Origin of the sequence: Caulobacter sp. 602-1 (genome assembly GCF_003931565.1) — a bacterium.
In the GTDB taxonomy this organism is placed as follows: domain Bacteria; phylum Pseudomonadota; class Alphaproteobacteria; order Caulobacterales; family Caulobacteraceae; genus Caulobacter.
This window is the reverse complement of record NZ_RRYI01000006.1, coordinates 112793-169003: the sequence shown is the minus strand read 5'-3', so window position 1 is coordinate 169003 and position 56211 is coordinate 112793. Positions and strand designations below refer to the sequence as shown.

Genomic DNA, 56211 nt, shown 5'->3' with positions numbered 1-56211 from the left:
CCCAACTGGTCGTGCGCGGGAAGATGGCCGGAACCTGGAAGGCGCGCGGCTATCAGGAGCGCAAGGTGACGCTGCTGGACACGGTGCTGGAGAGTTTCCGCACGCTGCAGGCGCAGAGCGACCTCGTCATCGTCGAAGGCGCCGGCAGCCCCGCCGAGATCAACCTGCGGGCCGGCGACATCGCCAATATGGGCTTCGCGATCCCGGCCGACGTGCCGGTGGTGCTGGTCGGCGACATCGATCGCGGCCATGTCATCGCCGCCCTGGTCGGGGCCCATGTGGTGCTGGACGCCGCCGACCGGGCCATGATCCGCGGCTTCCTGATCAACAAGTTCCGGGGCGATCCCAGCCTGTTCCAGGACGGCCGCGCCGAGATCGTCCGCCGCACCGGCTGGGCGGACCTCGGCATGGCGCCCTGGCTGGCGGCGGCGCGGCGCCTGCCGGCCGAGGACGCCGTGGTGCTGGACCGCGCCGCGACCGCCGGCGGCCGCAAGGTGCGGATCGTCGTGCCGATGCTGTCGCGGATCGCCAATTTCGACGAGTTCGACGCCCTGCGCGCCGAGCCGGAGGTGGAGTTCGCCTTCGTCCCGCCGGGCGCGCCGCTGCCGGGCGACGCCGATCTCGTGATCCTGCCGGGCACCAAGGCGACCCTGGCCGACCTGGCCTTCCTGCGCGCCCAGGGCTGGGACATCGATCTGGCCGCCCACGTCCGGCGCGGCGGCCGGGTGCTGGGCGTCTGCGGCGGCTACCAGATGCTGGGCCGGCGGGTGTCGGATCCGGACGGCGTCGAGGGGCCGCCGGACTCGGTTGAGGGATTGGGTCTGCTGGATGTCGAGACGGTGATGACCGGCGACAAGACCTTGCGACCCGTTGCGGGACGGCTGGCTGGCGGGGCGCGGTTCGAGGGCTACGAGATGCACGTCGGCCGCACAACAGGGGCGGTGTCGCCGATGCTGACCTTCGACGACGGCGTCACGGACGGCGCGGTTTCGACCGGCGGTCAGGTGCGCGGCGCCTATGTCCACGGCCTGTTCGACCAAGGCGAGGCGCGGGCGGCCCTGCTGGCCGAGCTGGGCGCGATGTCCGATGCGATCGACCAGGCCGTCCGCGTCGACCAGGCGCTGGACGAGATCGCCGCTGTCCTGGAGCAGGCCTTCGACATTCCCGCCCTGGCCGCGATCGCCGGCCTGGAGAGCTTCTGATGACCCTTCCGACCGTCACCCCCGTCGACCTTAGCCAGGCGCCCCGGCTGCGCGCCTCAATCGATGGCAAGGCCAAGCCCTTGGGCGCGCTGGGGCGGATCGAGGACCTGGCCGCGCGCCTGGCGCTGATCGCCGGCGAGCGGCCGCTGGACAGAGCCTTGCTGCTGGTCTTTGCCGGCGACCACGGGCTGACCGCCGAGGGCGTCTCGGCCTATCCGTCCAGCGTCACTCAGGCCATGGTCGCGACCTTCCTGGCCGGCAAGGCCAGCGCCAACGCCTTCGCCCGCGCGGTCGGCGCCGAGCTTCGCGTCGTGGACGCCGGAGTCGACGCCGAACTTCCGTCCCATCCGAACCTGCTGGCGCAGAAGGTGCGGCGCGGGACGCGCAACGCCGCCGTCGAGCCAGCCCTGACACCAGAAGAGGTCGACCGCGCGCTTGAGGCCGGTGCCCGCATCGCCCGCGAAGCGGCCGCCGAAGGCTTCGAGATCCTGGCGCTGGGCGAGATGGGCATCGGCAACACCGCCTCGGCGGCCCTGCTCATGCACCGCCTGGCCCCCGCGCCGCTGGCCGAATGCGTCGGGCGGGGGACCGGTCATGACGACGCGGGCCTGGCCCGCAAGCTGGCCGTGCTGGAGCGCGCGGCGGCGCGGTCGGACGCCACCGAGCCCGCCGCCGTCCTGGCCGAGTTCGGCGGGCTGGAGATCGCCATGATGACCGGGGCGGTGATCGGCGCGGCGTCGGCGCGCATCCCGGTGCTGGTCGACGGCTTCATCGCCTCGGCGGCGGCGCTCGCGGCGATCCGAATGGTCCCGGCGGCTCAGGACTACTGTGTTTTCTGCCATCGCTCGGCCGAGCGGGGGCATCAGCGGATGATGGCGGCGCTGGAGGTCGAGCCGCTCTTGGACCTGGGTCTGCGTCTCGGCGAGGGCACCGGCGCGCTGCTGGCCCTGCCGGTCGTGCGCGCCGCCTCACGGCTGATAAGCGACGTCGCCAGCCTGGACGACGTCCTGAGCGGACGGCTCTGAGCATGGGCTGGCTCGCGCATCAGGTCTGGCTGCTGCTCTGTGCGGTCCAGTTCCTGACGCGCGCCCCAACCCCGGCGCTGAAGACCTTCGAGCCCGACTGGATCACCCGGTCGGCCCGCTATTTCCCGCTGGTGGGTCAGGGCGTGGGGGCGGTCTGCGCCCTCGTGCTGCTGATTGGCGAGCGGCTGTGGAGCGCGCCGGTCGGGGCGATCCTGGCCCTCGGCGCGGGGCTGCTGATCACCGGCGCCTTCCATGAGGACGGCCTGGCCGACACCGCCGACGGCCTGGGCGGCGGCCAGACCCCGGCTCGGCGTCTGGAGATCATGAAGGACAGCCGCGTCGGGACCTATGGCGTCTGCGCCCTGGTCGGCGTACTGGCGCTGAAGGCCGCCGTGCTGGCCACGACGCCGATCGCCGCCGCGCTCTTGTTGGCCGCCCACGGCCTGGGGCGCGCCGCCGCCGTGGTGGTCATGCGCCTGACGCCCTACGCGCCCAGTGGCGAGGCGGGAAAATGGAAGCCTGTTCCTAATGGCGTGCGGACTGGCGAGGTGATCGTCGCCCTGCTGATCGCCGGCTGGCCGCTGATCCTGCTGCCGCCGAGCGCGGTCCTGGTCGGCCTCGCGAGCGGCGCGCTGCTGGCCGGCTTGCTGACCCTGACCGCCAGGCGACTGATCGGCGGCCACACCGGCGACGTGCTTGGCGCGGTCGAGCAGGTGTTCGAGCTCGGCTTCCTGCTCGGCGCGGCGGCGCTGGCATGAGGCTGCTGGTCGGCCCCATCACGGCGGTCGGCCGGCTGGAAGCCGAGGCGGACCATGTGCTGTCGCTGATCTCGCCGGACGCGGCGGCGCCGGCTGTAATGCAGCCGAGAACCCTTTTGCGATTCAACGATATAGCTGAACGACGTGAAGGTCTCATCGCGCCTTCGGCGGCGATGATCGAGGCGATCCTAGCGCTGCGCGACACGCCCACCTTGCTGATCCACTGCTTCGCCGGCGTCAGCCGCTCGACGGCGGCCGCCTATGTCCTGGCCTGCGCGAGGCGGCCAACGGGCGAGGAGGGAGCGCTGGCCGCTCAACTCCGCTCGCTCTGCCCGGAAGCCACGCCCAACCCCCTGATGATCGCGCTGGCCGACAGGATCCTGGATCGCGACGGCGCCATGGCTCGCGCCATCGCCGGCATCGGTCGCGGCGTTGACGCCTACGAAGGGACGGTGATCGACTGGCGGCTGGCCTAGTTCAGACCTGACAGCTCGATCTTCACCAGCTTCCACTTGAAGAGCCCGCGACGCTCCAGCACCAGGCCGAACGGTTCCTGGTCGCCGTCCTTGCGGTCGCGATAGGTGGCGCGGAAGTGATCGAGGTCCACGTAGCCGTAACGGACCTCGGTGTCGGACTTGGCCTTGGGCTTCTTCACCTCGGGCTGGGGCTGCTCGATCACCGGACCACCCGGCGTGGCGCTGATGCTTTTCGGCGGCTCGTTGGTCGCGACCATATTGGCGATGGCGTCCGGCGTCGCATAGGTGTCGACCGCCTTGTCGACCACGCCGACCAGGAGCATCTGGCCGAAGGCGGCGAAGGGGTTGTCGCGCAGCTTCGGGTCTTCCTCGACCTTGCGGGTCATGCTGGCCTTGAGCTGGCTCTTCAGACTCTCACGCACGGCCGGGAAGTCGACGGCGCTCTCCAGCCGGGCCTTGTCGCCCGCCTTGGCCGCCGCCGTCAGGCCCTGCAGCGCGAGGATCGGTGAGGCGAAATAGCCGGCGATCACCAGCGCGGCCAGGACGCCCAGGCCAACGCCCGTCAAGATGCGATTAGAGCGAGTCATAAGTTTCTCCCGCGAGGATCAAGGCAGGCGGGAGAACCCGGGTCAACTCATGGCCGCGAGGCCCGCAGGATCTCCGCCCACGGCGCCGGCTTCTTGCCCGTGCGCTTCACCAGGTCGTCACGCAGCGGCAGGTATCGGGCGTCGAGCAGGCTGGCCAGGGTATAGGTGCCGACGCCGTTGGAGACGTCCCAGTCGTGAGGCGCATACTCCTTCTGTCCCGAATTGGCCCGATCGCGGTCGAACTGGATCTTGGAATTGACGAACTCGCTGTGGGTCTTTTCCCCCCGCGCGAACGCGGCCAACCAATCCAGCGAATGGGGCAGGCTGGAGCCGGTCGGACTCTTCCAGCTGAACCAGTCCTCGCCATGCGCCTGGGCCGACAGGGCGGCCATCATCAGCGGATCGAGATTGTAGGTGACGTAGTGCAGGGCGTCGCGCTCGTGGAAGTCGAAGGTCGAGCCGTCAGCATAGAGGTTGACGCCGATCTGCTTGCGGAAGGCGTCGCGGGCGCGGGCGATCAGCTTGACGTCGCCGGTCTGGTAGGCGGCCAGGGTCGCCATCTTGATCCTGTGGCTCTGCCAGTTGGTGTGGGCGTTCGTCGGCCCCGCGTCCATGGCGTCGAGATAGCCGACCGCCATCCTGCGCCAGAAGGCGTCGAGCTTGGCGCGGATCGGGGCGGGGAGATCGCTCTCCGTCAGGTCGGTGGCCATGACCAGCGTGTCGAAGCCGGTCTCGTCGATCGGATTGAACGAGATCTGGTAGATGTCGGCCCAGTTCTCCAGATAGCGGCCCGTGGCCTCCAGGAACCTGCGGTCGCCGGTCAGGCGGTAGGCCAGCGCGAAGTTCAGCACGATCGGCTGGTCCTCGCGGGCCTTGATGCTGATCTCGCGGATGCCTTTGCCCGGCAGGGTGCCTTCGGTGTGCGCATGCGGGATGGCGCCGGGCGGGCGGTCCAGGGTCGCCTCGGCGCGCGCGACGATCGCCGCCTTAAGCGCGGGCGACACCGCGCCCTTGCCAAAGGTCGGACCCAGCAGGCCGTAGTCGGCGGCGTGCGCCGCGGACGCCACGGTCATCAGGGCGCACGCGGCGAGCCATGCGGTCTTCATAGAAGCCTCCCAAGCTTTCTTGGAGCAAGATATCTGGCCAATCTTCAGGCTTGTCAATTATTGGTCATGCCAATTTATGACATTGGCCGGACCGGACAGCGCCGTGTCCGCCCCCTACGACGACCCCAACGACGGTCCACGGCGCCGCTCAGCCATCGGCGCTCGCGCCACCCCGCTTCTCTGTAAGTTTGACGGAAATCCCGCGGGCGTGCATCGCAGGGATAGGAAGACCGAATAACAGGGCGAGGAAACGTGTCGGACGGGCGTGCGCGCATCGTGGCGTGGCTGGGGCGGGAAATCCTGCCCCACGAAGCGGCTGTGCGCGCGTGGCTGCGGCGCTCATTCGCCGCGGCTGGCGACGTCGACGATATCCTTCAGGAGACCTATTGCCGCTTGGCCGCCCTCAGCACGATCGACCATATCGCCGAGCCGCGCGGCTATTTCTTCCAGGCCGCGCGCAGCGTGGCCCTGGAACAGATCCGCCGCGCCCGCGTGGTGCGCATCGAGACCGTCAGCGAGATCGAGGCGCTGGACCTGGCGCTTGAGGACCCCTCGGCCGAGCGGATCGTCTCGGGCCGGCGAGAGCTGGAGCGGGTGAGGGGGCTGATCGCGGCCCTGCCGGATCGCTGCCGCAGGATCTTCGAGCTGCGCAAGATCGAGGGCGTGTCTCAGCGCGAGATCGCCCGGCGGCTGGGCGTCAGCGAAAACGTGGTCGAGAACGAGGCGGTGCGCGGCCTGCGCGCCATCCTCGCGGCCATGACCGAACAGGATGCGCCGGCGGGCGCGCGAGGAGCCGGAGAGAAGACCGATGGTCGAACGCGAAAGCGCCGCTGACATCGAGGCGGACGCCGCCCGATGGGTGGTCCGCGTCGATCGTGACGGCGAGGCCGTCCGCTCCGAGCTCGACGCCTGGCTGGCCGGCGATCGGCGCCGCAGGGGCGCCTATGCGCGGGCCGAAGCCGGCTGGACTCGTCTTGACCGCGCCCAGGCCCTGTTCGTTCACGCGCCGGCCGCGCCCGACCGCCCGCGGCTGAGCCGTCGCGGGGTCGTGGCGGGCCTGGGTGCCGTCGCCGCGGGTCTGACGGCCATGGTGATCGGCCCGCGCCTGCTGGCCCAGCGATACGGCACAGCCTTAGGCGAAATCCGCCGGGTGCCGATGGCCGACGGCTCTGTGGCGGCGATCAACACCAGCTCCGAGCTCAAGGTGGACATGCAGCCGCGACTTCGCGCCGTGAAGCTTGAGCGGGGCGAAGCCTGGTTCGCGGTGGCCAAGGATGCGCATCGCCCCTTTGTCGTCCAGAGCGGCCCGGTCCGCGTTCGCGCGGTCGGCACGGCCTTTTCGGTGCGCAAGCGCGAGGGCGGCAGCGACGTGCTGGTTACCGAGGGGGTGGTCGAGGTCTGGACCGAGGATGGCAAGACGCCGCCGCGCCGCGTCTTCGCCGGTGAGCGGGTTTTCGCCGACAATGGGGCCGGCGTCCTGATCCCGCCCGAGGCCGACGCGGATCTGGCCCGGCGGCTCGCCTGGCGGGATGGCCAGATCGTCCTGGACGGCCAGACGCTGACCGAGGCCGCCGCCGAGTTCAACCGCTACAACGATCGCAAGATCGAGGTCGCCGATGCCCGCCTGGCCGACGAGCGGTTCGTCGGCTGGTTCCGGACCAACGACCCCGAAGGCTTCGCCGAGGCCGCCGCCGCCACCTTCAACGGTAAGGTGGTCCTGCGCGACGGCGCCATCGTCCTGCGGGGCCAATAGGCGCGCCGCGTAAAAAAAATCGACCGATGCCTGACGGAAACCGGTTTCCGTCGCATCGCACCAAACAGGCGTTCCAAGAAGCGCCGTTTGAACCACAGAGGGAGGGGCGCATGCGGACGTCGCTGCGTACTTACGAAAAATCCTGCTTGATGATCGCGGCGGGCGCCAGCGCGCTCCTGGCCGCGTCGGGCGCTCACGCCCAGGTGCGCAAGTTCGACGTGCGCGAGCAGTCGGCCGCCACGGGCATTCCGCAGTTCGGCAAGCAGGCCGAGTTGCAGATCCTGGCGCCGCAAAGCGCGGTGGCGGGCAAGCGCGTCAACGCCGTGCGGGGCGCCTATACGGTCGAGGAAGGCCTGGCGCGCCTGCTGCGCGGCGCGGACCTGACCGTGGTGTCCAACAACGGCCGCACGGCGGTTCTGGGTCAGACGGCCTCGCTGCAGTTGGCGTCCACCGCCGCGGTCCCGATGATCGCCGCCCAGGCCGTCGCGCCGGTCTCGGCCCCGCCGGAAGAGGCTTCGTCCGAAGTCGAGGCCGTGGTCGTCACCGGCTTCCGCGCCAGCCTGCAGAGCGCCATGAACCTCAAGCGTCGCTCAAGCGGCGTGGTCGACGTCATCAAGGCCGAGGACATCGCCGACTTCCCGGACGCCAACCTGGCCGAGTCGATCCAGCGGGTGCCGGGCGTCTCGATCGCCCGCGACGCCGGCGAGGGCCGCCAGATCACCGTTCGCGGCCTTGGTCCGCAGTTCACCCGCGTGCGTATCAACGGCGTCGAGGGCCAGAGCACGGCCAGCGGCACCGACAGTTCGGGCGGCGCCAACCGCAACCGCGCCTTTGACTTCAACGTCTTCGCCTCGGAACTTTTCAACAGCATCACCGTGCGCAAGACCGCCTCGGCCCAGACCGAGGAAGGGTCCCTGGGCGCCACCGTCGACCTGCAGACGGGCCGACCGTTCGACTACAAGGGCGCGACCCTCGTGGTCTCGGCTCAGGAAGGCTACAACGACCTCTCCAAGTCGTGGGACCCGCGCTTTGCGGTTCTGGCCTCCAACACCTGGTTCGACGGCAAGCTGGGGGCTCTGGTCTCGGTGGCCTATACCGAACGCGGGCTGCTGGAAGAGGGCCATGGCTCGGGCGGCTGGCTGAACGGCACGGAAGCAGGGGGCTTCAATCCCGCTTCCGCCTTCAAGCCGGCCAGCACGGCCTCGGTGTTCACCCCGCGCTTCCCGCGCTATGGCCGGCTGAGCCACGAGCAGAAGCGCCTGGGCGTCACCGGCTCGTTCCAGATGCGCCCTGACGACCGCACCCTGATCGGTCTGGACGTGCTCTATTCGGACTTCAAGGCCACGCGCGAGGAGAACTGGCTGGAGGCCCTGTCCTTCGCCCGCAACGCCTCGCAGGGCGGCCGCCCCGAGATCATCGTCCGCGATGGCGTGGTCAATTCGAAAGGGGACATGGTCTACGGCCTGTTCGACGACGTCGACGTCGAGAGCGAGACCCGCTTCGACAAGCTGGACACCAAGTACAGCCAGGCGACCTTCACCGCCGAGCATGAGTTCGGCGACCGCTTCAAGCTCAGCGGGCTGGTGGGGGCTTCAAAGTCGGAGTTCAACAACCCGATCCAGACGACGGTGATCCTGAACCGCGAGAACGCCGATGGCTTCTCGTATGACTATCGGGTCAATTCGAACCTGCCGGCGATGAACTTCGGCTTCGACGTCACCGATCCGTCGGCCTACAATTTCGGCGCGGCGCGCTCGGAGATCCGCCTGCGGCCACAGGGCGTCACCAACAAGATCGCGACCGCCCAGCTGGACGGCGACTACCGCCTGAACGACGGCCTGAACCTGAAGGTCGGCGTCAACTTCAAGAAGTACAACTTCGACTCCTGGGCCCAGGCCCGGGTCAACGAGTCCGTCGTCCCGACCCTGCCGGCCGGCGTGACGCTGAACAGCCTGACCAAGCTGGTCTCGGGCTTCGGCCGCAACCTCGGCGCTTCGGGCATCCCGACCAGCTGGGCCGCGCCGGACCTCGACGCCTTCGCCAAGCTGTTCAATATCTACAGCGGCACGGGCCTCTTCCAGCTCAGCGGCGCCTCCAACGCCAACGCCCGCGGCAACATCCGCAGCGTCGAGGAGAAGGACAGCGCCGCCTACGCTCAGTTGGACTTCCGCACCGACCACTTCGCCTGGCCGATCCGTGGCGATATCGGCGTCCGCTATGTGAAGACCGAGCAGAGCTCGACCGGCTACCAGCTGGTGGCCGGCGCGGCCCAGCAGGCCACCGTCAAGCGCGACTATGACGACATCCTGCCGGCCCTGAACGTCACCGCGGAAGTCACGCCCGACTTCCTGCTGCGCTTCGGCGCGGCCAAGGTGATGACCCGTCCGAACCTCGGCAGCCTGACGCCGGGCGGCAGCCTGTCGACGGTGGGCGTGTTCAGCGTCAGCTCGGGCAACCCGAACCTGAAGCCAATCCGGGCCACCACCTACGACCTGTCGGCCGAATGGTACTTCGCCAAGGACGCGCTGCTGTCGGTCGGTCTCTTCTATAAGGATATCGACACCTACATCCAGACCTCGCGCATCTCCCAGCCCTTCAACGCCTCGGGCCTGCCGCTGAGCCTGCTGGACGGCTTGGGCGTCTCGGCCGGCGACACCTTCCTGTTCAGCCAGCCGGTCAACACCAAGGGCGGTCCGCTGAAGGGGATCGAGGTCAGCTACCAGCAGCCGTTCAGCTTCCTGCCGGGCCTGCTGCGCCACACCGGCGCGATCTTCAACGTGACGGTGGTCGACTCCAAGATCGACTACATCTCGGCCCGCTCGCCGACCGGCTTTGTCCAGAACGACCTGGTCGGGCTGTCGAAGAACGCCTTCAACGCCACGCTCTACTACGAGGACGAGGCGTTCAGCGCCCGCGTCTCGGCGGCCTATCGCGACAAGTACCTGACCGCCGTGCCCAGCGGCACCAGCACCAACGACATCGACGGCGTGCGCTCGATCACCACCATCGACGCCTCGGCGTCCTACGCGATCAACAAGCGCCTGAAACTGACCTTCGAGGGGCTGAACCTGACGGACGCCTTCAACAACCAGTACACCGACAGCAACCGCGACAGCGTCTACGTCTATTCGCATACAGGCCGGCAGTTCAATTTCGGGCTGCGCTACGCGTTCTAGGACCCCGCGCGACAGCCGAAGCAGGGGGGGCGTTGCGGCGGCTGTCGCGCATCAAGGGAAAGACGTTCCTCCTCCCGAGGAATCCTGGGCGTCGGCTGTCCTCCCGGCCGGCGCCCAACCCTTTTTCGAAAGAGACGTCATGTCGCTGCCTGCTGTTTCCCGTCGTGATGTCCTGGCCGGCGCGGCCTTGCTCGTCCCGAGCCTGGCCTTGGCCGCGCCGCGCTACGACGCGGTGCTCTGGCGAGGGGAGGGCGAGGCCCCTCACGCCGGACCGGTCTTCTCGAAGCTGTCGGCGGCGGTCGCGGCCGCGCCGGCCGATGGCAGGACGCCGTATCGGATCCTGGTCACCCGCGGGGTTTGGGACGAACAGGTCGTCGTCGACAAGCCGTTCGTCCACCTGATCGGCGAAGATCGAAAGGCCTCGGTGGTCAGCCACCTGGCGGCCTCGGGCCTCACGGCCCCGGACGGCAAGCGGTGGGGCACCTTCCGCACGCCGACCCTGTTCGTGCGCGCGCCCGACTTTTCGGCGCGAAATCTGACCATTCAAAACGCCTTCGATGGCCTGGCGGAGATGACGCGGTCCGGCGGGCTTCACTCGCATGACGGTGGCGGTCCACAGGCCGTGGCCCTGATGCTGGACAAGGGCTCGGACCGCGCCCGCCTGACCGAGATCGACATCCTGGGCTACCAGGACACGCTGTTCCCGGACGCCGGATCCAGCCTGTTCGAGCGTTGCCTGATCACCGGCAGCTACGACTTCATCTTCGGCGCGGGGCGCGCCTATTTTCAAGATTGCGAGATCCGCTCGCGGCCCCGGCCCGTCGAGCCGATCGACGGCTATATCGTCGCGCCCAGCACCCCCATCTCTCAGCCATTCGGCTTCGTGTTCCAGGGATGCCGATTGACGAAGGAAGCCGGAACCAAGGTCGGCTCGGTCTATCTGGGCCGCCCTTGGCGGCCGTCCAGCGTGTTTCCCGACGGCCGTTATGGCGATCCGAAATTCGTCGGCATGGCCGCCTTCCTCGACTGCTGGATGGACGACCACATCGCTTCGGCCGGGTGGACCGAAATGTGGTACACCGGCAAGGATGGAAATCCCCGGACCATGCTGCAGCCCGAGGACGCGCGCTTCTGGCAATATCGCCCGCGTGGCCCTGGCGCAGGCGCGCTATCTCGAGGGCGATGGCTCTCGCGAGCTCAGGCGCGAGCCATGACGAAGGCCAAGGTGCTTGCCTGGCGCCCCTGAGCGTTTGAGCGGGCTATGGAGCAAACGGCGCTAGCCGCTTCTGGCGCGCAGCCAGGCGCCAATGGTCTCGAGCGTTAAGCGGCCCAGGGGGATCGCGCCGGCGAACAGGACAAAGCCGTGGATGGTCCCGTCGACGCAGTCGTAGGTGACCTCGACACCGGCGGCCGACAGGGCCTGGGCATAGGCCTCGCCTTCGTCCCGCAGAGGATCAAGGGAAGCGGTGACGATCAGGGCTGGCGGCGTGCGCGCCAGGTGCGGAGCGGTCGCCAGCAACGGCGAGCCATCGGCGGTTTCGCGGCTGGGGTCTCCAGGGGCGAAATATTCCTGTTCGGCGCGCGTGATGTCGAAGGCTCGCAGGAACCAGCGCCCGTCGCCCAGGGCCTGGCGGCTTTCGAACCGGGCGGCGGCGCTGGCCGTGGTCACCGGATAGATCAGCACCTGCCCCCTCAGGGGAACAGTCGTGCGCTGGGCGACCAGCGCCGCCAGGTGACCGCCGGCGCTGTCGCCCGTGACGAAGATCCGGCCGGCGTCCGCGCCAAGATCGTCGGCCTCCCGGGCGATCCAGTCCAAGGCCGCCAGGCAGTCGTCGAGGGCGGCGGGATGGCGGTGCTCGGGCGCAAGACGATAGTCGACGTCGACGACCAGACAGCCGCTGGCCTGGGCGTAGGCGCGGGCCACGCGCTCATAGGCTTCCCCTCCGCCCAACACCCAACCGCCGCCATGAATGTGCAGCAGCACGGGCGGGCGGGCGGCCGCCGGGTCGAGCGGCCAATAGAGTCGTAAGGGCACGGCGGTGTGGGCGTCGACGGCCACGCGGTTCTCGATCCGCGCCGTTGGCGCCAGCGGAGGGCCGTAGAGATCGGCGGCGATCGCCAAGCCCTGACGTCGTTCCGCGACGCTCGGATCGGCCGGGCCGCCGGCGAAGTCATCGCCCATGCGCGCCAGCAGGGCCGCGGTGCGCGGATCGACATAGGGATCGGCCATCACGTCAGAACTTCGCGCCGATCGTGAAGCTGACGGTCTTGGGCGCTCCATAATAGGCCAGCTGGATGCCGAGCGAGTCGGAGAGGTCGAAGCCCTGCTCGACATAGTGTTTGTCGCCGATGTTCTTGGCGCCCAGTTGCGCCCACCAATGGTCGTCGGGGCTCTCCCAGCGGACGAAGGCGTCGAACAGGGTGTAGCCGCCCTGCGACAGGACCTGACTGCTGGAGACGGTCGGATAGGTGCGCGAGCGAAACGCCGCATCCGCGCCGACGATCACCGCGCCGCCACCGGCCAGCTCAAATCGATAGGCCGCGCCGACCTTGCCGTCCCAGCGCGGGGCGTTGACCAGCTTGCGCTGGGCGCTGATGTCGACACCGCCCGGGCCGATATAGCGATCGTAGTGGGCGTCGAGATAGCCAAGCACCAGGTTCAGCGTCAGGGGAGGGGCCGGGCGGGCCACCAGTTCCAGCTCCGCGCCGCGCATGGTGGCCGCGCCGGCGTTGGTGAACAGGGCGGTGAAGGCGCCGGTCGACGTGGCGGCGAAGCTCGAAAGCTGCAGGTCCTTGTAGTCGTTCCAGAACACCGCGGCGTTGGCCGTCAGGCGATGATCCAGCAGGCTCGACTTGACGCCGGCTTCATAGGCCCAAAGCGTCTCCGGATCATAGGGAACGGCCCCAGCCCCGTCATTGGCCCGGCCATCGAAGCCGCCGCTCTTGAAGCCCCGACTGACGCTGGCGTAGGCCAGGACGTCGTCGGAGACCTTGTAGTCCAGCCCCAGCTTCGGCGTCAGGGCGTGGAAGTCGCCGCTTGTGTCTATGAAGGTGGCGTAGGGGCCTTGGTCGTAGGGGACGGGGAGGGTGGTCGCCGCGCTGAAGTACTTCTGGGTGCGGAAGAAATCCTTGGTCTCGGCGGTGTAGCGCAGGCCCGCCGTGGCCGACAGTCGATCGGTCAGACCGTAGGTCGCCTGACCATAGACCGCCCAGTTTTCGTTGGTCTGGTCGTTCAGCGAACCCGTCACAAGGCCCAGCGCCGGGCCATAGAGGCCGCTGAAGGTCTTGTCGCGCTCCTTGAAATAGAAGACGCCGCCGACCACGGTGAGCTTGTCCCCGGTGTAGTTGAACTGCAGTTCCTGGCTGAACTGGTGCTGCTTTTCGTCGTCATAGACGCCGAAGATCGGCTGCGGCGTGGCGTCGACGTCCAGGTGGGCGTCGTAGAACATGCGCCGATAGGCGGTGATCGACTTCAGTTCGAGACGTTCCGACACCCGCCAGTCGGCGACGAACGACACGCCGCCCGTGGTCAGGTCGTTGCGGTCGTTGAAGTCGGCGTCGACCTTGAAGGGGTCGGACTTGGTGGCCGGGAAGCCGAACACCGGCGTGGCCCGCGCCGGGGTGCGCGAGGTGTCGGGCCGGTCCTTGGAACCGTCGAGATTGAGCCGGAACGTCAGGTCGTCGCTGGCGCGGTATTCGAAGGCCAGGCGGCCGGCGATCAGGTTCTTATCCCCGTCGCTGCGCCCATCGAAGGCGTTCTCGCCGTAGCCATCGCGCTTGGCGATCGCCAGCGAAGCCTTGGCCAACAGCTTGTCCTGGATCAGCGGACCGCTGATCGAGCCCTTGAACTCGCGACGGTCGTAGTCGCCGATCGTCGCTTCGGCCGAGCCCGCGACATCGTTCGTCAGGCCTTTGGAAACGAACTTGACCGCGCCGCCGATGGTGTTGCGTCCATAGAGCGTCCCTTGGGGACCGCGCAGCACCTCGATGCGGTCAACGTCATAGACGTCCAGAAAGGCCCCTTGGGCGCGACCCAGATAGACGTCGTCGACATAGACGCCCACGCCCGGGTCGGCGAAGGCCAGGCTGTCGATCTGACCCACGCCGCGGATATAGACGACGGCATTGGCCGCATCGCCCTCGTGAATGGTCAGGTTGGGAATCGAGCCCTGCAGATCTCCGACCGTGCTGGCCTGCAGGTCGCGCAGCGTGTTGGCGGAAAAGGCGGTGACGGCGGCCGGCACATCCTGCAACCGTTCTTCTCGGCGCTGGGCGGTGACGATGATCTCCTCGACGCCGACCTTGTCCGGGTTCGGCTCAGCGGCTTGGGCGAACGCCGCGCCAGCCCAGCCAAGACAGATCAACGAGACGCCGCCCAGGAGGGCGCGCGCGGTCCGCGCGGTGCGATGGTGCTTCATGGTCGTTTCCCCGGACCGCTCTGATCGGCGGCGTCCCCAGGGCATAGACAACCAACAGCGCCTGGCGGCTATCGTAGAGTTTGTGGCGAAAAAGCCCGCAAATTCTGCGCCTAATGGCGCTCAGGCGCGATGGCGGCCTGGGCGATGCGCAGGGTGCGCTGCAGGTGAGCGCGGATCATGGCCTCCAGCTTCGGGGTCGGCCGGACGATGGCGGCGCGGCCGTCGTCGCCAGCCCGGGTTTTCAGCAGATAGCCGTCGTCGACGGCCCGCTTGATGCGTTCCTCCCGGGTGCGGTTGGAGCCGCTCTTCATGATCTGGCAGGCGGCGCTGACGGTCATCGGTCGGCCGTTGTCATTGGCGATCATGCAGCCGACCAGCAGGTACCAGAATTCCTGCGTGAAATAGCCGGGGCGTCCCTCGAAGGTCTCGTCCCAATCACGGGCGTAGGCGACCAGGGCCTGGGCCCAAGCCTGCAGTTGAACGTCAGAGGCTTCGTCCGTCATCACCAACTTTTTCCCCCTGGGCCGCAACATGCATTTGGCGATGATGGACCACAAGGTTTGGAAGGGATGGCGACGCCAGATGGGCGATCCAACTTGTCGCTGACTCATAGATCCTAGATGCGACAGGTCAGCAGAACGAGACGCCTGTAGACTCTTTGCTCGCGACAGACTCCTGCGTACCCGGCCGCGACTCCAATATGTGCGACGGCCGCTTGTAGCGCTTCTTTGGCGATCCCTTCGGCCGGTCCGGGGAGCGCTAGAGCGTCGACCGCGCTACGTCCAAGGTCCGCGCGACCTCGGCGCCGTCTCCCCCCGCCTCCGCTTCAATGCCCGCCGCTCGTATTGATCGGACCTTTCGGCTTCGGCGCCAGCCAGATCAAAGCCCCGGTGAAGGCAAGGCACAGCGCCACCACGGCGAACATGTTGAGCGTGGCGAGCATCACGCTCTGGCTTTCGACGACATTGGTCAGCAGGGCGGTCGCCGTGTCGCGCGACAGGCCAGACGCAACCATCGTCTCAATCGTGGCGGGCCCCTGCTGCATCGCGCCAACCAATCCGGACTGGTTGACTCGGGCGGCGTTGATCCACCCCGTCTGCACCAGAGACGCGGCGAAGGCGGTGGCGAGCGTGCGCAGAAAATTGGAGATGCCGGCGGCGTCGGCCTGTTCGTTGGGATCGACGCTGGCGATGCACAAGCCGGTGATAGGGATGAACAACATCATCAGGAACGGGCCTGTCAGCAGCATCGGCCAGGCCATCTGCAGAAAAGTCATATCGGGCGTGAAGCCGATGCGCCAAACCGAGATCAGCGCCAGCCCTCCTATGCCGGTCGAGATGATCAAGCGCGGGTCGATTTTTGCCGAAGCAGCACCGATGATCGGTGAAGCGAACACCGCGAAGATACCCATTATTCCGGTGGCATAGCCCGCCCAGGTCGCGGTGTAGCCCATGTTCTGCTGCAGCCACAGCGGGATAAGGACGATGGTCGCGAAGAAGGCGCCAAAGCTCATGGCATAGGTGACCGACGCCACGACGAAACCGCGGTGCCGAAACACCCGCAGGTTAACAATGGGGTGTTTTTCGGTCAGCTCCCAGATCAGGAATGCGATGAAACCGATGGCCGCGACAACGGCCAGCGCGCGGATTTCGGTCGCTGCGAACCAATCGAGATTACGCCCCTCGTCGAGTAAAAGTTGGAGGGAGGTAACCCACGTGACGAGGAGGGCTAGTCCCACCACGTCGATCGGCGATCGGGCTGTTTCCTCGCGTCGCCCACGCAGCAGGTAGAACAGGCTCGCCGCGCCAAAGGCGGCCACAGGGACGTTGATAAAAAATATCCACGCCCAGCCGGCATTGTCGGAGATCACGCCGCCCAGGATGGGCCCGGCAATGGGCGCGACCGTGGTGGTCATCGCCCAGATGATCGTCGCGAGGGTCGCTTTCTCGGAGGGAAAGACGCGCAGCAGCAGTGTCAGCGAGAGAGGTCGCATCATGCCGCCGGCAAGACCCAGCAGGATCCGGCCCGCGATCAGCATCTCGATCGAGCGCGACAGGCCGCACAGCAACGAAATAGCGCCAAAGGCGATAAAGGCCGAAATGAACATCCTCTGTTCGCCGAAGCGCCGGGCCAGCCAACCCGCCAGCGGGACGGTTATGGCGTCGGCGACGGCATAGAAGGTGATGACCCTGGTCGCCTCCGTCACCGACACGCCGAGCGAACCGGCGATATGCGGGATGGACACGTTCGCGATGCTCGAGTCGAGAACGACGATGAAATTGCCAAGGCCAATCAGCAACGCCGCGAAAATAAGGGTCGCGCCGGTGAGCGGCTTGGCCATGGCTGGCGCGGCAGCAGTGTCCGTCATGTCCGGGTTCCGCTTACTTCGAGAGATCCACGGTGGCGTTCATCGACAGTCCAACCCGCAGCGGATGTTCGGCCAGTTCCTTCGGGTCGAGCGCGATCCGCACGGGTAGGCGCTGAACCACCTTGATCCAGTTGCCCGTGGCGTTCTGGGCGGGGACAACCGCGAAGGCGGCGCCGGTGCCGCCCGAAAAGCCGATGACGCGGCCATGATATTCGACATCCTCGCCGTAGAGATCGGAGGTGAGGGTGACGCGCTGTCCCGGTTTGACGCGGGCCAACTGGCCTTCCTTGAAGTTGGCGTCGACGAACGCGGCCTGGACAGGAACGATCACCATCATCGACGCGCCCGCCGGGACACGCTGTCCGACCTGCACCTGGCGACGGGAGACAACGCCGTCGACCGGCGCGCGCACCACCGTGCGATCAAGGTCCACCCGCGCCTGATCGCGCGCGGCGCGCGCGGCCAGAACTTCCGGATTGGCTTCGGGGGCGGCGCCGGCGATCAGGGCGCGATTGGCGTCGCGGCTGCCCACCGCTGAGGTCTGGTTGGCCTGCGCCTGGGCGTTCTCGGCCTGTGCGACCTTCAGGTTCGCGGTGGCCGTGCTGTAGGCGTTGCGCGCGATGGTCAGTTCATCGCCGGAGACGGAGCCCGACGCCGCGAGCGCTTCGCGACGGTCAAGATCGATCTTGGCCTTGGCGAGATCGGCGCGCGCCGCGACGAGCCGTGCTTCGGCGCGGGCCTGATCGGCGACGCGCGCCGTCACCTGGGCGCCAAGGCCGCTATCGGTCGCGAGGAGCCCGCGAACCCGGCGTTCAGTCAGCGAAAGCTCGGCTTCGGCGCGGGCCAGCGCGAGGCGGGCGTCCGTGTCGTCGAGCCGCACGAGGATGTCGCCGCACTTCACACGCTGAGCGTCGTCGACCAGCACCTCGCGCACCGGACCGCCGATCAGCGGCGTCACCTGGGCGACATTGGCACCGACATAGGCGTTGTCGGTCGAAACGCGCCGCGACGCGATAAAATGGACGTAGGCCCAATAGAGAATGGCGAAGCCGACCACCACCATCGCGAAAATCGCGAACATCTTTCGGCGCTTGGCTCTTGCAGCGGAGGCATTCGGGGCTTCGGCGGCCAAGGGAGCCGCCGCCAGGTTTTGAGTGGACATCTGGAGATCCTTCAGGAACGGAAGCCGCCGCCGAGCGCGCGGATAAGGCCGACATTGAGGACGAATTTGCGATTGCGGAGCGTGGCGAGGTTGCGCCGCGCATCGATCAGGGCGTCTTCGGCCACGAGCACATCGAGAGACGTGGCAAGCCCGCCCTGGTAGCGATTGTTGGCCACTGTCCAGGCTGCGGCCGCGGCGCGCTCGGCTTCATCGGCCCTACCGATGCGTTCGGCGAGCGCCCGTTCGCTGGCGGCGACGTCGGCGACCTCGCGCAGGGCCTGGGCCAGCGCGCCGTCATATTCGGCGACCGCGCCGCGATAGTCGGCTTCAGCGGCGCGATAAGCGCCGGTCAGCCGCCCCCCGTCGAAGATCGGCAGGCTGACGGCTGGTCCGGCGGTGCCAAAGGTCGAGCCCGACTTGACGAGATCGCCAATGCCGATGGACTGAAACCCGATCAGCCCGGCAAGGTTGACGTTCGGATAGAAAGCGGTGCGCGCTTGCTTGATCCGGCTTGCGGCCGCCTGCGCCCTCAGCCGCGCGGCGATCACATCGGGGCGTCGCCCGATAAGGTCGGCCGGCAAGTTGGCGGGGAGACCGAGGTCCTCCGCCGCGCGCGCGGTCGGCCGCTCGATGGAAAGGCCTCTATCGGGCCCCGCACCGAGCAGCACAGCGATCCGATTGCGCGTGAGCGAGACGGTTTCATTCAGCGCGGCAAGCTCTCCCTGAGAGGCGGCGAGCGCCGAACGCGCCCGCTCGACGGCGCCGGCGTTTTCAAGCCCCTGCGCCCGTCGCCCATCCATCAGTTCGACAGTGCGTCGCCGCACCTCGACGGCGCGCCGCGCCGCATCGGCTTGCGCGAAGAGATCGGCCAGATCGGCATAGGCTTGCGCGATACCGGCCGAGAGGATCAGGCGGGTCGCCGCCGCCTCGGCCTGGGCCGCCGCGGCATCTGAACGCGCCGCGGCAAGCGCGGCCCGGTTCCGCCCCCAGAAATCCAGCTCCCAATCCAGCCGCGCCGTCGCCTGGCCATAGTCTTGCCAGCCTTGGGGTGCGAGCGCGCGTGGGGTGAGGTAGTTGTAGCTCTGCTTGGTCCCGCCGATCTCCCCATTGGCCTGGATCGATGGCAGCAGTCGGCTGCGTGCTTGCCGCACCAGCGCCTCGGCCCGTTCGAACCGCGCCTGCGCGACGCGCAGATCGGTCGCGGCCGACAGGCCTTCTTCGATCAGCGCCGTCAGTTGCGGATCGCCGAAGCCTTCCCACCAACGATCTGACGGCCAGGATGTCTCGGGCGCCGCCAGACTTGCGGCGCTTGCGAAGGCGCTCGCTGGCCGCATCGCCGGCGCCGCGCCTTGTTTCGGCAGGCCCGCGCAACCGCCAAGCAGCAGAACCGCCAAAATCGAGGTGGAGCAGATCAGGCTCTTACGCATCGGGCTGCTCCGCCTCGATCTGGGCGGCCAGTTCGCCCGCGAGCAGCCGTGCGGCGACACCTTCGGCTTCCGCTTCGGAAGCAGAGACGAGGATCGGATAGCCCCAGAATTTTTGGAAGACGGGCGCCGAGGTCTTGGCGAGGAAGCGTTTGGCCGGGCTCGGCTCGATATACACCATCGCCCGGACATAGGTGTGGAGCGCCTGGCGGTTGCGCTTCATCCACAGCGTCACCCGCTTTCGTTCCTCGGCCGACTGAACCTCGTCAGGTTCCGCGCCGAGACCGATCAAGACGAAGGGCGTCTTACGCTCGAGGAGATTCTCGAAAATCTGGAAGCTGACGTCATCGCCTCGGTCATCGGTGCGATTATAGTGCATCCGCACTATCGGAAACTGCGTGTCGTCCACCAGCATGGCCTGAATCCAACAAGTTCATCATTCCAAGCCTTCCTAGGCTCTTGATGTCATTTTGGATTTGGCCGCTCGGGCAGATGATTTATCGAAACTGCCAATCTTCTAGATCCGTGCGGGCGCCTGGCGGTCCGTCGGCCGGATCAAGCAAGGCCGCGCATCAAAGCCCCAGCGCTCTCTGAGCCTCCATCATCGTGGATATGATTTTGGGCTTGCTCTGTTGCGGCGTCGCCGTGGGCGCCGCGCTCCGCCGCGCCGCCAGGAACTGCCCCGGCGGCTGCCCCATGACCTTCTTGAACATCGTGATGAAAGCGCTGGCGCTTTCGTAACCGAGATCGAACGAGACGCTCTGCACGGGCGCGCCTTCGGTCAGACGCTCGATCGCGAACATCACCTGGAACTGCTGGCGCCACCGCCCAAAGCTCATGCCGGTCTGGCTCATGATGAGCCTGAACAGGCTGCGCTCGCTCATGGCGACGATCCGGGCCCATTCCCCGATGGTCGTACGATTGGCGGGATCAGACGACAGGGTCTTGGCGATGGTTCGCAACCGCGGGTCGGCCGGCATGGGCAGATGAAGCGCTCCCATTGGCGCGCGCTCGAGCTGGTCGAGCATGGTCTGAACAAGACGACCGTCAGCGCCGTCGACATCGTAGAGGGACGGGAGGCGAGACACGGCGATCAGCAGCTCGCGCAGCAGCGGCCCGGTCGAGAAGGTGCTGCACGCCGCGGGCAGATTGCGGGCAAGTTCGGGATCGATGAAGAGCGTGTAGACCTCGAGGTCGCCGGCGCAGCGCACGCTATGCTCCATGTCGCCAGGGATCCACAGCGCGCATTGCCGTGGGACCATCCACAGACCGTGCGCCACTTCGCACGTGATCAGGCCGCGGACCGCCAGGATGAGTTGCGCTTTGCGATGGTGATGCGGCGGTTGCTCGAAACCTTCCGTGAAAAGCTCCATCCCCACCGCCGAAACGGGGCGGGGAATCTCCTCGGGCTCGAAAATTTCGTAGTCGTCGCTTTGCATCGCTCTGCTCCCCAGGGGCAGCCTTCAATCTGCCGGCAAAGCTTCAAAAGTGCGAGCAATTCTCAACTGAGTGGCGGTATTGCGAAACTCTTTGGCGATATTGCTCAATCCGGCAGAGCTACAGGCGTCTGATCGCGGTCCGCCATCGCCACGGCGCGGGGGGAACGGCGAAGCTTCAGCATCGGCCGGGCGACGAAGAAGGCTGTTAGGAGCAGCGCGGCGTCGACCGACCAGCTCATCGGGTCGACGGCGGGAAGGCCGCCCGCCGCGCTGATCGTGGCATGGACGAGCGCCAGTCCCGCCAGCGCCACGGCCGTCGCCGCGCGCAAGCCGACACCCAGTCGCGCCTGCGGCGAGGGCAAACAGGCCACGGCATAGGCCGCTATCGTGCCCGCGGCCCAGCCGAGCAGCGGCGCGGCCTTCGCGTCCGTCGCCAGCGACGGGACCGCGGCGAGCGCGAGGGCCAACGGTTGTCCCCAGATCGTGGCTGTCCACAGCCGCTCCATGACCGGCGCGGGGCGGCCCTTGTCGCGCCGACGCGCCAACCAGATCCGAAAACCGCTTGCCGTGACGACGCACATCGACAGGCCAAGGACGCCGTAGGCAAGCTTGACGAAGATCCCGCCGAACCAGCCGAAGTGGAGCGGCTGAATGGCGAAGATCATCTGTTGGCCGAGTGACCGCTTGGCGACGTCTGACGCGAAGACCTTTCGACCCTGGCTATCGAAGACGACGCGCTCGCTAAGAACGAGGCTGCGCGGGTCGCGCAGGCCGATCCCGATCAACTGGCTCTTGGCGCCCGGCTGCTGGATGTCGACCGACTGGAGCGTGAGGCCCGGGGCGGCGGCGGTCGCCGCGGCGATGAATGGCGCGACGGATGGAACCTGATCGTTGTGAGGCGCGTGAGCCGCCGAACGTGCGGAAGGACCCGCGAGATCGGTGAAGGCCTTGGCCATGTCGCCCTTGTACGTGGTCGCGGCGACACTGCCGAAAACGATGATGAAGACGCCCAGGAAGGCGGCGGTGAAGGCGATCAAGAAGTGGAAAGGCAAGCCCCAGACGCCGATGCGGTTATGGAGGTCAGCCTGACCCAACCGTTCTGACCCACCGCTGCGAAGCCGGAAAGCATCTTTGATGATGCGCGGATGGGCGAGAACGCCGGAGATCACCAGCGCCAGCAACGCCATCCCCGCCAGCGCCACGATCACCGTGCCGATGCCGAAGGGGAGATGAAGGTTGACATGCAGCCCCACGAGAAAGTCGCTGACATCGTGGCGCACCTTCATGGCCGGGTGACCTGATACGTCGGCGTACCAGCTCCCGCCACCCGCGCTCTCACGACCTCTCGCCGAGAGCAGAAGGTGCGGATTGGAGGGGGAGGGGAGGGTCACCGAAATCGATGGCGCCGCTTCCTTGGGCGCTTTCTCGCGGAGCATTGCAATGCCCCGATCAATCGCGCCGGGCGTGACGGCGACCACCCGAGGAGCCGCGGGCTGTTCCCAGAGTTGCAGCTCCTGCACGAAGACGACGACGCTTCCAGTCAGGCAAATCAGGTAAATGGCGGCGCTGAGCGCGAGGCCCAGTGCGGAATGACCCGCCAGCATGGCGCTGACCCAGCTGTTGGAAATCAGCGGTTTGCGCGTGGTGGGGCGGAGGCGATTGTTCATGCTAGCAAGATCCAGGCAATGGCGGCGCCGGCGATCGCGGACGCCCCGGTCATGCCGAGGACTGGGCGCAGAATGACGCGGTCGCTCAGCATCCAGATGACGAGACATGCCCAGAGGAGCGGCACGAGGATGACGGCGGCGGCGAAGCGGTCGAGCCGCGCGCCCGGCGCGACGCCGGCCACCGCCGCGCCGATCGCGTTGGCGGTGATCGCGGTGAGAAGGAGCGCCGCCGCGCCTCTTGCCCAGCCCCGCCAGCGAATCCGGGGCCGCTCGTCGGGCTCGAGCGGCTTTTCGTCAATGGCGCGTAGCGCCGATCGTCGGGCTGGCCGGCGCTCCTCGCCGAGTTTGACGACGGTCATCGCGCACAGGCTGAAGGTGAGGAGAGCCGCGACCAGGCCGACGACCATCCCGAGCCAGAAGGCGTAAAGAGCAACAGCCGGGATCAGCATCAGCCAACCGGCCGCCGCCCAAAGCTTGCGCCGTGTTCCCGCGCCTTTCCATGCTGTCCGCAGCATCAGGACCGACGCAACGCACGCCGCCATCCCAAAGGCCCCCGCTATCTGCTCGATCGGGAAATCTCCGTACCTTCAGTTTTGAAAACGCGAATTGATTGCAACAAGGTGATAGGGCGGCTCGCCCGCGGGCGCGTTGCGCGAGTCCGCCAAAGAGTTTCGAGATGCCGCCAAGCCCGCCATGGCTTCGCGCGACGAAGAGGATTGGAGCCTGAGCGGCCCAAATTGGCGGGATTGCAAAGGAAGCTGACGGGCGAGGCGGATGCTCAAAAGCAGGGCCTGGCCTAAGTCTTCGCTGCGACTGAGTTGCATATGCTGCCGAGGCCTTTCGGCGCCTAACAGGACAGGATGTCATGAGCCGAGTTGCTTCGCCCCGCATTTCGCTCCGCTATTGGGGTTAACGACAGTGATGCACGCCAAGCCGACCAACATGAGGGCGCGCCACTGGCACGAGCGTCTGATCATCAAGGCGATGCGCCTGCTGGCGGCGCCGGCGCCTGGGCCCTCCGCGGGCGAGGAACTGCTACGCGGCGCCGGCATGGATGAGGAAGGAATATCGGCACTGGCCGCTGTCGTCGGCCTCTTGCCGCAGATGTTGCCCGCGGCGCGTCTTCACGACATCGACTCCCCCTTCGTCTCGTCGGGCGAGATCCTCCTTCTGGGCGAACTCGCGCGTCGTCAGCGCTCCGCAGCTCTGCGCGGCGCACTTCACTGGCCGCTCAAGCTCGCGCCGTCGCTCGATCGGTTGCTCGACGCCTCGGCTTGCGCGCTCGCCGCGGCCGACCTCTTCCTCTTTTATCGGACCATTTCCGCCGCGCTCGGTCACGCCCGGGAAATGCCCAGCCGGGGGGGCGCCCCTGCGACCGATGCCGCACCATGCCTCCAGTCCGCGCGCCATCTGTCCAGGCTATGAATGCGGACGCCACGTGGCGTCCGCTGCTGGCGGTCTGCGTCGACTCCATGACCGATGGCTTCGACCTTGACGAGCATCGGCACCCAGAATGCGCGCTGATCTATACGGCGAAGGGCGTGCTCAACTGCGAAGCGGACGGCCAGATCTGGACCATTCCGCCCAAGTGCGCGATCTGGATCCCATCGAACGTCCCTCACCGTTGCTGGGCGGTCGGCCGGATCGAGTCCTACGCGTTGTTCGTCGATCCAAAGCTTGATCCCCGCCCGGGCGAAAGCTGCTGCGCCGTCAAGGTCTCGCCGCTGTTGCGGGAGTTGCTGTTCCGTGTCGCCGCGTTCCCAGCGCTCTATCCGATGGACGGAGCCGAAGCGCGGCTGACGCCGGTCGTCCTCGATGAAATCGGCGCGGCGCGTCGGGAGCATCTTCGTCTGCCGCTACCTGCCGATCCCGAGCTGCGACGATTGACCGACCTCATCATGTCGGACCCGTCGCACAAGGCTTCCGTGGCGCAGTGGGCGGCGCAGATGTCCATGACCGAGCGCACCTTGGCCCGGAAGCTTAACCGGGAAATCGGGATGAGCCTGGGACAGTGGCGCCGCCAGTTTCACGTGGCCCGCGCCATGCAATGGATGGCCGATGGACGCAGCATCAAGTCCATAGCCTTCGATCTCGGCTACGAAAGTACGAGCAGTTTCGTGACCATGTTCAGGAAGATGGTGGGCACGTCTCCCGCCCGCTATTTTTCTGGCCGGGAAGGGGAGGGCGGCGATTAGATCAGGCCGGCTTGGCCTGACTTGGCGCACAGGCGTCGGTGCAAAAGCGCATGGCGTCTCCACTTGAAGGTTTCCCGTGAAGACGCCATGCGGGTGCGGGCCTCAGTACCGGAAGTTCAGCGTCAGCATGGCGTTTCGCGGCGCTCCCACGGCCGCTGTGTCGTAGAATCCGGCCCGCATCCAATACCGCTTGTCGAGCAGGTTGTTGACGTTCACCGACGCGGACACCCGATCGCTGATCGCATAGCGCGCCAGGACATTGACCAGCGCGTAGCTTCCTTGGACGACGGTCACGCCCCGCTGGAGCCCGCCCTGACCATTCGGCCGGTTGATCCCCGTGAACTGAATGTCGCTTTGCCAGTGGACCCCGCCGCCAATCGTCAGCCTGTCCAAGGCTCCCGGCAGGTTATAGCTCGTAAAGAGCTTCAGCGTCCGGCGAGGTTCTTGCGGATTGAGGCGTGCGCCGTCGGGGGTTTCGCTTTTCAGCCAGCTGAAGCCGCCTGACACGTTCCAGCCCGGCAGAATTTCGCCGTTCGCTTCCAACTCGAAGCCCCTGGTCTTGGTCCCGTCGACCGCGACATAGGCGGTGTTCAGCGGATTGGTCGGATCGAAGAACCCGACATCCTGCTGCGCCAGCTTGTCCAGCCGCGTGTCGAACAGGGTCAGGGAGGTGTTCAGTTTGCCACCGAAGAACTCGCCTTTGACGCCGGCTTCTCGACTATTGCCTCTGGTGGGTTCCAGGATGTCGCCGTTACGGTCCCGCCGCTCCGGCTGCGGCTTGAATGTCTCGGTATAACTCGCGAACAGCGTGACATTTTTAGTCAGGTCATAGGTCGCGCCGACATAGGGCGTGAACCTGTTTTGCCGATACCTGACGCTTGCGGAGCCGACCTCATCGTCATTCAGCTCAAACCGATTGAAACGGCCGCCGAGGATGATCTTGAGGTCATCTGTGGGCGAGAGGCGGGTCGCCGCGTAGACCCCATATCTTCTGGTCCTGACATTCGAGTCCATGGACCAGGGCATCGAGTTGTTCTCGAAGTCGAAGCGAGGAATCGCGCCCACCTGGTCGAGTGACGGCGCGGGCGTCGCCGAGAAGGGAAAATACAGGTTGGTCGCAAGGCGAGATCCTGGCGTGTCCTGTTTCGTTCGCGACAGCGTCGTGCCGACAATCAGTTCGTGCCGCCTGCCGAAGAATTCGACCGGCCCGTTGGTTTGCACGTCCAGCGTATCCTGGCTCGTCTTGCCGCTGAATTTCGTGCCGGCGCCCATCACCGGGACGCTGGAGAAACCCGTCTGCCGATCGGGATAGAAGCCGATAGACCTCCGAGGATTGGCAGGATCGATCCCCGCCAGCGCGAACAACTCCCCGTCATGGTTCAGTTGCGAGTGGGTCAGCGCGCTCTTGAGCTTCCAGCCATTGGCGAACTCGTGAGACAGGTTGACGAACGCCGTTTGGGATTCGACCTCATAATAGGTCCATGGCGGCGACAGGCTCGCTGAACGACGCAGATCCGTCGTCAAGGCGCCGTCGCTGTAGAAAAGCGGGGCGGCGCCCCAGGTCGAGCCCTTGGGCTTGTTGTGCTGATATTCGAAGCCCGCGGTCAGGATCGTATGATCGGTCAGATCAGCTTCGATCACCCCGTAACCGATGGCCTTCTTCTGCTGGTAGAAATCGAGATAGGAGTCCTGATCCTGATAGACGCCGATGAGCCGCGCGCGGATGCTGCCGTTACCGGTGAGCGGCGTGGAGACGTCGAGCGTGCCGCGATAGTTTTCCCAGGATCCCGCCAGCGCCGAAGCGCCTATGGCGAAATCGTTCTTTGGACGCTTGCGGATCAGATTGATCGACGCGGACGGATTGCCCGCGCCCGTGAGGAGGCCGGTTGCGCCTCTCACGACCTCGACGCGATCATAAAGAGCGGTGTCGATGAACCCGATGCCGTTATCGAGCGAGCTGACCACGCCGTCATACATGATGTTGTCGACGGCAAATCCGCGCGACGAATAGTTGACGCGCTCGGAATCAATGAAATTCCGGGTCACGCCGGCCGCGCTTTGCAGCACGGAGTCCAGACTCGTGAGGTTCTGGTCCTCCATATTCTGGCTGGTGATGACCGTAACCGCCTGCGGAATTTGTCTCAGTCGGAGCGGCAGGCCGAGCGCGGCGCCGGTTGAACGCGTCGTATAGGAGCCGGTGCGTTCGGTGGTCTCGCCCTCCTGGACGCCGGTGATGATGATTTCGGAGACGCCCGTGACTTCATCCGGACCGTCTCGTCGCGAGGTGCTTTGTTGTTCATCCGGCTGATTGACCGCTTGCGCCTGGGCCGCGCCATTCGCGCTGACGATCGCGCACGCGATGAGAGAGCCCATGCCCCGGGCGATCGCCCGCCCACGTCCGCCATGATCGTCTCGCGACCAACTCGAACGATTTCGGACCCCGTCTTTTGTCCCGAACATTGAGACCCCTTTGTAAGCTTATGCGAATAACTCGCATTAACAACTGGTGGATCTCATACAGGGTGCGTTGCGATCTGGCGCGTGTCGGGACGGACAATCGATTTCGCGATCCGGACAGCGGGCGCGAAAAGCGTGGAGAGAGCGAACTTGCAGTGCGGTCGAGAGACACGAGCGGTCACTCGCCGACCATCCCGAACGTCGCGTTTCTGGAGGTGGGTCAACGGCAGCCAGTGGCGCTGTCCCGCCTGCAGCGCGGACCTTCGGATCAGCCGGGAAGGGCAGGGCGCGAAGGGCTTCGTCGACCTCGAGCCGCACCGAAGGCCGTCCGGCCACCCGCACGCGCATCAGGCCCAGAGAGCCCAGGCAGAGCTCGATCTGGCGCCCCAGGGTGGCGTCCTCGACCCGGTCTTCGCAGGCGCGGCAGGGCGGCGCGCGCGGGTTCGCTGACGATCAGCGAGCGCACCGAGGCCAGGGTGTTGAATAGGAAGTCACCCTTGTGGTCGAGAACTACTACACCACGTCCTTCATAGAGCATTTCCACCATGCAGACGGGATCTCCTTCTTCGTCTAGTTGAATGGCACGGTTGATGCATAAGGTTTGGCGAGTTTGTCCCTCGTATGGGATCGGGGGTTAACCATGTGGTATTCGAGCTTGACGCCCTTTGCATCGACCTACCGTCCGGAGGTCGCTTCGGCGTCCGAGGACGCGCTCAAGCGGACTCCCGCGTCTGATGCGGGCGACGCGTCCGTAAGACTGCCGACCCGAACAAAATGGTGATCCCGCTTTCTCTGATCGACCTGAAAGCCTGATGGTACGACCGGGGCGTTGGACCTACGCAGCTGCGGTCGGCGCGTTCAGTGGATGAGTGACAGCCGGCCTCTATAACACTCCACATAAATCGTCTAAGATATATTATCGGAAATAGTGCCTGTGCTCTGACCGATCTCGCTCCGACCGTTGCTAACGCGTGCGAACCATCTGGCCGGCACTGGGCCTCATCGAGCACTGGGCCTCATCGTGCCGCCCGATGGCGACGAGGACGCTAGCGCGTCGCCCAGGCGCGGCCGATCTCGGACAGCGGCACGCAGCCGTGATAGGCGCCAGGCACAGGTTCGTACTTCAGAGCCACGGTCGCGCCAGGCTCGGAGGTGAAGTAGCCGACGGTGACCATGTCTTCCAGCGCCGGGAAGAAGTGGGGCTGCCCCTGCCCTCGCGCGACACCGGCTTCCTGGTCGTAGGCCGTCAGCAGCGTGACCTGCTGCTCGGGCGTCAGCGCCACGAAGACATCGCCATGCGCGGCGCGGGCGTCGGCGTCCATGCGGGCCAATCCGCCCAGCAGCTGGTCGACCTGCGCCTTGTCGTAGTAGTCGCCCACGGCGCGGTCGATGAACTGTGGAACGCCAGCCTCGCGGGCGCCGGGCGTGTCTGTCGCCGGGATAATCAGCTCGGCGACCACATCGATCAGCCGGGCCTGGTCGGCCGTCAAGGCCGTCGGCGTCCAGCTCAGGGCTGGCGCCGGCGCGGCCGCGGCCAGGGCGCGCTCGGCCCAGCCTGTCGAGGCGACTCCGACCGCCAGGGCCAGGCCGCGAAGCGTGTCACGTCGGTTCAGCATCACAGGTCTCCCCGCTTGCGGGCCTTGACCGCGTGGTCGGCGGCGCGGGCGGTCAGGGCCATATAGGTCAGGGACGGGTTCACGCACGAGGCCGATGTCATGGCCGCCCCGTCGGTGACATAGACATTCTTGCACTCGTGAACCTGATTATGGGCGTTCAGCACCGAAGTCTTCGGGTCGCGTCCCATGCGGGCGGTGCCCATTTCGTGGATGCCCAGGCCGGGGGCGTAACCGCTGTCGTGGCCCTTGACGTTCTTGAAGCCGGCGGCTTCCAGCATCTCGACCGCCGCGGCCTGCATGTCGCGGCGCATGGCCATCTCGTTCTCGCGCATGGTGACGTTGAACGACAGAGTCGGCAGGCCGAACTGGTCCTTCACGTCGCGGTTCAGGGTGATGCGGTTGTCCTCGTAGGGCAGGATCTCGCCGAAGCCGCCCAGCCCCATGCTCCAGGGCCCCGGCTGGCTAAGCGCAGCCTTGCGCGCCGCGCCGAAGCCCGCGGCGCCCTGGCCGTGCTTGCCGAGACCGCGATCCCAGGTCGGACGCCCAGCGCCGCCCTGGTAGCCGAAGCCGCGCAGATAGTCGGTTCGCTTGGTGGCTTCGTCGCCCAGGTTGCGGAAGCGCGGCACGTAGATCCCGTTCGGACGCCGCCCCGAATAGTACATATCGGCGAACTCGGGCGCCTCGCCCGACGCGCCAACGCCCAGGTGGTGGTCCATGACGTTGCGGCCCAGCTGATCGCTGCCGTTACCGAAGCCGTTCGGGAACCGCGAACTGGTCGAGTTCATCATGATCCAGGCCGAGTTCAGGGCCGAGGCGCACAGGAAGATGACGTCGGCGTGGAATTCCTCGTCCCGCCGAGTCTCGGCGTCGAGGATCCGCACCCCGGTCGCCTTGCCGAGCTTGTCGTCATAGATAAGCTCGGTGACGATCGAGTTCGGGCGGATCACCAGGTTGCCGGTGCGCTCGGCCGCGACCAGGCCGCCGGAGTTGGAGCTGTAGTAGCCTCCGAACGGGCAGCCCCGGATACACTGGTTTCGGTACTGGCATTTGGTGCGGCCCAGGCTGAGCTGCTCCTCGGTCGGCTCCGTCAGGTGCGCGGCGCGGCCGATGCTGACGCGGCGCTCGGGGAAGCGGGCCTCGGAACGGCTCTTGAAGGCCTTCTCTACGCAGTTCATTTCCATCGGCGGCTGGTAGTGGCCGTCGGGGAAATGCGGCAAGCCCTCGGCCTGGCCCGAGACGCCGATGAAGCGCTCGACATGTTCGTACCAGGGCGCCAGATCCTCGTAGCGGATCGGCCAGTCGACGGCGATGCCCTCCTTGGCGTTGGCCTCGAAGTCGATCGGGCTGTGGCGATAGCTCTGGCGGCCCCAGGTCAGCGAGCGGCCGCCGACATGGTAGCCGCGGATCCAGTCGAAGCGGTTTTCCTCGGTGTAGGGATTCTCGTCGTCCTTGACGAAGAAGTGCTGGCTGTACTCCGTCATCGTGTAGCCGGTACGGCGCTGCACCTGATAGTGCGCGTCCAGCTCGGCCTTGGGGAGTTGTCCTTGCGGATATTTGGTCTGCCAGGGATCGAGAACCGCGGTGGGATAGTCCTCGAGGTGGCGGACCATGCGGCCCCGCTCCAACACCAGGACCTTGAGTCCCTTTTGGGTCAGCTCCTTGGCCGCCCAGCCGCCGGTGATACCGCTGCCCACCACGATCGCGTCATAAGTGTTCTTACGCCGCGCGCGGCCGCTGAGATTGGCCATGTTCACTCCCTTCGCGGCCGCTCGATGGACCACGTCGGAAGCTGTAAGCCACGCGACGCCCCGACCTCGGCGAACCCACTATTCTTGGCTGGAGGCTTCCATGAAATGGGTTACATTGCAAGAAAGCTTGGCGTTTCGCGTCAAAATCGCCAAGCGCCTGGGAGGGACACGATGACGAGTTCGACGACGCGTGCGCGCAGGGTCGTGGCCGGCCTGCTGCTGGCGCTGTGTGCGGGCGCGGCGAACGCCCAGGCGGTCGAGGCCGGCCCCTGGCGGCCGCTGTTCGACGGCAAGACCCTCGCCGGCTGGACGGCGAAAATCGCCAATCATCCGGCGGGCGAGAACTACCGTCAGACCTTCGTCGCGGACAACGGCGCGATCCGGGTGTCCTACGCCAACTACGACAAGCTGGACGGCCAGTTCGGGCACCTGTTCTACAACACGCCCTTCAAGGCCTATCGCCTGAAGCTGACCTATCGCTTCCTCACCGAGGGCGGCCTGGCCGATACGCCGTCGTGGGCGCGCAGCAACAGCGGGATCATGTTCCTGAGCCAGAGCGCCGAGAGCATGACGACGGACCAGCCCTTCCCCGTCTCGGTCGAGTTCCAGCTGCTGGGCAAGGACGGCGACGCGCCCCGCCCCACTGGCGCGGTCTGCACGCCGGGCCTGACCATCACCATCGATGGCGCCAAGGTGAAGGAGCACTGCACCCCGTCCGCCAAAGCCCCGACCATCCCAGACGGGACCTGGGTCGAGGCCGAGCTGGAAGTCCTGCCCAATGGCGAGATCACCCAGAAGATCAACGGCGTCGCCATCCACCACTATGCGGGGGTGACCCTGGATCCCGACGACACCGTCGCAGGCGGCGCCAAGCCCTATATCCTGGCGCGCGGCGCCCAGCCGGTGACGGAAGGCTACATCGCCCTGCAGAGCGAGGGGCATCCGATCGAGTTCAAGGACATCCAAATTCAAGAGCTGACAGCGCGCTAAGGCGCGGCGTCATTTCGCGCCGGGCAATTTGACGCCCAGCAGGACGAGCCGCTCGCCGGTGATCCCGAACCAATGCGGCACGCCCGCAGGCACCAGGATGACGTCGCCAGGGCCCAGTGTCCGGGTCTCGCCGCCTTCGATCTGGCCGCCCTCGGTCAGGTTGGCGTTCTTGACCTTCGGGTCTGTCATGGTTCCGCCCGAAACCAGCGTGCCGGCGCCCTCCAGTACGATGGCGTATTCCGCTTCGGCGGGGTGAACGGCGGGGCGGCCTGGCTTCTTCCAGATCTCAATCGCCGCCACGGTCGCGCCGTCGCGGACCAAGGGACGCCACATGAACCCCTGGTCGGGCTTCATCGCGGCAAGCATGTCACGGAGCTGGGTCTGGACATCAGCGGCGCTCGCGAAACCGGACGGACCGGCGGCCTGAGCGCCAGCGACGCCTGGCGCGGCCAGCAGCAACGACGCTGCGCAGATCGTGAGGATCCTGGCTATTGTCTTCACCGCGTCTCTCCCTGGCCAGGCCTACTTCTTCACCGACGTCAGGTACTCAATCACCGCCGCGCGCTGCGCGTCATCCGGCGCGCCCAGCAGCATCTTGGTGCCTGGGACCTTCTTGCCGGGCGCCTTGATGAAGGCGTCCAACTCCGCCGGCGTCCAGGTGATCCCCGAGGCCTTCATGGCGGCGCTGTAGGCGAAGCCGGGCGCGGTCCCGGCCTTGCGGCCGGCGACGCCGGCCAGCGGCGGGCCCATCTTGCCCGGCGCGGGGCGGAGCGAATGACAGACCGTGCAGCGCTGCTCGAACACCTGCTGGCCCGTGGGCGCGGCGACAGCGCTGGTCGCCATCCCTGCCAGAACGGCGGCGAGCATGAGCGGGTACTTCATCGAGAAACTCTCCGTCGGAATTTGGCGGCGGCCTAAAGACCCAGTAGCCGACGATTACGGCCGGCGTCCGGCGCGCTGCCGGCGAAGTCGTCGAACGCCTTGTCCGTGACCCGGATGATGTGGTCGCGGATGAACGGCGCGCCCTCGCGGGCGCCCTGCTCTGGATGTTTCAGCGCGCATTCCCACTCCAGCACCGCCCAGCCGTCGTAATCGTACTGGGCCAGCTTGGAGAAGATCGCCTTGAAGTCCACCTGGCCGTCGCCCAGCGATCGGAAGCGTCCGGGTCGGTCGACCCAGCCCTGATAACCGCCATAGACGCCCGATTGGGCCGTCGGCCGGAACTCGGCGTCCTTGACGTGGAAGGCCTTGATCCGAGCGTGATAGCGGTCGATGTAGCCGAGATAGTCCAGCTGCTGCAGCACGAAGTGGCTGGGATCATAGAGGATGTTGGCGCGCGGATGACCGCCGACCTCATCCAGGAACCGCTCGAACGTGGCGCCGTCGTGCAGGTCCTCGCCCGGATGGATCTCGTAGGCGACGTCGACGCCGTTGTCTTCGAAGACGTCCAGGATCGGCTTCCAGCGCCGGCCGAGTTCGGCGAACGCCTCCTCGATCAGACCCGCCGGCCGCTGCGGCCAGGGATAGAAGTACGGCCAGGCCAGCGCGCCCGAGAAGGTGGCGTGAGCCTTCAGGCCCAGGCGACGGCTGGCGACGGCGGCGGCCTTGACCTGCCCTACCGCCCAGGCCTGGCGCTCGGCCGGCTTGCCGCGCAATTCGGGCGGCGCGAAGCCGTCGAACAGCTCGTCATAGGCCGGATGTACGGCGACGAGCTGGCCTTGGAGGTGGGTCGACAGCTCGGTGATCTGCAGGCCGTATTCGGCCAGAAGGCCGGCGATGTCGTCGCAATAGGTCTGGCTCTCGGCGGCCAACGCCAGGTCGAAGAACGAGTCCGCGCCGCCGGTCGGCATCTGCACCCCGATATAGCCGAGATCGGCGACCCATTTGGCCATGGTCTCCAGCTTGTCGAACGGCGGCTCGGCGCCGATGAACTGGGCCAGGAAGATGGCTGGTCCCTTGAGCGTCTTCATCGCCCCTCTCCTTCCAGGCTGACCCATCCGGCGTCGTCGCGGCTGGCGGCCACGGCGCGCTCGACGAAGGCCATGCCCCGCACGCCCTCGGCGATATCGGGCGCGAGCCCCCCGCCGCGCCCTTCGACGGCGTCGGCGAAGTCACGGTAGATATTGGCGAAGGCCTCGATGAAGCCTTCGGGATGGCCCGTCGGCAGGCGTGTCACGACGCGAGCGGCCGCGCCCAGATAGCCCGAGCCGGCGTGCAGCAGCTGGCTGGGACCATCCAGCCAGTCCAGAGTCAGCACGTTGGGCGTTTCGTGCGCCCAGGTCAGACCGCCCTTTTCGCCGAAGACTTCGAGCCTCAGGCCATTGCGCGCGCCGGCGGAGATCTGCGAGGCGATCAGCACGCCGCGCGCGCCGCCTTCGAACCGCAGCAACACGTTGCAGTCGTCGTCCAGACCACGCCCCGGCACGATGGTGGAGACGTCGGCGCACAGGCGCTCGACCCGGACGCCGGTCACGAACTCGGCGATGTTGAAGGCGTGGACGCCGATGTCGCCGATGCAGCCGCCGACGCCGGATTGCGCGGGGTCCGCGCGCCAACTGGCCTGCTTGTTGTCGCCGTCGCGCTCGAGCGGCTTCGACAGCCAGCCTTGCGAATATTCGACCACGACCTTGCGCACCGCGCCCAGATCGCCGCGCGCCACGATCTCGCGCGCCTCGCGGACCATAGGATAGCCCGTATAGGTATAGGTCAGGCCGTAGAGCTTGCCCGACGCCGCGACGATGCCCGCCAGTTCCTGGGCCTCGGCGAGGTTCAGGGTGGCGGGTTTGTCGCTGATCACGTGCAGCCCGCCCTTCAACGCGGCGGCCGATACGTCGAAGTGCAGGTGGTTGGGCGTGACCACCGAAACGAGGTCTACGCCGTCCTCGCGCGCTGTCTCGGCGGCGATCATGGCGTGATGGTCCGGATAGACCCGGTCGGGCGCGACGCCCCAGGCGGCGGCGGCCTGGGCGCTCTTGGCCGGGTCACGGCTGAACACCCCGGCGACCAGCCGGATGCGGCCGTCCAGCTCGGCGGCCATGCGGTGCACCGGCCCGATGAACGAGCCTGGACCGCCGCCGACCATGGCCATTCGCAAGGGGGCCATCCGCAAAGCCATCAGGCGACGACCTTGGCCAGGTAGTCGTAGCTGATCTTGGCCGACTCGAGGCGAGCATGGGCGAACGGCGGCTCCTGCTCGTAGTAGAAGCCGCGGACGCCGGCGGCGTAGGCGGCGGGCAGCAGTTTCTTCCAGTCGATCATGCCGCTCCCCACCTCGGTCGGGTCCTGCTTCAGTTCAAAGTTGGTCTTGGTCGTCGCCTTGACGTCCTTGACGTGCATCTGGGTGAAGCGGCCCGGATGAGCCTTCAGCAGGGCCAGCGGATCGTGGCCGGCGGCCGTGACCCAGCCGGCGTCCATCTCGAAGGTGACCAGGCTGGGATCCGTGCCGTTCAGCAGGATCTCCATGCCGTTGGTGTCAGCACCCTTAGCGTCCTTGAGCGGCGCGAACTCGAAATTGTGGTTGTGATAGCCGGCGGTGATGCCGGACTTCTTCAGCACGGCGGCCTTCTCGTTGAGGAAGTCGGCGTTCCACTTCCAGTCGTCGGCCGTCATCTGCACGCCCGCCTGGCGCAGGTCCGCGCCCAGGCGGTCGGGGATGTAGAAGATCGGCATCATCACCGATTTGACGCCGATCACATGCATCTCGTCGGCGAGCTTGGAGAGATCGCCGCTGAAGCCGCTGGGGCCCTTGGGCGCGATGTGGGCGCTGGGGCAGATCAGGCCCGCCTTGTCGAAGGCGGCGCGAAGTTCGGCCGGGGTGCGGCCGAGGTATCCAGCCAGCTCGACCGACTTGAAGCCAATCTTGGCGACCGTGGCCAGCTGGGCGTCCAGTTCCTTGGCCAGGTCCGGACCCAGGCTGTAGAGTTGGATGCCGACCGGCAGTTTATGGCGTTGGAAGAACGGCGCCGCCGCCGCGCCGGCGCCGCCGGCCAGGGTCGCGCCCAGGAGGGCCGCGCCGGCGCCGAGAAGGCCGCGTCGAGAAAGGTGTTCGTGCACGAGGCTTTCCTTTGCTGAAGGGCTAGACTTGGGCCGGGCTGGCCGTCGCGGGGAGCTCGTCGGCCTCCGCGACGGGGCCGCGCGACGGCGGACGGAAGAACACCGCCAGCAGACAGACGGCCGCCAGAGCCATGCCGGTCGGAACCATGAACAGGGTGGTGTAGTCGACGGATCCGCCCGCGCTCAGACGGCTGACCAGCGACGGGAACAGGAAGCTGGCCACCACATTGCCGACGCCCAGGATCAGCAGGTTGAACAGGCCCTGGGCGCTGGAGCGCACGTCCTTGGGGAAGACGGCGTCGACGAAGATGTACACAGTGGCGAAGAAGAAGGCGTAGCAGATCCCGTGCAGCAGCTGCACGGCCACGATCACTGGGATGCTGTCGGCGAAGAAGGCGAAGACCGCGAACCGCGCCGCATGGCCCAGCACGCCGATGATCATCGTCGCCTTCCAGCCCAGGCGGACCAGCACCCGGCCCAGCAGGAACATCGTCAGGATCTCGGCCACCTGACCCAGGCTCAGGACGACCATGCTGAGATTGCCGGCGATCCCGACCCGATTGGTCAGGAAGGCGTCGGCCATCACGAAATAGCCGTTGTGGATGACGCTATCGATGAAGGTGACCAGGAACAGCACCAGCACGAACGGCGCGGCCAGCAGCTTGAAGGCCCGTCGCCACGCCAGATTGTCGATGCCCGGCGCGTCCTTGCGGGGCGGCGTATGCGGCAGCGTCAGGGCGTAGCCGGCGAAGGCGAACGAGACGATCGCCGCGACCAGGAAGATCCAGCGCACCTGCTCGACCGAGGAATGCGCGCCCAGCAGGAAGACGAAGGGCCAGCTGACCAGCACCCAGCCCACCGTCCCGCCCATCCGCACCGCGCCGAAGCCGGCGGCCGGGTCCTTCAGATTGGCGAAGGCGATGGAGTTGGTCACCGACAGGGTCGGCACGTAGACCAGGCTGAAGATCAGGTAGCAGGCGAAGAACGGCCAGAAGCTGGTCGCGAAGGCCGTGCCCACCAGGGCCAGACCGCCGATAAGGTGGCTGGCGGCCAGAAACCGCTCGGCCGCGAAGTTGCGGTCGGCGAACTGGTTGGAGAAGAAGATGCCGACCAGGGCGGCTACGCCCCAGGCGCTGCCGACCATCGATTGCTGCCAGGGCGCGAAGCCCAGCATGCCCATGTAGGGAAAGATCTTGGGCGCCCAGGCGCCCCAGATCGCCAGCTGCAGCACCATCATCACGAAGAGCCGGACGCTCGTGTTCATGGACCTGGCCTCCCCGACCAGCTTGGGCGGTCGATTTCGTCCCTTTGGACGCTTCCCGCTCCGATGTAATCGAAATCATCGATAACAGGGGTCGCTCTACTTGCCAAGCTGTAGGCTTGTCGCCAGTGTCCGGCCGATGGCGACCATTCAAGATGTTGCGCGCGACGCGGGCGTCTCCACCGCGACGGTTTCACGCGTGTTCAGCGCGCCCGAACTGGTGCTGGAGACCACGCGCAACAAGGTGATGGAGGCGGTCAACCGCCTGGGCTACGAGCCGAACTTCGCGGCCAAGAGCCTGCGCACCCTGCGCACCGAGAAGATCCTGGTCACGGTGCCGGACATCTCCAACCCGTTCTTCTCGCAGGTGATCCGGGGCGTCGAGGAAGCCGCCCTGGCCGCCGGCTATTCGGTGCTGCTGGGCGACACCCGCCACGAGGAGACGCGCGAGGAGCAGTACGCCGCCATGTTCCGTCGCAAGGAGGCGGACGGCCTGATCTTCCTGGGTCACCGCCTGCCCGACGTTCTGGCCGAGATGGTCGCCGCCAAGGGGCCCAGGACACCGATCGTCAACGGTTGCGAGTTCCGCCCGGGCCTTGCGGTCTCCAGCGCCCATATCGACAACGACCGCGCCGCCGCCGAGGTCGTCGACTATCTCTATGGATTGGGGCACACCCGCGTCGGCGTTGTCACCGGCCCGCTGGTCAGCCCGATCAGCAGCGACCGCCTGTCCGGCGTGCTGGCGGCGGCCCAGCGCCACGGCCGGGCCAGCGCCCTGCGCATGGCTATCGGCGACTTCTCGATCGAGTCCGGCGTACGCCAGACCGGCGAGTTGTTGGACGAGCCCGGTCGGCCGACCGCCATCTTCTGCTTCAGCGACGAGATGGCCATGGGCGCGCTGGAGGCAATCCGCCTGCGCGGCCTGCGCTGCCCGGAGGACGTGTCGCTGGTCGGCTTCGACGACATCCGCTTCGCCCAGTACCTGCATCCGAAACTGACCACGGTCAGTCAGCCCAAGGAGCAGATCGGCCACGAGGTGGTGCGCCTGCTGATGGACATCCTCAGTGGCCGGGCCACCGCGCTACAGAACGTCACCCTGCCCCACCAGCTGGTCATCCGGTCGAGCACGGCCCCGCCGCCCAGTAGTTAGCGCGGCGCCAACTCGCGGACCCACATGTTGCGGAAGCTGATCGGCGCGCTGGGGTCGCCGTGCGCCTGCAGCTTGATCGGCGCGGGCCCGTGAACCTTGTAGCTGGGCTTGCCGATATAGACCGTCTCGCCGGTCAGCACCGCGTGGTCCTGCACGACCACGCCATTGTGGATCACGGTCACCACGGCCGGCGTGACCAGCGCCCCGTCCGGGGCGAACACCGGCGCGCGCCAGACGATGTCGTAGGTCTGCCAGTCGCCGGGCTTGCGGCTGGCGTTGGCCAGGGGCGGATGCTGCTTGTAGACGCTGGCCGCCTGGCCGTTGACGTAGGTCGGGTTCTCGAAGCTGTCGAGGATCTGCACCTCGTAGCCCTGGTCGCCGCCGCCCGTCGAGGCCAGGAAAACACCGCTGTTGCCGCGCGCCTGGCCCGAACCGGTAATGCCCGCCGGGATGCGCCATTCAAGGTGCAACTGGTAGTCGCGGAAGGCCCGCCGGGTCTCGATATTGCCAAGCGCCTTGTCGACAGTCAGCACACCGTCGGCGACCGTCCAGGCGGCCGGCGACCTGTCCTTGACCGAGACCCACTGGTCCAGGTCATGTCCGTCGAACAGCACGATCGCGTCGGAGGGCGCGCCGCCCGGAGCCGCCGCTGGCGTGACGATCGACGGAACCGGACTCCAGACCTCGGTCTCCGCCGGCTTCGTCTGGGCCATGGCGGAGGATGCCGCCAGCAGGCTGGCGGCGGCGAGTGTGAGGACGGATCGGGTCAGCATGCGGCGCCTGGGCTCCCTGTCGAGCGAACCAGACTATGCGCCGCGTCGGCGTCGGCCAATACGACCACGACATCCTTGACAACGCTGTCGGACATTCGGCGACTAGGCAGCGAGATCAAGGGAGGACGATGTGCTCGGGACCCTGGCCTTCATGGCGATGCTGACCGCCGCGTCGTCGGCGTTGGCGGAGACGCGCCCGCCCTTGGCGCTCCGCGATATCCCCAAGGCCTCGGGGCCGGCGAAGAGTTTGTTCAACGGCGAGGACCTGAACGACTGGCGTCCCTGGCTCGGCTATGCCGACCCGGCCCTGACCTACAAGCGCCCCGCCGCGGCCCCGCTGGGGCTGACGCCGCTGAGCGGCGAGATCTTCAAGGTCGTGGTCGAGGACGGCCGGCCGGCGATCTATGTCAACGGCAAGACCTGGGGCAGCCTGGTCCACACGGGCGACTTCCGAGACTATCACCTACGCCTGCAATACAAGTGGGGGCCCGGTCGCTGGCCGCCGCGCGAGACGCAGGCGCCGAACAATGGCCTGCTCTACCATTCGCACGGCGCGCCGGGCGTCGTCTGGGGAACCTGGAGCCAGGCGGTCGAGTTCGAGATCATGACCGGCTCGATCGGCATGGTCGTGCCTGTCGGCGAGGCGATCTCGGTCGTCACCAGCGCCGTCGACGACCCCAGCCTGATCAAGCCCAACCTGCGCTTTTCGCCCGCTGGTCGGCCGGTGACCGCCAAGGGCGGCGCGGCCGACTGGAACGTGGAAGCCTACAGCGACGCCGAAAAGCCGGCTGGCGAGTGGAATACGCTCGACCTCTATGTCGTCGGCGATCGCGCGGTCCATGTGGTCAACGGCGTTCCGGTCATGGAGGTCCGCGACCTGCGGGCTAACGGCCAGCCCCTCACGCACGGCGCGATTCAGCTTCAGTCCGAAGGCGCCGAGACCTTCTTCCGCGACATCGTGCTGGAGCCGATCACCGCCCTTCCGAAAGTGACGGTCGGCGCGCCGCGATAGCCCTATGAATGGGGCCGGCGTCTTTCTAGGATCGGGCTCTTTCTCATTCGCCGCGCCCCATGACCGACTCGCTTACGCAGAACGCTTGGACCCTCATCGACCACGGCCGAGCGGCTGACGCGCTGAGCCTCACCGAACCCGCAGCCCGAAACGCCGGCGCGACTCCCAACCTGCTGATGGCGCACGCCGCGGCGCTGAAGGCCCTTGGGCGGGTCGACGACGCCGTGGCCTTCAACCGACGCGCCGTGACGCGGGCGCCAAACGATCGCTTCGCCTGGTACAATCTGGCCGCCACCCTGGGCGACCTGAAACTCGACGCCGAGGCCGAAGCCGCCGCGCGGCGAACCCTGGCCCTGGGCCTGGATGCGCCCGAGGTCTGGCTAGTGCTGGGCAAGGCGCTGCAAGGCCTGCGCCGCTACGACGACGCCGAAAAGGCCCTTCTGAGGGCTCTGGCGCGGCGCCCCAACGACGCCGCCGCGCATCTGGACCTGGCCCAGTTGCGCTGGATGCGCTCCGGGCGCCAGGACGAGGCCCTGACCGTGCTGGAAGCGGCGCTTGGCAAACACCCCGGAGACGCGGGCCTGTGGTTGATCAAGAGCACCGTGCTGACCTTCGCCGGCGATCACGCGGCGGCCGACGCCACCCTGACGGAGGCGCTAAGAGCCTCGCCAAGCGACGTTCTGCTGCGCCTGGCGGCCGCGCGCGCGGCTGGAGTCATCGGCGACGCCGGCAGGATGCTGGCCCACGCCCAGGCGGCCCAGCGCCTGGCGCCCGCCGCGCCGGAGGTCCATGCGGTGCTCTGCGAAGCCTTGCTGGCCAATGGCCAGGCGACGGCGGCGGCCGAGACGGCCGAGCGCCTAGTCGCGGCCACGCCTGACGACCAATACGCCCTGGCCCTGCGCAACACCGCCTGGCGGCTGACGGGAGATCCTCGCCTGGAGCCCTTTGGCCACTATGAGCGACTCGTGCGCGCCTATCGCCTGGAAACACCGGACGGCTGGAGCGACCTGGAGACCTTCTTGCAGGCCTTGCGCGCCCGGCTGCTGGAGTTGCACGACCTCAAGACCCATCCGCTCCAGCAGTCGCTGCGCGGCGGCACGCAGGTTCCCTCCCTGGACCGTTCGGAGGATCCGCTGGTGCGGGCCTTCTTCGCCTCGGCCCGAAAGGCGGTGGCGCGTTATATCGAGGATCTCGGCCCGGGGGAGGATCCGATCCGAGCCCGCCGCTCCGGCGCCTTCGACTTCGCCGGCGGCTGGTCGGTGCGCCTGCGCTCCGACGGCTTTCACGCCGATCATGTGCACCCGAGGGGCTGGATCTCCTCGGCCTTCTATCTGGACGTGCCGGCCGTCGTCGACAACGAGGAGGCGCGCGAGGGCTGGCTGCAGTTTGGCCGGCCAGGGTGTCTCACATCCCCCGTCCTGGCCGCCGAGCATATGGTCAAGCCCGAGCGCGGAATGCTGGTGCTGTTCCCATCGTGCTTCTGGCACGGAACGCGGCCGTTCTCGGACCCCGGGCACCGTCTGACCATCGCGTTCGACGTCGCGCCCCGTTGAGCGTTTCGCCAAGGCTCTGAAACAGCACAAAAAAGCCCGCCCCGAGTGATCGAGGCGGGCTTTTCGCGAGAGATCCCCTCCCCGACGCCGAAGCGTCGGAGAGGTTCAGGTCTCTTAGTAGCGCAGGCGGGCGTTGATGAAGAACACGCGGCCCAGGACGTCGTACACGGCGGGGTAGCCGCTGTTCGACGGCGAAGCGTTGCCGCCCATGATCGGGTAGGATTCCTGGGTCAGGTTGCGCACGCCGGCCGTGAAGGCGACGTTGTCGTTGACGTTCCAGTCGGCCGACAGATCCCAGTAGTTCTTCGCGCCGATACGCTCGACGGTGAAGACGCTCGAGGGGTTGTCGTCGGTCACGTCGTCCAGGTGGCTCCACACCACGTTCACGCCGAACTGGTTCATGGTCCAGTTCATCGTCGAGCGCAGCTTGTGACGCGGGATGGCCGTGCCGCAACGCGCGCCGAACTTGTCGGCGCACTTGACCGGGGCCGAGATGGCGTCCGGGATCTTCGTCCACTCCCACGTGTTGGTGTAGAGCGAGCGGAAGGCCAGCGAACCCCAATCGGGCAGACCCAGGTTTTCCAGGGTCGTACGATAGGCCACGCCGATGTCGAGGCCCTTGGTCTTCAGAGTCGCGATGTTCTGGTTGGTCAGCGAGATGTAGTCGATCGAGCCGTTGGCCAGACGGATGATCGACTGGCAGTACGGCGAGTTCGGGTTGCCGTTCACGACCGAGCCGTAGCAGACGGCCAGGACGTTGGAGGCCGAGCTACCGAAGCTGTCGATCGTGTCGTTGATCTTGATGTCGAAGTAGTCGGCGGTCACCGAGAAGCCCGGCAGCCACGACGGGGTGTAGGCGAAGCCCGTCGTGAAGGTCTTGGCCTGCTCGGGACGCAGGTTCGGGTTGCCGCCCGACAGCGTCTGGGTCTGCTGGTTGGCGTTGATCAGGCCGACGAGGTTGGCCGCGACGCCCGAGTTGATGCAGGCCTGACGGACGGCCGCGTTCGGCGCGCCACGCGACGAGCAGGGGTCGGTCGCGGTCGGGAAGCCGTTCGATTGCGGCGAGTAGAGTTCGCCGATCGACGGCGCGCGGATCGCCTTGTTGTACGAAGCGCGCAGCATCAGGTCGTCATAGACTTTCCACGTACCGGCGACCTTGTAGGTCTTCACCGGATGCGGTTGGCCGGTGTAGTCCGACGTACGGCCGGCCAGCTCAAGGTCCAGAGACTTGATGAGCGGCAGGTCCTTCAGCAGCGGAACCAGCAGTTCGGCGTAGCCTTCGTAGACGTCGAAGCGACCCGAGACCGGCGGGCTGGCGTTGAAGCCCGTCAGGTTGCCCGTCGCCAGGTCTTGGCTAGGCAGGAAGGCGAACTCTTCCGCGCGATATTCACCGCCGATGGCGAAGCCGATCGGGCCAGCCGGCAGCGAGAACATGTTCGCCGTGTCGCCGTTGATGCTGAAGCCGCCGTACTGTTGCTCGTAGTCCTGCGACGAGTTGATGCGGGTCTTGATGAAGTCCGCGGCGGCCTTCGAGATGTTGCCTTGGCCGAACAGGTTGATCGGCACGCAGCCGCCCGACGGGTCGGCGCAGCCAGTGCCCGTGGAATTCAGCAGCAGGGCCTGCTGGATGCGGGCCAGGCTGGTGTCGCCCAGCAGCGAGTTGCTGCCGTGGGTGTTGCCGTACTGATAGTAGACGTCGAAGCCGCCGTTGATGGCTTCGATGTCGCCCTTGATGCCCAGTTGCATCTGGTAGCCGAAGAAGTTGAACTTCGACACGCGCGGGCCGACTTCGGTCAGGCGGCGGTTGAACGAACCGGTGACCGTGTCGAACAGGCCATCGCCGTCGGAGTCGACGTCGGTGAACGTGCCGGCGGTCCACGAGCTCGAGGCCGGGATCGTATAGGCCGTGGTCGAACCCAGGCCGTTCAGCGCCTGCTTGGCGGCGGCGGTCAGGAACGGGTTGTTGTCCAGCGTGAAGCGGAACGTGCGGGTGCCGATCGGGGTCGGCGCCAGCTGGGTCACGACCTGGCTGTTGACGAAGTTACCCTTGGCGTAGACCTGCAGGCCCGGCTTGATCTCGTAGTGCGCCAGCGAGGTGACCGAGAAGCGCTCTTGCGGCGTCTGGACGTAGTTGACCGGGGCGAAGTTATAGGTGTCGTTCGCGTCGTTATAGAGGCGGATGTTGCCATCCGGCAGGAACAGCGCGGAGTCGGCGGCGGTCGGCGCCCGGCCCAGGCCCGTCAGGTTGATGATCTTGCCAGCCACGAACGGGTTGATGCGGCCTTGCTCGTTCGAGCCCGAGCCCGACGGAACGAGGCCGGTCTTGGTGGCGTTGTCGCCCCAGGCGGTGCTGAGCATGCCGCCGCGTTCGCCCTGGGTCAGGGCTTCACGCTTGTTGTAGCCCAGGTTCAGGACGACGTTGCCCTTGCGATCGGCGAAGTTGGCGCCGATGGTCAGGTCGGTCGAATAGATCGGCGCTTCGCCCTTGTCGGTTTCCGAATAGCCGGCGCTGAATTCCATGCCTTCGAAGTCTTGCTTCAGCATGAAGTTCACGACGCCCGACACGGCGTCCGAGCCGTACACGGCGGCGCCGCCGCCCGACACGACTTCGATGCGCTTGATCAGGGCCGGCGGGATCAGGTTGATGTCGACCGTGCCCGACTGGGTGGTCGGCGTCTGACGCTTGCCGTCGACCAGGACCAGGGTGCGGTTCGAACCCAGGCCGCGCAGGTTGACCGTGGCCGTGCCGTTGCTGCCGTTGTTGACGGTCGAGGTGATGCCCGGGACGGCCTGCGGCAGGGTGTTCAGCAGGTTTTCGGTGTTCACCACGCCCGATTGCTTGAGCTCCTTGTCGCCAACCGTGGCGATCGGGCTCGCGGACGTCAGGTCGGGACGCGCGATGCGCGAACCGGTGACGACGATTTCCTCGACCTGAGCCGTCTCGTCGGGCGTCGCCGTCTGCTGGGCCCAGGCGCCAGCGGCCGGCAGCATGAAGCCGCAGAGGATCGAAGACGCCAGCAGGCGCTTTCTACGAGTGGTCACACTAAACAAATTCCACCTCCAAAACTTATACGCCGAAGCCCTGCGGATCGAGCATGCGGCGCTCCCCCTGTCCCCCCTGGAACCGGGTTTTGCGGGCAAGAGTGGAATTGGAAGACCTCTGGTCAATCAGCCAGACGGCGCGAATGCCCAGGAAATTTCCACCTGTTACCAAAATGTAACGCAGCCGACACAGGCTCAGGCGTCAATCTGGGCAAGACCGTGCATTTTCAAGGGGATGGATGCGGCTGAGTTCTTTGCCGCTTCGCAATGCTGTACATTATATACGAAGTAATCGGCCGTCAGGCGATGATTGCGCCTCAGTGCAGTGACGACGGCGATGAAGTTCGCCCCCCAGCAACTATCTGAAAAATCATCTTCCAAGAACTCAGATCGGGGCCTTGCCATGCTGCCAGAACAGCTTGGCTGGCGTCTTAAATGAGACAATATTTGCTTCTCGACTTGAGTGTCGCGCGGCCCCGCGACAAGTCGCCTCAGGCGACGGCGTTTTAAGCCACAGTGGTAGTTGCACGGGAATGAAAAGCACCGCTTGAATAAAATCCGAGCAAATCCATGCTCACGATCCCGTACCGACGAGTCTCGCATGCCCGCGCACCCTCCCCTCAGAATCAACAGCGACCTGCCGATCGAGACGTTCGCGAGCCGGTTCGCGCGGGATGGCTACGTGCAGATTCCGGTCTTCCTGGTTCCGGCCGACGCCGAGGCGGTCGCCGGAGTGATGGAAGGCCTGACCTGGAACATCGTCGCGCCCGACGAGGCGTCGGAAACGCTGGTCATCACCCCGGAGGTGGTCAAGAAGTTCGGCGAGGCCCAGGTTCGACAGTTCCTGCAAGGGGCGATCAAGCGCGCCGCGACGGGCTTTTCCTTCGTGCACCTATCCTATGCCTTGCAGGACGAATATCTCCGTAGCTCGGAAGCGCCGATCCATCGCGCGACACAGTTCCTGCAGAGCGAGGACTTTCTCGATTTCGGCCGTCGCGTGATCGGCGCGCCGGCCGTGACGGGCGTCCGGATCCAGGCGTCCTACTATCGCCCTGGCGACTTCCTGACGCTGCACGACGACCGCCACCGCGAGGACACGCGCCTGGCCGCCTTCACCCTGGGCTTCACCCGGAAGTGGCGCGCCGACTGGGGCGGCCAGCTTCTCTTCCATGACGCCGAGGGCAACGTCACGCGGGGTTTCAAGCCCGAGTTCAACGTACTGACCCTCTTCAAGGTGCCGGCCGCCCACTCGGTGGCGCAGGTCGCCTCCTATGCCGCCGCCAAGCGGCTGTCGCTGACCGGATGGCTGCTGGGCGACGCCCAGCAAGCCGCATAAGATCTCGCCGCTTAAGGAATTCGAGATGACCAAGCTGCTGCTCGCCGCCGCGATCGCCCTCGCCGCCGCTCCCGCTTTCGCCGCCGAGCCCGCCGAACCCGCGGTGATCGCCGCGCTGAAGGCCTGCCGCGCCATCACCGCCGACGCCGAGCGGCTGGCCTGCTATGACAAGGCCGCCCAGTCTGTGACCAAGGCCCAGGAGACGGGCGAGGTCATCATCATCGACAAGCAGGCCGCCCGCGCCGCGCGCCGCCAGGCCTTCGGCCTGGAACTGCCGACGCTGTCGATCCTCGACAAGGGCGCCGACAAGGCCGAGACCGACAAGCTGCAGTCGGTGGTCAAGAGCGCCCGAGTCGACGGCGAGCAACGGCTGGTCGTCACGCTGGAGGACGGCGCGGTCTGGCGCCAGATCGACGACACCATGCTGGGCAAGCCGCCGAAAGCCGGCGACACGATCGAGGTCCGCAAGGCGGCCATGGGCAGTTACATGATGAAGATCGGAAGCCAGCCGGCGATCCGCGTGCGTCGCATCGAGGTCGGCGGGCGCTAACTCGCGTCGTCGACGAAGCGGTAGCCGACGCCCGGTTCGGTCCGCAGCAGCTTGGGCGAGGCGGGGTCGGCCTCCAACTTCTGACGCAGTTGGCCGATGAAGACGCGCAGATACTGGGTGTCACGCGCATGCGCGGGCCCCCAGACGGCGGTCAGCAGTTCCTTGTGGGTCAGCACCTTGCCATGACCAAGGGCCAGGCGGATCAGCACGTCATATTCGCGCGGCGACAGCTTCACGGCCTCGCCAGCGCGGGTGACGCGGCGCTTGTCGAGGTCGATCTCGACATCGCCGGCGCGGATCGGCCCGCTGGGTGCCTGAGCGCGGCCGGCCTGACGCATCGCCGCCCGCAGCCGCGCCAGCAGTTCTCCCACGCCGAAGGGCTTCTCGACATAGTCGTTGGCTCCGCGATCCAGCGCCTCGATCTTCTCGATCTCCCGATCGCGGGCCGACAGGATCAGGATCGGACCGTCATAGAAGGCCCGGGCCTTCTCCAGCACGTCCTTGCCGTCCATGTCGGGCAAACCGAGGTCCAGCACCACGGCGTCGGGCGACCACAGGGCGATGGCGCGCAGGCCTTCCTGTCCGCCGTCAGCGCGTAGAGGCTCGTAGCCCGCCGCCTCCAGGGCCGGCCCCAGAAAGCGATGGATCTGCGGCTCGTCGTCGATCACGAGGATGCGTTGGCGCGCACCGGTCCCAAGGGAGCTCATGAACCGCTCATAGCAGATCGAGCCGCGTGGAGACGACCCAACGGATCGGCCGCGCGGTCGCGTCTAGGCCGCCACCCGGGCGTCAAGCAGGGCCAGCTTGGCCAGGATGCGGTCGAGGGTCGAGCGTTTCACCGGCTTACCATCTCGCAGCTTCGTCCAGGTGGTTTCGCTGATGGCGTAGCAGTCGAACAGATGCTCGCGCGTTACAGCAGGCAGGCGCGAGCGGAGGCGCTGGAAGACTTCTCGGGAGATGGTGACGGTTTCAGCCATGGGAGGTCGGGTCAATGACGCACGGGAGGATGTCTCTACCGCGTCCCTATGACGGTGTTGTTGGACCAGCTTATTTCAGCCTCGTTACGTGAAGCCAAGTTTTCGCCAAATTCGGCAAAAGTTGCGTAAGAACGAGCGCTTCGTCGCCTAAAACGCGACCGGCGCCTTGAAGCGACCTGGATTGAGCGCTGCGCGACCTTCGGAAAAAGCGCCTAGAGCGTGAACCGAAGGCCGTCATAGCCAGCCTCGACGCCCGGCGGCAGGCAAGCGGTCAAGGCGTTGTAGTCGAGATCGATGTGCAGGTTGGTCAGGATGGCCCGCTTCGGCCTGACCTTGGCGATCCATTCCAGGGCCAGTTCGACGTGGGCGTGGGTCGGATGCGGCGTCCAGCGCAGAGCGTCGACGATCCAGACGTCGAGATCGGCCAGGTCCGCCCAGCTTCCGTCGGGAATGGCGCGCACGTCCGGGGTGTAGGCCACGCCGCCGAAGCGATAGCCGACCGCGCGGATCTCGCCGTGGTCGACGTCGAAGGTGTGGACGGGGATCGAGCCGCTGGGGCCGTCGATCTGGAAGTCCTCGCCCAGCGGCGGGATCAGGCGCGGCTCCAGGATGGCCGGATAGCCGCCGCGCGTCTTGAAGATGTACTCGAACCGCGTCAGCAGGCCGTCGTGCGTGGCCTGATCCACCCAGGTCGGGATGCGGACCCGCTGATTGAGGAAGAACGGCCGCAGGTCGTCGATGCCGTGGGCCTGGTCGGCGTGATCGTGCGTGAACAGCGCCGCGTCGACCCGCTTCACCCCGGCCTTTGCGGCCTGCAGCCGCAGGTCCGGCGAGGTGTCGACAACGACCGTGGTCTCATGGAGCGCCCCGCCCTCGTCCTCGCCCTTCCTCCGCACCAGCAGCGAGCAACGCGAGCGGTGGTTCCTGGGCTCGGCCGGATCGCAATCGCCCCAGTTGCCGTCGGCGCGCGGAACGCCGCCGGACGAGCCGGAGCCCAGGATGGTGAACTCCAGCGGACCGGTCATGGACGGGGAATCCGGTCGAACAGGTTGAAGAAGGCGTCTTCCGTGCGGGCTTCCGTGTCGGCCCGGCTCCAGCCGCGGATTTCGGCCAGCTTGTCGTAGATATGCGGCAGATAGGCCGGCTCGTTACGACGCCCGCGCATCGGCACGGGGGCCAGATAGGGGCAGTCGGTCTCGACGATGATCCGGTCGGCGGGCATGTCGCGGATCACCTCGCGCACATCCTCGGCCGCCTTGAAGGTGGCGATGCCCGACACCGAGAACCACGCGCCCAGGGCCATGGCGCGAGCCGCCAGCGCCGGACCGCTGGTGTAGCAGTGCATCAGGATCTTGAATGGCCCGGCCGCGTGCTCCTCCTCGAGGATCTGACCCATGACGTCATCGGCCTCGCGAGTGTGGACCACCAGCGGCAAACCGCTCTCGCGGGCGGCGATGCAGTGCTGACGGAACACCTGCGCCTGCACGTCGCGCGGCGACAGGTCATAGTGGAAATCCAGGCCGCATTCGCCAATGCCGATGACGCGCGGACGTTGGGCCAGTTCGACCAGGCGCGCCGCGGTCAGCGCGGGGTCTTCCTTGGCCTCGTGCGGGTGCGTGCCGACCGTGCACCAGATATCCGGCTCGGCCATGGCGATGGCGTGTACGGCCTCAAAGGACGAGACCTTGTCGCAGATGGTGACCATCAGGGCGACGCCGGCCTCGCGGGCGCGAGCGATGACGGCGTCCTTGTCCTCGGCGAACTGGGGCGCGTGCAGATTCACGTGGCTGTCGATGAGCATGCCGCTCAAATCGCCGTCTTGGCCGCCGCGCGCAAGTCCGAGATGACGCTCCAGAACACATCGGCGCGGTCGAGGTTCACGGCCTCGGCCTCGCCCGGCGCATTGGACAGCCGTTCCCAAGCGGTCGCCCACCGGTCCAGACCTGGCGAGTTCTTGCCGTCGGCCGCGACCTGGGTGGCGAAGATCCGCACCTGGTCGGCCATGCGCTCCATGAGAAGCTCGAACCGCGCCGCGCCCTCGGCGCCGCGAAAGGTGTCGGTCAGGGCCAAGAGCGCGCCCTCGTCCAGCTTCGGCAGGCCACGCAGGATCTCGTTGGCCGCGTCGTCCATCTCGATGGCCTTGGCGGCGGCCAATTGCAGCGCCTTGCCCGGCGCGCCATGGGCCATGCGGGCCAGCCGCTCGGCGTCGCGCCCCGAAACGTCGGCCATGCGTTCGACCATCTCGGCGGCGGCCCGTACGCCCGGCGCGGGCACGGCCAAGCGGCGGCAGCGCGAACGAATGGTCGGCAGGAGCTTGCCGGGCGCGTGGCTGATCAGCAGGATCACCCCGCGCGGCGGCGGCTCCTCCAGCGTCTTCAGCACCGCATTGGCGGCGTTGACGTTGAGGTCGTCGGCCGCGTCGATGATCGCCACCCGATAGGGCGACACCGCCGGGGTCGTTGAGAAGAACTCCGGCAACTGGCGGGCCTCGTCGACCGGAATCGACTTGCGGGCCTTGCCGTCGTCGGTCAATCGCTCCAGCACCATCAGGTCCGGATGCGAGCGGGCGGCGACCTGGCGGCTGACCACGTCGGAGGGCGCCGCGCCCAGCAGACCGTGGCTCGGATCGGGCCGCGCACCCAGCAGGCGCCGCGCCATGCGGTAGGCCAGGGTCGCCTTGCCCACGCCTTCCGGGCCGGTCAGCAGCCAGGCATGGTGCAGTCGGCCGCGATCCAGGGCGTCGAGAAACGCGGCCTCGGCGGCGGACTGGCCCTCCAGGTCATAGACATCGCGCGGGTGGGCCGGAGACATCAGAGCGCCAGCCTTTGGGCCACGGCCTCGCTGATCGCGGCGGTCACCGCGTCCAGTTCGGCGTCGGCGTCGATGACGACGCAGCGCTCGGGTTCGCGGCGGGCGATCTCCAGATAGCCGGCGCGCAGACGCTGGTGGAAGTCCAGGCCCTTGGACTCGAACCGCGCTGCCCCGCCCCGCGCCTCGGCCCGGCTCAAGCCGACCTCGGCCGGCAGATCCAGGATCAGGGTCAGGGTCGGGATCGTGCCGTTGAGGACGTGATCCTCCAGCGCCGCGATCAGGCTGGCCGGCGCGTCGCCGCCCGCGCCCTGATAGGCCCGCGTGGAATCGGCGAAGCGGTCGCACAGAACGACCTTGCCCTGCGCCAGAGCCGGACGGATCACCCGCTCCAGATGGTCACGGCGCGAGGCGTACATCAGGAGGGTCTCGGTGACCGGCGACCAGCGGTCGGCCGCGCCGTTGACCAGCAGATCGCGGATGGCCTCGGCGCCCGGGCTGCCGCCCGGTTCGCGGGTGACGATGACGTCATGGCCGGCCGCGCTCAGGCGCTCGGCCAGGCGGCGGATCTGGGTGGACTTGCCCGCCCCCTCCCCGCCTTCGAAACTGATGAAAGAACCCTGGGTCACCCGGCCTCATTCGACCGGTTTCCGAGGCTTGTCCAGAGGCGCTTACGCCCCCTTGTTACGGACGAAGGACCGTGGCGCCCTGATAGCCCAGCGACTCGACCCGCTGGCGCAGGCTCCAGGCCTCCCCCTCGTCAGGGCCGGCCGAAACCGTGACGCGATAGAGCGTGCCGCTGGCCCGCTCGATCGCGTCGATCTGGGCCTGGCCGGCGCCCGAAAGCTGGCGCACGGCCCTCTCGGCGTTCTCGCGGCTGGAGAACGAGCCGGCCTGGACCCGGAAGCCGGACTTGGCGGCCAAGGCATAGGCCCGGTCGGGCGGGTTGATCTGCGGCGCGGATTGCTGGACCGGCGCGCTCCAGTCCGGATCCGGCTGGCGCGACGGAATGACCTGCACGCGCTGGGGCGGTTCCTTGATGTCCTCGAAGCTACGTTCGCGCGGCGGCGGCGCGGTCTGCGTCACGGCGTACCGGCGCGGGCCTTCGAAAGCGTTCTTCGGCGCCGGGCCGACATACTTCACCCGCACGCGGGCGACGCCCTGGCGATAGTAGCCTAGTTGCTGGGCGGCGGCTTTCGACAGGTCGATGACGCGATCGCCAACGAACGGCCCACGGTCGTTGACCCGCACGATCATCTTCTTGCCGTTGTCGAGGTTGGTCACCTCGACCAGGCTGGGCAGCGGCAAGGTCTTATGGGCGGCCGACGGGGTATCCATGTCGAACATTTCGCCGTTGGCGGTGCGACGGTTATGGAACTGCTCGCCGTACCAAGAGCCGACACCGACGACGTTGTAGTCCTTGTCCTGGCGCGGATAGTACCAGACGCCATTGATCTGATAGGGTTTTTCGGTGCCGCGCAGCGGCTTGCCGTCGCGGCCGACCGTCGAGCCCGCGCGCGGCGACGAACCGCGTGTGGTCTCGTTGCGGGCGCTGGCCGTGTAGCCGGACTTGCCGACGTCGTATTTGGGCGTGGCGCAGGCGGCCAGACTCGCGGCCGCCAGGGCCATGAGGCCGAGGTTGCGCGCAATCCGCCAAACCTGATCGATACGCTGGTTCATCCGATGGTCGTCCAGACGGGCCCACACCCCTTCCGAGCTCACATCGTCGCCCGTTTGTTTTGAAGTCTGGTTAAGGCGCGGACACGCTGATATAGCCGCCTGCTCCGGGCAGGTGGCCGAGTGGTTTAAGGCAGCGGTCTTGAAAACCGCCGTAGGTGAAAGTCTACCGTGGGTTCGAATCCCACCCTGCCCGCCAGAACTCTTGGCGACCGGAAAACCCTTTCAGGACAAGCATGTCGGCTTCGATTACCGCGATCTATGGCCAGGCCGATCATGACCTGGCGCCGTCCGCGGCCGACGCCGTGCAGTTGTCGCCGCTGATCGCCGGGTCGCGGGACGTCGCCTCGGTTCCCGACGAATCCTTTACCGCCGTGACCGTCCGCGCGCCCGCCGGCGCCGTGGAGCGACGATTTGTCCTCGCCCAGGCGTTGCGCATCCTGGCGCCGGGCGGGCGCATGACCGCCTTCGCGCCCAAGGATCGGGGCGGCCTGCGCTTGAAGAAGGAGCTGGAGGCCCTGGGCTGCGAGGTCGGCGAGAGCGCCCGCCGCCACAATCGCATCTGCCTCGTGGTCCGCCCCGCCGCGCCCAAGGCGCTGGACGAGGCCATCGCCGCCGGCGCGCCGCGCCAGATCGCCGAGAACGGCCTGTGGACCCAGCCTGGCGTGTTCAGCTGGGATCGCCTGGACGCCGGCACCAACGCCCTGCTCCAGGTTCTGCCGCCGTTCGCCGGAGTCGGGTCCGATTTCGGCGCCGGCATCGGCTTGCTGGCGCTCAACGTCCTGGCTTCGCCGAAGGTCACCAAGCTGACGCTGGTCGAGCTGGACCGCCGAGCCTTGGACCTGGCTCGCCGCAACGTCGCCGATCCGCGCGCCGACTTCGTCTGGGGCGATGTCCGCCAGACTGAATTGAAGGATCTCGACTTCATCGTCAGCAATCCGCCGTTCCACGAGGGTGGCGGCGAGGACAAGACCCTGGGCCAGGCCTTCATCGCTTCGGCCGCCGCCGCCCTGCGCAAGGGCGGCGTGCTGTGGATGGTAGCCAACCGCCACCTGCCCTACGAGGCGATCCTGGGCGAGAGCTTCGCCAAGGTCGGCCTGGTCGCCGAGGGCGGCGGCTACAAGGTCTTCGAGGCCCGTAAATGACGAAAGCGCTGATGGCCCGGCTGGACCGGCTGTTGGCCAATCTCGGCTACGGCAGCCGCAAGGACGTCCAGGCCCTGGTCGCCAGCGGCAAGGTCGCCCTGGACGGCAAGATCCTGAAGGACTCCGGCGCTCGCATCGCCGTCGACGCCGCGCTGCCCGAGCGCATGACCATTCGCGGCGCTGCGGTCGATCCGCCGGCGCCGCTGGTGCTGCTGATGCACAAGCCGCTGGGCGTCACCTGTTCGCACAAGGAAGACGGCGAGAAGATCTACGACCTGCTGCCGCGCCGCTGGCGGCTGCGCGATCCCGGCCTGTCGACGGTCGGCCGCCTGGACAAGGACACCAGCGGCCTGATCCTGATCACCGACGACGGTGACTTCCTGCATCGGGTGATCTCGCCCAAGCGACATGTGCCGAAGACCTACCTGACCACGCTCGACCGCGCGCTGAAGGGCTCGGAGGGCGAGGTCTTCGCCGCCGGAACGCTAATGCTCGAGGGCGAGGAGAAGCCGCTACTGCCGGCCCAGTTGGACGTCGTGGACGGCAAGACCGCGCGCCTGACCATTACCGAGGGCCGCTATCACCAGGTCCGCCGGATGTTCGCCGCCGTCGGCAACCACGTGGTCACGCTGCATCGCGAGCGGATCGGCGGCCTGACCCTGCCCGCTGACCTGGAGCCTGGCCGATATCGCATCCTGCCAGCCAACGAAGCCGAGGCGGTCTTCGATGTCTGAGCCGATCCTGGTCGACGCGCGCGGCCACCACTGCCCGGTGCCAACCCTGAAGCTGCGCAAGGCTCACGAGGCCGCTTCGGCCGGCGCGGAACTCATCCTTCTGGCCACCGATCCGATGGCCCGGATCGACGTTCCGCATTTCGCGGGTCAGATCGGCGCGAGCGTGCTGGAGATCGCCGACCAGGAGGGCGGAGTCATCCGTTTTCGTATTCGGAAGGCGCCTTGAGCGGAATCGCTCTGGGTCCCTCCAGCAGGGCGCGGGGACGTTCGTCCAAGGCGATCTCGACCTCCGTGGCCAGGGCGCCGCCGAAGAAGATGGCGTTCACGCTCCACGACAGCCAGATCAGGAAGATGATGACGGCCGAGATCGAGCCGTAGGTCGCGCCCAGATGGACGACCTTCTCGACATAGAACGCGCTGGCCCAGGACATGAACACGCACAGGGCCGCCGCCGCGACGCCGCCCGAGATCGAGGCGCGCCAGCCGACCGGCTCGCGCGACATGGCGTAGCGATAGACCAGGCTCATCCCGACCACGATGCCGAAGCTGGCCCAGGTCCATTCCGACTGGATCCACGAGACCCCGGCCAGCGGCTTCAGGTCCAGGGCCGCGCTCAGCAGGCGCAGGGTCAGGAACACCCCCGACATGAAGAACAGCAGGCCGAAGGCGGCCATCAGCACCAGCAGCGCCATCAGGTTGAAGCCGAGGAAGCCGCGCTGATCCTCCTCGTCGTGGATGAACGACAGGCCCGCCAGCAAGGCCTTGAAGCCACGATGGGCGGCGTAGGCGCCGACGATCAGCACGACGCCGCTCTGGAGCGAGATGGTTTGGCCGGGGGCGTGGGCCAGGCGCGAAAGCTCGTCCTGGAACATCGAGCGGGCGCCGGAGGGAATCAGTTCTGCAAGCTTGGTCGCCTGCCGCGCGGCGCTCTCGGGCGTCAGGAAGAAGCTGTAGAGGCCGATCAGAATCGCCAGGCCCGGGAACACGGCCAGCAGCGCGAAAAACGAGACGCCGCCGACGTAAAGCATGACGTCGCGGCCCCACAGGCGCGACAGGGCCAGGCCCAGCACGCGGAGGATTTCACGAACCCAATGGATCGGATCAAGCTGAAGGTCGCGCCAACGAATGTGGTGCTGCGAATCTTGCATCCGGCGGACCATGGCGATGCGGGCCTCCAGAGTCAAAGACGCGCCGCCTTGGGGAAGGCGACGCGTCTCCGCAGGAAGTACCTGTGAACCGACCGCCGCATCGAGGGACGGATTGCGCGACGGCCGGTCTACGCACGCAACTTGCCCCCTCGCGCCTGAACCGCACCTGAACGCGATCAGCAGGTTTCAGAGTGCTCCGGCCGTCTTCAGCCCGGCGATGGCGTCGGCCGAGAACCCCCAGTCGGCCAGGGCCTCGTCATTGTGAGCGCCGATCTTCGGCGGCGGTCCCTGGATGACGCCGGGCGTAGCCGAGAAGCGCGGCGCCGGCGCGGGCTGAACGACGCCCGCGACCTCGACGAAGGTCTCACGCGCGGCGTTGTGGGCGTGCTTGGGCGCCTCGTCCATGGTCAGGACCGGCGCGAAGCAGACATCGGTGGCGTCCATGATCGCGCACCAGTCGTCACGGGACTTGGTCTTGATCACCGCCGCCAGTTTCTCGCGGAGCTGCGGCCACTCTTCGCGGCTCATCTGGTGCTGGAATTGCGGATCGGTGATCCCGGTCTTTTCCAGCAGAAGGAGATAGAATTGCGGTTCGATCGAGCCGATCGAGATCCACTTGCCGTCGGCGCATTCGTAGGTGTCATAGAAGTGCGCGCCGCCATCCAGCAGATTGGTCCGCCGGCCCTCGTTCCACATGCCGCCGGCCTTGAAGCCGTAGAACATGGCCATCAGCGAGGCGGCCCCGTCGCTCATTGCGCAGTCGATCACCTGGCCCCGCCCCGTGGCGCGCGCGTGAATCACCCCGGCCAGCAGGCCGAAGGCCAGGTAGAGCGCCCCGCCCCCGAAGTCCCCGACCAGATTCAGCGGCGGCACGGGCTTGTCGCTCGTGCCGATCGCGGCCAGGGCCCCGGTGATGGCGATGTAGTTCATGTCATGGCCTGCGGCCTTGGCGTAGGGGCCCGTCTGCCCCCAGCCGGTCATGCGGCCGTAGACAAGCTTGGGATTGCGAGCCAGCGCCACGTCCGGACCCAGGCCCAGCCGCTCCATGACTCCGGGGCGGAAACCCTCGATCAGGCCGTCGGCCTGATCCAGCAGCTTCAGGCAGGTCTCGATCGCCTCGGGATGCTTGAGGTCCAGCGCTACCGAGCGACGCCCCCGCGCCGTGACGTCGGCCGGCGAGCCGCGCCCCCCTCCTTCTTGTCTTGGGCCCTTGCGGTCGATCCGCACGACGTCCGCGCCGAGGTCCGACAGCAGCATGCCGCAGAACGGCCCCGGACCGATGCCGGCGAACTCGACGATCTTCAGTCCCGAAAGCGGCCCCTGGCCCATGATTAAGTCTCCCTTCCGGCGTTCTTCGGACGACCGGTCTTGCTCACTAGAACGGCCCTGACGTTCGGTCAGGCAAGCCCCGATAGGATTAGCTCC

The 56211-nt window shown here is 67.0% G+C and carries 51 protein-coding genes and 1 tRNA gene (1 of these 52 running past the window's edge); 20 read left to right on the top strand and 32 right to left on the bottom strand.

Annotated elements, in window-relative coordinates:
• The 4 genes in view from EIK80_RS18185 to EIK80_RS18170 are tightly spaced (at most 2 nt apart) and all read left to right on the top strand, a layout consistent with a single transcriptional unit that may run on beyond the window.
• Positions 1–1202, top strand: partial view of a cobyric acid synthase gene (locus EIK80_RS18185; RefSeq protein WP_125158431.1) — the 3' portion only. The gene continues 256 nt to the left of window position 1, outside the view; 1202 of the gene's 1458 nt are visible here — the last part of the coding sequence; its start codon lies beyond the left edge, outside the window; its stop codon occupies positions 1200–1202.
• Positions 1202–2227: a nicotinate-nucleotide--dimethylbenzimidazole phosphoribosyltransferase gene (cobT, locus tag EIK80_RS18180; RefSeq protein WP_125158430.1), complete on the top strand. Its 1026-nt coding sequence runs from the start codon at positions 1202–1204 to the stop codon at positions 2225–2227. Before EIK80_RS18185 ends, cobT begins: the two co-directional genes overlap by 1 nt.
• 2 nt (positions 2228–2229) lie before the next feature.
• The gene (gene cobS / locus EIK80_RS18175) at positions 2230–2985 is read left to right on the top strand and encodes an adenosylcobinamide-GDP ribazoletransferase (RefSeq protein WP_125158429.1); all 756 of its coding nucleotides are present in this window, start codon (positions 2230–2232) and stop codon (positions 2983–2985) included.
• Entirely contained in the window at positions 2982–3461 is a 480-nt protein-coding gene (locus tag EIK80_RS18170; protein ID WP_125158428.1) for a tyrosine phosphatase family protein, read from the top strand. Before cobS ends, EIK80_RS18170 begins: the two co-directional genes overlap by 4 nt.
• Here EIK80_RS18170 and EIK80_RS18165 read toward each other — a convergent pair.
• Entirely contained in the window at positions 3458–4048 is a 591-nt protein-coding gene (locus EIK80_RS18165; protein ID WP_125158427.1) for a DUF2939 domain-containing protein, read from the bottom strand. The two genes, EIK80_RS18170 and EIK80_RS18165, sit on opposite strands and share 4 nt — an antisense overlap.
• Before the next feature lie 47 nt (positions 4049–4095).
• Positions 4096–5154, bottom strand: coding sequence for an alginate lyase family protein (locus EIK80_RS18160; RefSeq protein WP_125158426.1), 1059 nt, complete (start codon positions 5152–5154; stop codon positions 4096–4098).
• Positions 5155–5406: 252 nt separating this feature from the next.
• On the opposite strand from EIK80_RS18160, the gene EIK80_RS18155 reads away from it, so the two are divergent.
• The 4 genes from EIK80_RS18155 (at position 5407) to EIK80_RS18140 (ending at position 11329) form a co-directional block, all read left to right on the top strand.
• A complete protein-coding gene (locus EIK80_RS18155) occupies positions 5407–5988 on the top strand; it encodes an RNA polymerase sigma factor (RefSeq protein WP_125158425.1) in 582 nt (193 codons plus the stop codon).
• On the top strand, positions 5963–6907 hold the full coding sequence (locus EIK80_RS18150; protein WP_125158424.1) for a FecR family protein: 945 nt from the start codon (positions 5963–5965) through the stop codon (positions 6905–6907). The genes EIK80_RS18155 and EIK80_RS18150 overlap by 26 nt, the downstream gene beginning before the upstream one ends.
• 110 nt (positions 6908–7017) lie before the next feature.
• Complete coding sequence (locus tag EIK80_RS18145) at positions 7018–10083, top strand: TonB-dependent receptor (RefSeq protein ID WP_125158423.1); 3066 nt, start codon at positions 7018–7020, stop codon at positions 10081–10083.
• A 139-nt stretch (positions 10084–10222) separates the two neighbouring features.
• Complete coding sequence (locus tag EIK80_RS18140; RefSeq protein ID WP_125158422.1) at positions 10223–11329, top strand: pectinesterase family protein; 1107 nt, start codon at positions 10223–10225, stop codon at positions 11327–11329.
• 30 nt (positions 11330–11359) lie between these two features.
• Here the strand turns inward: EIK80_RS18140 and EIK80_RS18135 are convergent, their stop codons facing one another.
• From EIK80_RS18135 to EIK80_RS18090, 10 genes are all read right to left on the bottom strand, one after another.
• Positions 11360–12313: an alpha/beta hydrolase gene (locus EIK80_RS18135; RefSeq protein ID WP_125158421.1), complete on the bottom strand. Its 954-nt coding sequence runs from the start codon at positions 12311–12313 to the stop codon at positions 11360–11362.
• 4 nt (positions 12314–12317) lie between these two features.
• Positions 12318–14501, bottom strand: coding sequence for a TonB-dependent receptor (locus tag EIK80_RS18130; RefSeq protein ID WP_125158420.1), 2184 nt, complete (start codon positions 14499–14501; stop codon positions 12318–12320).
• A gap of 110 nt (positions 14502–14611) precedes the next feature.
• Complete coding sequence (locus tag EIK80_RS18125; RefSeq protein ID WP_125158419.1) at positions 14612–15004, bottom strand: hypothetical protein; 393 nt, start codon at positions 15002–15004, stop codon at positions 14612–14614.
• A gap of 323 nt (positions 15005–15327) precedes the next feature.
• Complete coding sequence (locus EIK80_RS18120; RefSeq protein ID WP_199743532.1) at positions 15328–16869, bottom strand: DHA2 family efflux MFS transporter permease subunit; 1542 nt, start codon at positions 16867–16869, stop codon at positions 15328–15330.
• Positions 16870–16882: 13 nt separating this feature from the next.
• Positions 16883–18001, bottom strand: coding sequence for an HlyD family efflux transporter periplasmic adaptor subunit (locus tag EIK80_RS18115; RefSeq protein WP_233586879.1), 1119 nt, complete (start codon positions 17999–18001; stop codon positions 16883–16885).
• A gap of 41 nt (positions 18002–18042) precedes the next feature.
• Positions 18043–19458, bottom strand: coding sequence for an efflux transporter outer membrane subunit (locus tag EIK80_RS18110; RefSeq protein WP_125158417.1), 1416 nt, complete (start codon positions 19456–19458; stop codon positions 18043–18045).
• Entirely contained in the window at positions 19451–19870 is a 420-nt protein-coding gene (locus EIK80_RS18105; RefSeq protein WP_125158416.1) for a hypothetical protein, read from the bottom strand. Before EIK80_RS18105 ends, EIK80_RS18110 begins: the two co-directional genes overlap by 8 nt.
• 157 nt (positions 19871–20027) lie before the next feature.
• Entirely contained in the window at positions 20028–20894 is an 867-nt protein-coding gene (locus tag EIK80_RS18100; protein ID WP_125158415.1) for a helix-turn-helix domain-containing protein, read from the bottom strand.
• A 104-nt stretch (positions 20895–20998) separates the two neighbouring features.
• Positions 20999–22561 carry a PepSY domain-containing protein gene (locus EIK80_RS18095; RefSeq protein ID WP_158624733.1) on the bottom strand — a complete coding sequence of 521 codons (1563 nt, stop codon included), beginning with the start codon at positions 22559–22561 and terminating at the stop codon, positions 20999–21001.
• Positions 22558–23010, bottom strand: coding sequence for a hypothetical protein (locus EIK80_RS18090; RefSeq protein WP_125158413.1), 453 nt, complete (start codon positions 23008–23010; stop codon positions 22558–22560). Before EIK80_RS18090 ends, EIK80_RS18095 begins: the two co-directional genes overlap by 4 nt.
• A gap of 472 nt (positions 23011–23482) precedes the next feature.
• On the opposite strand from EIK80_RS18090, the gene EIK80_RS18085 reads away from it, so the two are divergent.
• Together EIK80_RS18085 and EIK80_RS18080 are read left to right on the top strand one after the other, a co-directional pair.
• Complete coding sequence (locus tag EIK80_RS18085; RefSeq protein WP_125158412.1) at positions 23483–23986, top strand: hypothetical protein; 504 nt, start codon at positions 23483–23485, stop codon at positions 23984–23986.
• Between the two features lie 47 nt (positions 23987–24033).
• Complete coding sequence (locus EIK80_RS18080) at positions 24034–24756, top strand: helix-turn-helix domain-containing protein (RefSeq protein ID WP_158624732.1); 723 nt, start codon at positions 24034–24036, stop codon at positions 24754–24756.
• 102 nt (positions 24757–24858) lie between these two features.
• On the opposite strand, the gene EIK80_RS18075 is transcribed toward EIK80_RS18080, so the two are convergent.
• The 3 genes from EIK80_RS18075 to EIK80_RS18065 form a co-directional block, all read right to left on the bottom strand.
• Positions 24859–27129: a TonB-dependent siderophore receptor gene (locus tag EIK80_RS18075; RefSeq protein ID WP_158624731.1), complete on the bottom strand. Its 2271-nt coding sequence runs from the start codon at positions 27127–27129 to the stop codon at positions 24859–24861.
• Positions 27130–28259: 1130 nt separating this feature from the next.
• Positions 28260–28829 carry a gluconate 2-dehydrogenase subunit 3 family protein gene (locus EIK80_RS18070; RefSeq protein ID WP_125158409.1) on the bottom strand — a complete coding sequence of 190 codons (570 nt, stop codon included), beginning with the start codon at positions 28827–28829 and terminating at the stop codon, positions 28260–28262.
• Positions 28829–30577, bottom strand: coding sequence for an FAD-dependent oxidoreductase (locus EIK80_RS18065; protein ID WP_125158408.1), 1749 nt, complete (start codon positions 30575–30577; stop codon positions 28829–28831). Before EIK80_RS18065 ends, EIK80_RS18070 begins: the two co-directional genes overlap by 1 nt.
• A gap of 171 nt (positions 30578–30748) precedes the next feature.
• On the opposite strand from EIK80_RS18065, the gene EIK80_RS18060 reads away from it, so the two are divergent.
• Entirely contained in the window at positions 30749–31567 is an 819-nt protein-coding gene (locus EIK80_RS18060) for a DUF1080 domain-containing protein (protein ID WP_125158407.1), read from the top strand.
• Positions 31568–31576: 9 nt separating this feature from the next.
• Here EIK80_RS18060 and EIK80_RS18055 read toward each other — a convergent pair whose 3' ends face one another.
• From EIK80_RS18055 to EIK80_RS18030, 6 genes are all read right to left on the bottom strand, one after another.
• A complete protein-coding gene (locus tag EIK80_RS18055; protein WP_233586878.1) occupies positions 31577–32026 on the bottom strand; it encodes a cupin domain-containing protein in 450 nt (149 codons plus the stop codon).
• A gap of 63 nt (positions 32027–32089) precedes the next feature.
• The gene (locus EIK80_RS18050; RefSeq protein ID WP_125158406.1) at positions 32090–32449 is read right to left on the bottom strand and encodes a cytochrome c family protein; all 360 of its coding nucleotides are present in this window, start codon (positions 32447–32449) and stop codon (positions 32090–32092) included.
• Positions 32450–32481: 32 nt separating this feature from the next.
• Positions 32482–33537, bottom strand: a complete 1056-nt coding sequence (locus tag EIK80_RS18045) for a sugar phosphate isomerase/epimerase (protein ID WP_125158405.1) — start codon at positions 33535–33537, stop codon at positions 32482–32484.
• The gene (locus EIK80_RS18040; RefSeq protein WP_125158404.1) at positions 33534–34670 is read right to left on the bottom strand and encodes a Gfo/Idh/MocA family protein; all 1137 of its coding nucleotides are present in this window, start codon (positions 34668–34670) and stop codon (positions 33534–33536) included. Before EIK80_RS18040 ends, EIK80_RS18045 begins: the two co-directional genes overlap by 4 nt.
• Positions 34671–34681: 11 nt before the next feature.
• Positions 34682–35620, bottom strand: a complete 939-nt coding sequence (locus tag EIK80_RS18035; RefSeq protein WP_125158403.1) for a sugar phosphate isomerase/epimerase — start codon at positions 35618–35620, stop codon at positions 34682–34684.
• Positions 35621–35642: 22 nt separating this feature from the next.
• Positions 35643–36884, bottom strand: coding sequence for an MFS transporter (locus tag EIK80_RS18030; protein ID WP_125158402.1), 1242 nt, complete (start codon positions 36882–36884; stop codon positions 35643–35645).
• Between the two features lie 136 nt (positions 36885–37020).
• Here EIK80_RS18030 and EIK80_RS18025 point away from each other — a divergent pair, with 136 nt between their 5' ends.
• Entirely contained in the window at positions 37021–38031 is a 1011-nt protein-coding gene (locus EIK80_RS18025; protein WP_125158401.1) for a LacI family DNA-binding transcriptional regulator, read from the top strand.
• Here EIK80_RS18025 and EIK80_RS18020 read toward each other — a convergent pair.
• Entirely contained in the window at positions 38028–38804 is a 777-nt protein-coding gene (locus tag EIK80_RS18020; RefSeq protein ID WP_125158400.1) for a DUF1080 domain-containing protein, read from the bottom strand. The genes EIK80_RS18025 and EIK80_RS18020 overlap by 4 nt on opposite strands.
• Positions 38805–38934: 130 nt before the next feature.
• Between EIK80_RS18020 and EIK80_RS18015 the strand changes: the two genes are divergently transcribed.
• Together EIK80_RS18015 and EIK80_RS18010 are read left to right on the top strand one after the other, a co-directional pair.
• Positions 38935–39816 (top strand): DUF1080 domain-containing protein, encoded by an 882-nt coding sequence (locus tag EIK80_RS18015; protein WP_370450239.1) that lies wholly within the window; start codon positions 38935–38937, stop codon positions 39814–39816.
• Between the two features lie 59 nt (positions 39817–39875).
• Positions 39876–41369 (top strand): putative 2OG-Fe(II) oxygenase, encoded by a 1494-nt coding sequence (locus tag EIK80_RS18010; RefSeq protein WP_125158399.1) that lies wholly within the window; start codon positions 39876–39878, stop codon positions 41367–41369.
• Positions 41370–41483: 114 nt separating this feature from the next.
• On the opposite strand, the gene EIK80_RS18005 is transcribed toward EIK80_RS18010, so the two are convergent.
• Positions 41484–44360 carry a TonB-dependent receptor domain-containing protein gene (locus EIK80_RS18005; protein ID WP_125158597.1) on the bottom strand — a complete coding sequence of 959 codons (2877 nt, stop codon included), beginning with the start codon at positions 44358–44360 and terminating at the stop codon, positions 41484–41486.
• Between the two features lie 652 nt (positions 44361–45012).
• On the opposite strand from EIK80_RS18005, the gene EIK80_RS18000 reads away from it, so the two are divergent.
• Complete coding sequence (locus EIK80_RS18000; protein ID WP_125158398.1) at positions 45013–45747, top strand: 2OG-Fe(II) oxygenase family protein; 735 nt, start codon at positions 45013–45015, stop codon at positions 45745–45747.
• A 25-nt stretch (positions 45748–45772) separates the two neighbouring features.
• Positions 45773–46297: a hypothetical protein gene (locus EIK80_RS17995; protein WP_125158397.1), complete on the top strand. Its 525-nt coding sequence runs from the start codon at positions 45773–45775 to the stop codon at positions 46295–46297.
• On the opposite strand, the gene EIK80_RS17990 is transcribed toward EIK80_RS17995, so the two are convergent.
• The 7 genes from EIK80_RS17990 to EIK80_RS17960 all read right to left on the bottom strand — a co-directional run bounded on the left by EIK80_RS17990 (position 46294) and on the right by EIK80_RS17960 (position 51762).
• On the bottom strand, positions 46294–47004 hold the full coding sequence (locus EIK80_RS17990; protein WP_125158396.1) for a response regulator: 711 nt from the start codon (positions 47002–47004) through the stop codon (positions 46294–46296). The genes EIK80_RS17995 and EIK80_RS17990 overlap by 4 nt on opposite strands.
• Before the next feature lie 63 nt (positions 47005–47067).
• On the bottom strand, positions 47068–47274 hold the full coding sequence (locus EIK80_RS17985) for a hypothetical protein (protein ID WP_125158395.1): 207 nt from the start codon (positions 47272–47274) through the stop codon (positions 47068–47070).
• Between the two features lie 212 nt (positions 47275–47486).
• Entirely contained in the window at positions 47487–48299 is an 813-nt protein-coding gene (locus tag EIK80_RS17980) for an MBL fold metallo-hydrolase (protein ID WP_125158394.1), read from the bottom strand.
• Entirely contained in the window at positions 48296–49084 is a 789-nt protein-coding gene (locus EIK80_RS17975; protein WP_125158393.1) for a TatD family hydrolase, read from the bottom strand. The genes EIK80_RS17980 and EIK80_RS17975 overlap by 4 nt, the downstream gene beginning before the upstream one ends.
• Positions 49081–50085, bottom strand: a complete 1005-nt coding sequence (locus tag EIK80_RS17970; RefSeq protein WP_125158392.1) for a DNA polymerase III subunit delta' — start codon at positions 50083–50085, stop codon at positions 49081–49083. The genes EIK80_RS17975 and EIK80_RS17970 overlap by 4 nt, the downstream gene beginning before the upstream one ends.
• A complete protein-coding gene (gene tmk, locus EIK80_RS17965; RefSeq protein WP_125158391.1) occupies positions 50085–50711 on the bottom strand; it encodes a dTMP kinase in 627 nt (208 codons plus the stop codon). The genes EIK80_RS17970 and tmk overlap by 1 nt, the downstream gene beginning before the upstream one ends.
• Positions 50712–50766: 55 nt before the next feature.
• Positions 50767–51762: a septal ring lytic transglycosylase RlpA family protein gene (locus tag EIK80_RS17960; protein WP_125158390.1), complete on the bottom strand. Its 996-nt coding sequence runs from the start codon at positions 51760–51762 to the stop codon at positions 50767–50769.
• Positions 51763–51868: 106 nt separating this feature from the next.
• Between EIK80_RS17960 and EIK80_RS17955 the strand changes: the two genes are divergently transcribed.
• The 4 genes from EIK80_RS17955 (at position 51869) to EIK80_RS17940 (ending at position 53864) form a co-directional block, all read left to right on the top strand.
• A tRNA-Ser gene (locus tag EIK80_RS17955) sits at positions 51869–51958 on the top strand.
• Between the two features lie 37 nt (positions 51959–51995).
• Positions 51996–52904, top strand: coding sequence for a class I SAM-dependent methyltransferase (locus EIK80_RS17950; RefSeq protein ID WP_125158389.1), 909 nt, complete (start codon positions 51996–51998; stop codon positions 52902–52904).
• Positions 52901–53638: a pseudouridine synthase gene (locus EIK80_RS17945; RefSeq protein WP_125158388.1), complete on the top strand. Its 738-nt coding sequence runs from the start codon at positions 52901–52903 to the stop codon at positions 53636–53638. The genes EIK80_RS17950 and EIK80_RS17945 overlap by 4 nt, the downstream gene beginning before the upstream one ends.
• The gene (locus tag EIK80_RS17940) at positions 53631–53864 is read left to right on the top strand and encodes a sulfurtransferase TusA family protein (RefSeq protein ID WP_125158387.1); all 234 of its coding nucleotides are present in this window, start codon (positions 53631–53633) and stop codon (positions 53862–53864) included. Before EIK80_RS17945 ends, EIK80_RS17940 begins: the two co-directional genes overlap by 8 nt.
• Here the strand turns inward: EIK80_RS17940 and EIK80_RS17935 are convergent.
• A complete protein-coding gene (locus EIK80_RS17935) occupies positions 53833–54798 on the bottom strand; it encodes a YihY/virulence factor BrkB family protein (RefSeq protein ID WP_370450242.1) in 966 nt (321 codons plus the stop codon). The genes EIK80_RS17940 and EIK80_RS17935 overlap by 32 nt on opposite strands.
• Before the next feature lie 174 nt (positions 54799–54972).
• The gene (locus tag EIK80_RS17930) at positions 54973–56115 is read right to left on the bottom strand and encodes a CaiB/BaiF CoA-transferase family protein (protein WP_125158385.1); all 1143 of its coding nucleotides are present in this window, start codon (positions 56113–56115) and stop codon (positions 54973–54975) included.
• Positions 56116–56211: the final 96 nt, after the last annotated feature.

Bases quoted from the DNA above. Each gene is read 5' to 3' on its own strand.
- cobT (WP_125158430.1), top strand. From the start codon at position 1,202: ATGACCCTTCCGACCGTCACCCCCGTCGACCTTAGCCAGGCGCCCCGG.
- cobS (WP_125158429.1), top strand. From the start codon at position 2,230: ATGGGCTGGCTCGCGCATCAGGTCTGGCTGCTGCTCTGTGCGGTCCAG.
- EIK80_RS18170 (WP_125158428.1), top strand. From the start codon at position 2,982: ATGAGGCTGCTGGTCGGCCCCATCACGGCGGTCGGCCGGCTGGAAGCC.
- EIK80_RS18165 (WP_125158427.1), bottom strand. From the start codon at position 4,048: ATGACTCGCTCTAATCGCATCTTGACGGGCGTTGGCCTGGGCGTCCTG.
- EIK80_RS18160 (WP_125158426.1), bottom strand. From the start codon at position 5,154: ATGAAGACCGCATGGCTCGCCGCGTGCGCCCTGATGACCGTGGCGTCC.
- EIK80_RS18150 (WP_125158424.1), top strand. From the start codon at position 5,963: ATGGTCGAACGCGAAAGCGCCGCTGACATCGAGGCGGACGCCGCCCGA.
- EIK80_RS18145 (WP_125158423.1), top strand. From the start codon at position 7,018: ATGCGGACGTCGCTGCGTACTTACGAAAAATCCTGCTTGATGATCGCG.
- EIK80_RS18140 (WP_125158422.1), top strand. From the start codon at position 10,223: ATGTCGCTGCCTGCTGTTTCCCGTCGTGATGTCCTGGCCGGCGCGGCC.
- EIK80_RS18135 (WP_125158421.1), bottom strand. From the start codon at position 12,313: ATGGCCGATCCCTATGTCGATCCGCGCACCGCGGCCCTGCTGGCGCGC.
- EIK80_RS18130 (WP_125158420.1), bottom strand. From the start codon at position 14,501: ATGAAGCACCATCGCACCGCGCGGACCGCGCGCGCCCTCCTGGGCGGC.
- EIK80_RS18125 (WP_125158419.1), bottom strand. From the start codon at position 15,004: ATGACGGACGAAGCCTCTGACGTTCAACTGCAGGCTTGGGCCCAGGCC.
- EIK80_RS18120 (WP_199743532.1), bottom strand. From the start codon at position 16,869: ATGACGGACACTGCTGCCGCGCCAGCCATGGCCAAGCCGCTCACCGGC.
- EIK80_RS18110 (WP_125158417.1), bottom strand. From the start codon at position 19,458: ATGCGTAAGAGCCTGATCTGCTCCACCTCGATTTTGGCGGTTCTGCTG.
- EIK80_RS18105 (WP_125158416.1), bottom strand. From the start codon at position 19,870: ATGCTGGTGGACGACACGCAGTTTCCGATAGTGCGGATGCACTATAAT.
- EIK80_RS18100 (WP_125158415.1), bottom strand. From the start codon at position 20,894: ATGCAAAGCGACGACTACGAAATTTTCGAGCCCGAGGAGATTCCCCGC.
- EIK80_RS18095 (WP_158624733.1), bottom strand. From the start codon at position 22,561: ATGAACAATCGCCTCCGCCCCACCACGCGCAAACCGCTGATTTCCAAC.
- EIK80_RS18090 (WP_125158413.1), bottom strand. From the start codon at position 23,010: ATGCTGATCCCGGCTGTTGCTCTTTACGCCTTCTGGCTCGGGATGGTC.
- EIK80_RS18085 (WP_125158412.1), top strand. From the start codon at position 23,483: ATGCACGCCAAGCCGACCAACATGAGGGCGCGCCACTGGCACGAGCGT.
- EIK80_RS18080 (WP_158624732.1), top strand. From the start codon at position 24,034: ATGACCGATGGCTTCGACCTTGACGAGCATCGGCACCCAGAATGCGCG.
- EIK80_RS18075 (WP_158624731.1), bottom strand. From the start codon at position 27,129: ATGGGCTCTCTCATCGCGTGCGCGATCGTCAGCGCGAATGGCGCGGCC.
- EIK80_RS18070 (WP_125158409.1), bottom strand. From the start codon at position 28,829: ATGCTGAACCGACGTGACACGCTTCGCGGCCTGGCCCTGGCGGTCGGA.
- EIK80_RS18065 (WP_125158408.1), bottom strand. From the start codon at position 30,577: ATGGCCAATCTCAGCGGCCGCGCGCGGCGTAAGAACACTTATGACGCG.
- EIK80_RS18060 (WP_125158407.1), top strand. From the start codon at position 30,749: ATGACGAGTTCGACGACGCGTGCGCGCAGGGTCGTGGCCGGCCTGCTG.
- EIK80_RS18050 (WP_125158406.1), bottom strand. From the start codon at position 32,449: ATGAAGTACCCGCTCATGCTCGCCGCCGTTCTGGCAGGGATGGCGACC.
- EIK80_RS18045 (WP_125158405.1), bottom strand. From the start codon at position 33,537: ATGAAGACGCTCAAGGGACCAGCCATCTTCCTGGCCCAGTTCATCGGC.
- EIK80_RS18040 (WP_125158404.1), bottom strand. From the start codon at position 34,670: ATGGCCCCCTTGCGAATGGCCATGGTCGGCGGCGGTCCAGGCTCGTTC.
- EIK80_RS18030 (WP_125158402.1), bottom strand. From the start codon at position 36,884: ATGAACACGAGCGTCCGGCTCTTCGTGATGATGGTGCTGCAGCTGGCG.
- EIK80_RS18025 (WP_125158401.1), top strand. From the start codon at position 37,021: ATGGCGACCATTCAAGATGTTGCGCGCGACGCGGGCGTCTCCACCGCG.
- EIK80_RS18020 (WP_125158400.1), bottom strand. From the start codon at position 38,804: ATGCTGACCCGATCCGTCCTCACACTCGCCGCCGCCAGCCTGCTGGCG.
- EIK80_RS18010 (WP_125158399.1), top strand. From the start codon at position 39,876: ATGACCGACTCGCTTACGCAGAACGCTTGGACCCTCATCGACCACGGC.
- EIK80_RS18005 (WP_125158597.1), bottom strand. From the start codon at position 44,360: ATGCTGCCGGCCGCTGGCGCCTGGGCCCAGCAGACGGCGACGCCCGAC.
- EIK80_RS18000 (WP_125158398.1), top strand. From the start codon at position 45,013: ATGCCCGCGCACCCTCCCCTCAGAATCAACAGCGACCTGCCGATCGAG.
- EIK80_RS17995 (WP_125158397.1), top strand. From the start codon at position 45,773: ATGACCAAGCTGCTGCTCGCCGCCGCGATCGCCCTCGCCGCCGCTCCC.
- EIK80_RS17990 (WP_125158396.1), bottom strand. From the start codon at position 47,004: ATGAGCTCCCTTGGGACCGGTGCGCGCCAACGCATCCTCGTGATCGAC.
- EIK80_RS17985 (WP_125158395.1), bottom strand. From the start codon at position 47,274: ATGGCTGAAACCGTCACCATCTCCCGAGAAGTCTTCCAGCGCCTCCGC.
- EIK80_RS17980 (WP_125158394.1), bottom strand. From the start codon at position 48,299: ATGACCGGTCCGCTGGAGTTCACCATCCTGGGCTCCGGCTCGTCCGGC.
- EIK80_RS17970 (WP_125158392.1), bottom strand. From the start codon at position 50,085: ATGTCTCCGGCCCACCCGCGCGATGTCTATGACCTGGAGGGCCAGTCC.
- EIK80_RS17960 (WP_125158390.1), bottom strand. From the start codon at position 51,762: ATGAACCAGCGTATCGATCAGGTTTGGCGGATTGCGCGCAACCTCGGC.
- EIK80_RS17950 (WP_125158389.1), top strand. From the start codon at position 51,996: ATGTCGGCTTCGATTACCGCGATCTATGGCCAGGCCGATCATGACCTG.
- EIK80_RS17945 (WP_125158388.1), top strand. From the start codon at position 52,901: ATGACGAAAGCGCTGATGGCCCGGCTGGACCGGCTGTTGGCCAATCTC.
- EIK80_RS17940 (WP_125158387.1), top strand. From the start codon at position 53,631: ATGTCTGAGCCGATCCTGGTCGACGCGCGCGGCCACCACTGCCCGGTG.
- EIK80_RS17935 (WP_370450242.1), bottom strand. From the start codon at position 54,798: ATGGTCCGCCGGATGCAAGATTCGCAGCACCACATTCGTTGGCGCGAC.
- EIK80_RS17930 (WP_125158385.1), bottom strand. From the start codon at position 56,115: ATGGGCCAGGGGCCGCTTTCGGGACTGAAGATCGTCGAGTTCGCCGGC.